Raw genomic sequence first — 56,617 nt, 5'->3', positions numbered from 1 at the left:
GATTCAGATTTGGCCGAAATGATTCCTTCCGCGCTAACAGGTGTAACTGTCGGGATCGGTTCGCAGATCCTGCTTTTTGGCGATATGGCTAGCGTGTTAATTCAGTGCCCATTCGCTTGTGATATCAATAGGGTATGCAAGTGGGGGCATGGTGAAGATGCTGCCACAAGCCCTTTACTTTTCGACTTTCTAAACCACGATGTAGAAGCTTTTTCAATTGATAGTTTTGGGGTTTTCACCATCACCTTCAGTACGCAAATGATCTTGCAAATCCATCCTGAGAAAAATGGATTGGAGTCTTATGTCGTGAGTACGCGGCACGATATATTTCCCATCTTGGTGTGGTAGCCAGGAACGCGATGGCTATACGACGCGAGCCCCGGCCTCCGCTCTGACTCTGGTTGCTGACGCCTGTGGGTCGTCAGCTGCCGGTAGAGATAGGCTGCAACCGACCCTGTGCTGTCGCTTGTACCCCATGCACCACTTGAGCAGTGAAGGAGTCCCTATATGAAAAAGCCCCCCTTGTACCTCTTTGCCAAGGTGCGGTGCATTTGTGAGTATCGCCCCAGTGTTACGGCTATCGTGCTGTTTGGTCTCGAGGTTGAGGGTGAGGACGAACCACCGGTTTATATGGAGATTCGCTTCATTGATTACACCAGCCAGCAGATTGAAGGGGACCATCTGATGCTTTCGCTGGAGGAGGCACTTGAGTACGCTCAAGCTGATTACGGTATCCACCAGACTGATTGGCGTGCGATGAACCAAGAGGAAATTGATCGGATTACATGGTAGCTAGAGCAGCTACCGGGCCTGTTCCTGACTCGGCGTTAAAAGACGAGTGAGAACCGCAACTGATCAAGAGGAGCCCCTTCCGATGATCGCTCGCAAGACGTTGCAGCCCTCAAGGCCTCAGAAGGAATCCGTTTCGGACATTGTAGAGTTCGGTAATTTGACTGCTCGCCTGCCGCTATGAGTCGAATGCCAGATCGCAGCTCGACGTTGCACTTAAAGCTGTCAAGGTTGCCTAATGCCCTAGGCAGCGTCCGATCCGAAACTGCCATTGCGTCTTTTACACGCCGAGACCAGAACGGCTTGGGCTTGGATTCGTTCGAACCTTTCGTGGATGGTTCAGTGCAGAATTTGCGCGATGGTTTGCGCGACAAAAGCCGACCATGCAAAGAGATTCTCCGACGCTTGTTCGCTCTCGCTGAGCCAGTACGTCCTGGCACCCATAAAATATCCCCTGACATTGATCCGTAAGTGGCAGCCATCGGCTAGGCGTGAATCACACGCCCTTCAGTTAACATCGATGCCAGGATAAAGATCCGCAGGTGGGTGGTAATCGGGATCTTCAAAACGACTATTGTTGTAATGCATTTTGGCAGTAGGCCCCTCGCCTTCGTACGTCACCTCAGAATTGGGAGTCAGATGCCATCCGGTCCCATCTTTGTCGCGTTCGATCAGCGACGGATACAACGTACATGTCCCGCCCGAACCGGATGTCAGCATGAATTGGTAATAGCGTCCGGCTTGGAGCGTGAACTTCGCCGAGACATAGTAGTAACGAGTGCGTGTCCCGTGGATACGCCAGCGGCTAAATCTGTGTCTCGTGCCCAAGAAGCCTCGCAATAACCGTACATATTTCTGGAAACTGTATAAATCCCTCGCGGTCGAGAAAATGTCCCCCACCACTAACGACTTCTTGCTCGGCTTTGAGGTTGCGGGACAGTTCGATAGATGCTGCCGGCTCAACAATTGAATCGTTGTCGGAAAACAGCGAGATGATTTTCTGTGTACGACGGCAAACTTCCGCGTGGTCCAGCGGTGCATCTGTGAAGGCGTGTAGCTCTGGCAACGTAGACACCGTTCTATCGAAGCCGGAGACCAGCAAGACTCCGCCAGTTAGGGTGTGTGCGGGTAAGGACAACAAGTGCCGTAGAGCAGCGATGCATCCAAGACTATGCCCTATGAGGATCGTGTTTGTGTCAGCTGCTGGCAGTGATTGCTGCAACGCCAATGCCCATTTTATTGGATCAGGATTGAACGAATCAGGCATAGCTGGAATGCTAACTTGCGCGCCTTGCTCCCGTAGCACCTCCGCCAACCAAGGAAACCAGTTCACATTGGGCGAGGCAGTATAACCATGCACAATTACAACGTGTTTACCGTCATAGCGGTTCGATGTTCTGTTGGCTGCATGCATATTGGGTATCAGAGATCAGCGGATTGATCGGTCGCAGATACTACACTTTCTGCTTTCGGCCGGCGAGGATGTCACAGCTGATAAATTGAGCGATCTGGATGATTCCCTGCAACGCGTGTCGTGGTATGCGTCCAATCGCGGCCATCGGCAATGCGGTTGTAATCTAGGGCTGATGGCAATTCGTGGCCGTCAATGACCACGACTCGTGCTGGTCACTCCGTTGAAAATGGCTGGTCAAATGCGATGCAAACGAGTGGTCAAGTGAGGGCCAATTTCGCATGAGTGACACAAGGCCTGATTTCGGCAAACTCGCCCTGCCGCAAGAAGCGATGCAGTCGTGTTTTTTGCGGCACAGGCGGCAATGGCAATGGATCACTGATTTGGATGTGGCGGATGGCTCCTAGGTGACGTCTGCGCATAAGCAGCTTCCTTGGTATACCGTTGTCGTACGCTTTTCCGATCATGCGAAAATGTCAGCGTAACCGTCCACTTAAGTCAGTCGACCTACCTGTAAAGATCCTAACAAACCAAACCGTCGAGGGCGTGGGTGGCTCACAATCACACTGCGATTTATCGGGCTGGCGAGTTGGAGGGCTGATGGGGTTTTCGCGAGCAAGCTCGCGCCTACAGGCGTGAGATGTCGGGGGGACGTATGCATAGCGCCAGGTGAGCGCCTTTCCAGCCAGGCAAGCCTGAGCATTTCATGTGCCCCGGTCGGTTACGAGGCACATGGTAGCTCCCTTCAGCCACCGATATCCTGAGGCAACGCCAAGTAGAACGATAAGGCACCAAAATATACTGGCGAGCGTCTGCTTCTGGCCGAAGCACCGCCTCCGATCAGGCTTGTTTGACGCCGTTGGGTAACATCAGCAGGCAAGCATCAGCAACGGCATGGGCAAACGGGGCGAAGTCCTCGGTATTAGCGGCGATGATGTTATCAGTCGCGCCATGGACGCCCGCATAAATGAGCAATGCCACAACGTTCGGATGTTCTGGCGCCCAATTGCCGGCCAGCTTGCCCCCTTCAATAATCGCAAGCAATTGCTCGAGAATAGCGTTCTTCGAGCCGTTGGCACGATCATGATGGTGGTGGTTCACGTAGACGATATCGTGGATACGATATGTCTTGACGTAGGTTTCGATGTTGGCGTGAATCCAGGCGCGAAGACGCTCTTCCCAGTCATCGGCAGCGCAGCGCGCCATTGCATTGTCCAGGCTGAGCATGAAGCGCTCGGTATAGCGCACGGCCAGAGCGTCAAGCATTTCGTTCTTGGAAGAAAAGTAGTGATAAAACGTGCCCTTGGCCACTTGAGCTGACTCAACGATCTCGTTGATCGTGGTGGCCTCGACCCCCTGAGCTAGAAAAAGCTTCTCGGCTGCCGCCATCAGTTCATCCAGACGTACTTCGGCGGGTTTGGTCCGGGGCTTGGGAGCACGTTCTGTCGCCGGAGCTTTTACGGGGGCTTTGGTTTTCATCGTCTCGTTTCAAACAATTCGTCAAAGGAAATCAGTGTAAAGGAGGGAACCAATCGAGGTGGGAAAAAGTTGGAATGATCCATTGACCGACGGTCAGTCGGCAAATATCATGAGGCATGAACATTGATCGCTCCGCCTCAGATAACCCGGTCACCCGCCGCTTTCCCCGCGTAGCGGCGCTATGTGCAGCCTACCTCGGCACGTTTCTCGCTACGCTGGATATCAGCGTCGTGAACGTGGCACTACCGACACTGCAAGACGCGTTGCAAACGGATATTTCCGGTCTTCAATGGGTCGTCAATGCATACACGATCTGTTTGTCAGCCTTCATGCTGTCTTCGGGGCCAATCGCCGATCGTTATGGGCATAAGCGGGCCTGGCTGGCAGGTGTAGGGGTGTTTACTGTCGGCTCAGCAGTTTGCGCTATGGCATCCAACCTGGATTTACTGCTGTTCGGGAGGGCGGTGCAGGGAGTCGCCGGTGCGCTTCTGATCCCGGGTGCCCTGCCAATTCTCAGCCATGCATTTCCAGACGCTGAAGAGCGTGCTCACGTCATTGGTGGCTGGTCGGCGTTCAGCGCATTGGCGCTTATCCTGGGGCCATTGCTGGGTGGCTTGTTGCTCCATGGCATAGGTTGGCAGAGTATTTTTGTTATCAACCTGCCTCTTGGGATGATTGCCATAGGCCTGGGCATCTGGGGGATCAGGGAGCACAAACAGCAAGCGCGCACAGCGCTGGATCCGGCAGGGCAAGTGCTCAGCGTCGTGTGTCTTGCCAGCCTGACTTATGGGCTCATCAGTATCGGCCAGCCGGGCTTGAACTCTTTGATACCCATAGCGGCGCTGGCAGTTGCCCTGGTGGTGTTTATTTTGTTTATGTTTGTAGAGCGGTGTGTAGATCGACCGTTATTGCCACTTTCGCTGTTTCGCAGGCGTTCGTTTGCCGTGGTCAACCTGGCCTCTTTTACCCTGGGTTTTTCGTACTACAGCTGCCTGTTCTTCTTCTCGATCTATTTACAGACGATTCAAGGCTTGTCAGTGGTTGAAACGGGTTGGCGAATGATGCCGCAGTTTCTGGTCACCGGCTGCGTGTCGATTTTGTACGGGCGCTTGAGCGCAGTGATGACATCGCGAAGACTTCTGGTGGCCGGTTATGGCGTGACGGCGCTGGCGATGTCTACCATGGTGACCTTCACAGCACATACCCCTTATTGGATTGTGGGCACCCTGTTCGGGCTTCTGGGGCTCGGAGCCGGTCTCGCAGTACCTGCCACCAGCATGGCGGTTATGACCGCCGCACCGATTGATCGTATGGGGGTGGCCTCTACCACGATGAACGCGTTGCGTCAGATGGGCATGACAATCGGCGTCGCCTTTTTGGGCACGCTCATGAGCAGCGAGGCGTCACGAGTGCTAGCTGCCGCGCTGCGTGATCAAGGGGTAGCCAAAGCGCCTGAGATTGCGCGGTATGTGATTGCTCATGGTGTGGCATCAAGTGACTCGCTGATTGTTTCTACACTTTTTGTTCCCGCGATGGAGCACGGGTTTCATGTGGCAATGATGGTTTCCGGGCTCGCCTGTGCACTGGTGGCCCTGATGCTGTTAATCACCTCTTTTGAGGCCGACACCTTGCCATCGCCCCCACCGAAACACACAGATGGCGGCTGACTTTGCTTCAGAGTGGAGCCAGCCTTGAAATTCACCTGCAGTTCTGTGGTCTGTACAACAATCCCGTAAAGGACTGTTTTATGTCTATTCGCCGTACCCTCTGTTTCCTGACGCTGCCGTTGTTCGCAGGTTGTCAGTATTTGCCCCACACCAACTACTTCACCGCGCCCGAAAACGAGCCCAATCCTGCCTGGGTACGTATCGTCGACTACACGCAACATGCCGAAGTTTACCAATACGAAAACGGTAAACGTTCGGGCGGCGCTGTTCGCACCGGCCTCCTGCCGTTCACCCATACACAAGACGTGGGCATGCCCAAGGCAGGGCAAGACCTCACATGGGACTATTACGAAACGCGGATCCGACCCGGTATCGAAACGCAGGTGGATCTTTTCTGGGAGGGGTCACGCACTCGCTCCTGCCACATCTCGACGAAGTTTACTCCCCAAGCCGGACTCTATTACCAGTTCAGGCTAACATCCGGCTCATCAGGCAGCTGTAGGGTGTACGCATCGCTGATTGAGCGCGACACAGAAGGAAACGGTTGGCATCTCACGCCGAATCCGCAGGTGACCTACAACGGTGATGGACCGACGGCCCAAACCTATTACCAGAACAGTAGGTTTGAGGACCCCGATTATCATCCACCTGAAGCTCTGTATCCGGGGATGGACATTTACTAGACAGGTGCACGACTACAAGGAATCGTTAATTGGCTAGCGCGAAATACTTCCGAACGCTCGGCGAGCGAGCCTCAGAAGATGTGTTCGCATGGGCGGCATTTGTCGCGCAAACAGAATTCCAGTGGAAAGACACAGCGTCAGTCCAGGACGCCGTCGCCTGGCAGCGTATTTGGTTCGAGCTGGAAATACTCAACTGGCTTGCATTGGCGCAGTGGGAGGATGAGGGAAAGCCTATTAACTGGTCGAGCCGCTGGAATACCGACTATCGACAAGAAGCGGCGGCCCTGGCGAATGAATTGCTGGAGCTTTTGTGCGATGCAGAATCATCTGGAGGCTGAACCATCACGCTGGTCTCACGCAAAGTGCCCAGAAGTCGGATTGCGGCGAACAACGACCCGACGGTCAGCTCAATAGGCATCTAAACCGCTCTTCAGGGAGTTTCTCTGCAAAAATCGCGTCGGCTTTCAGCAGCACACCCTCAAATATGCCAGCTTATCCATCCCCATCCGCGCGCTTGTGCAATAGAGCATTTTATAAACCGTTCACACCGTATTGTTCCTCACTGCGTTGATGCTCTTTTGGCTGATACTGCGCGTAGAGGTTGTAGAGTGATCACGGGATGACTGCTTCTGGCCGATTGCTGCCCTTCGTTGAGGGCGGGTTAGCGTCGGATGCTCTCCTTTGCCTCGTAGCATTCGATCACCGCCCAACTCAGTTTGTGACGGTGATCGTCGCAATCGTTATTCCTTCTCCAGCTCTGCAATACCTCTCACCGGATAGATCACTTCATGGGTGTCCAGATTTCGAATCTCGGATTCGATAGTAATGGTCGAGACCTGACGCCCCGGGGGCCCATTGATGTCGTCGCGGGTGGTGAAGTCCACGACATATCGCTGGCCTGCGCGGAATTCCACATCGCGAGCACCGAAGCCGCACTTGGCGCCACCGGTACCCAAGGCATTCATCGATACCCAACACCAGCTCAAGGAGTGTTTGCCTGGGGTCAAGCGCAGTGCCTGCTTGCCGGAAACGTCAAGGATTGAGCGCCGCCCGGAACCCTCTAGTAGTTGGTCGTCCACATGCGTGGCCAGCAGCAATCGATGGAATTTTACTCCCAATCCGCGAAAACGGGTGGTGGCGAAATACACCACTGGCGCATTGGCCGCGTTATTGGACAGGTCATATGGCGTCATCAACTCCGGTGCCCAATCGCCTTGGTAATCCTTGTAGTGGTAGTTGGAACAAGCGGTTGTGAGACCGGCAATCAGCAGAACAGCTGGGAGTTTGAGATACGACAGAAATGACGACGAGCGCATTATTCTTCCTTGTTTAACGAGTTGGTTAGGATACCGCATCGCGAAGCCAGCTAGTACTTGAGCGGATTAGGAAACTCATCGCCCATCAGTTTCGAGCCAGCGAAAGTACAAGCGCACTTTTAAAGCAGTCGTCGCTCTCGTCATCGCAGAGGGCTTTGTGCTGAGGCTGAATCCACCAAAGCCATCAAGCGCCAAATCGTCGAGTCGTTGTATGTGGCTTACAACGACGCGACGAGATCATCGATCTAATGAATTGAAGAGCTGATCATCAGCCAGGGCAGGGCGCTTCGCGGTCAAGGAGTCTGGCGGTGAGGAGTACGCCCAGTTCGCTCAGTTGGTGGATCGCCAGGGCGATGTCGCGGTGTTTGCCGTTGAGGTCTTCGGACAGGTCGAGCAGCAGGGTGCTGACGCTGGTGAAGGTTTCGTAGCTGTTGGTGATGAGGGTTTCGTTGCTGGTGTTGGGGGCGACGGTGAAGAGCGTTGTTGAATCTGCTTTTGGCATGAGTAGACATCCTGAGTGATGCCACCACCTTTCCGCTACTAAACAGTGGGTGGCAGCTGTACGCAGGTTAGTAGACCGGTGGATATCTAAAGCCGGCGCGCCCGAAGACGCCCTACGCACAGCCACCATCAAGCACAGACGCACTGTCTGATTGATGAAACTCATGCACTAATAGATACCCAAGCTCAGGCTACTAAACCCGAATCACTGAACAATTCAGCGACCGAGCCACCTTAGAGACGGCCACCCCAGCGCACAAGCCGGCGGATTCTGACGCAGGCGTAGGCAATGGAGCAAGGTGCGGCAGGGGAATCGGATTTTGCCTTCAGGCGCTGCGTGATCGTTTGGGTTTTTCGCGAGCAAGCTCGCTCCTACAGTAGTGGGTTGTTATCAAGGTGCGGGTAGCTGGACAATAGATGCCGACGAGCCAGCAACGAAGCACCAGATGTGCGAACGTTTGGTTCGTTCGGGTGGGCTCTACGAACTGCAAGATTACTGATCGGAAAAAAACCAATGCTAGGGAAAGTCAGCAGTAAACATCTCGTCTGGGGCGCAGTCGCACTTTGCGCGACCCTTCTCTCCGGCTGCGCGACGTCACGCTACGACGGCAAGCACGCACCGGACCCAAGTAAGGCGATCATCGTGGGTTCGGTTGGTGAGAGCTTTCCGATGATGCAGCCCCATGGGCTGGTGGTTGAGATCAAGCAACAGGGAGCCCCGGGCACCGTATTACTGCTGACGACGCTGGGCAATGAAGATGATCAGCCATCCCCCTCTGTGCTGGGCCATTACTTCATGTATGAAGTGCCACCGGGTGAGTATGAGTACACGCAGTGGCATTACGTGTATTACGCGGGTAAGTCGATGCCGCGCCCGGTGCCTGCGGTTTTCTCGGTGAAGGCCGGGGAAACTCTCTATATCGGTGATCTGCGCGTCGATGCCCTGCGCTTTTGCCTGTCAAACGTGAACAATGCCGATGACACGGTGCAGGCGCTCAAGCGCAAGTACCCGATGCTCAAGGACCGGAACATCGTGAATCTGACGCCGAAGAGCGGTTTTGTGCCTTGGCCGAGTTCTGATGCCACTGACTTCGGTAAAGGGTTGTGCACGATTTGAAGTCGGTACCGGTGACAGTCATCGACCCCGACGCCCACTGATCCCCGTTCAAGGAATTCATGCATGAAGCGCTCTACGCTACTCTGGGTCGGCCTGTTCGCAGCCCTGGCCTCACTGACCGGTTGCATCAGCGGTCCGGACCTCAAAGGCCAACCGTTCTTCACGTCACCGGCTGAACCTCGTGCGGATGAGGCCACGGTTTACTTTTATCGCACGGCGGCGAGCATCGGTGGCGGGGTCGCCCCGACTATTCAGGTCGATGGCCGCACCGTCGGCAGCTTGCCTTCCGGTAGTTTTTTCAAGGCCGGCATTCCCGCCGGCAAGCACAGCGTTGCCTCCACCTCGCCACCGATCATCAGCGGTATGGTTAACCAGCGTTTCGATATCACCGTCGAGAATGGCAAGGTGTATTACATCGCCGATCAACTCAGCACCTCTGACTACAAGGATGGGCAGACCTTGGGCGAAGTCGACGGCCGTCGTTTCAGCGGAACAATGTTTTACTCGCGCTACGCGCTTGTGCCTGCCGAGGAAGCGCTGCGTTCTATCAAGTGGTGCCAGGAGCTGCCGGCAACCGCACGGTAACCCCCCGCCCCACTTCATCAACATCCAACTCGCCGAGTCGTTTTACGTGGATTAGGAAGACGCGGCGAGTGGCCGAGCTATTGTGTGAAGGGATAATCATCAGCCAGGGCAGGGCGCTTGGCGGGCAAGCTTGCTCCTACAGGAGTGCCATATTCAGGTGTTATGGTTGGCGCTGACGATGGAGGACTGAACATGACATTGACTGTCGACACCTTGCTCGAATTGGCCATGGCCAATCCTATCAACGCGCAAATCACTGCGCGCCTGCCGGAGCTTGGTGTCCAGCAGTGCATGCTCACGGCGGGCTGTTTGTTCCAGGCGGTGTGGAACCATCAGGCGAATCTGCCGGCGGCTCAGGGCGTGAAGGACTACGACGTTTTTTACTTTGACGAGGACCTGTCCTACGAGGCGGAAGACGCGGTAATTCGTGCGGCGCAGGTGCTATTCCAAGACCTGGGGGTGAATGTGGAGGTCAGGAATCAGGCGCGGGTGCACCTTTGGTATGGTCAGCGGTTTGGCCGGCCTTACCCGCAGTTGCATTCGGCTCGGCAGGGGGTTGACCGTTACCTGGTGGCGGGTACGTGCATTGCGCTGGATATTGCCTCGGGCGAGGTGTATGCGCCATATGGTTTGGAGGACGTGGAGCAGGGGGTGTTGCGTATCAACCCTTTGCATCCGGAGCCGGCGCTGTTTTTGCACAAGGCCAGGAGTTATCAGGCGCGTTGGCCGTGGCTCAAGATTGTCGAGCCGGGCTGAGCCCCAATGCCGGCCAGTTAAGACGCAGCGCGGAAAAGGGGACGGGGAGTAATACAGGTATCATATAGTGGCTCTGTGCTACCTTTATTGAGGGCTGCACCTTGCCTTTGATGAAGCTGACTTACTCCCTCCTTCTACCCGCGATCTTGGAACGGTGACACGCAATGGATGCAAGCATTCAGCCGATTGAACTTTACGGCCACACCCTTGAGACACCGCAAAGCAAGCTTGATACAAACCAGGTCAGGCAAGCATTCTCGACGATTGCCGCGACGTGGTCGCAGAAAATCAATGCGGGCTTTTACGATCTGTTTTCCAACCTGGATAGCCTCTACGAAGGCGGCGATGATCTAGCAGATAAGATCCGCCTCCAGGCAATAGGCCAAAGTATCAAGCTCACCGTGGCCCACGGGATCTACGATATCGACGAAGAGCGCTTCTACGACGCGTTCATGCAGCGCTACGACTCATGGGATGAAGATTTCGGCGTATTGGCCGAGCAATACGAAGCCATTGTCGAGCGTTCAGCCGAGGTGGATGCGCATCGCACCAATCGTCGCCGTGGTCGTCGCCAATGGGTAGGCTATGGTTCAGAGAAGGCGGTATACGATGCCGACGCCAAAAACCTGATGTCCAATATTGGTCATGGGGTATTCAACCTGATGGCCAAAGGGGTCAGCGCACTCGGCGATTCGTTTAAGAAAGACGAGATTTTCAAGCGCCCGGCAACGGTCAAGGCGTTCGCAGACGGTGCCAGCAATATCGTTAATGCGGCCTACCTTGCGACCCTCGATGCCATCAATGCCGATTCGCCCGGTAAGTTGCACAGCTATTCAAAGGACGAGATCAGAAAGTCCCAGGCGATTACCGAGAATATTGAAAAAGGCCTGATCCCCGACGAGGCCGTGTTGCCGTCGGCGGTCAAGGCGATCAGCGCTTATCCCTACAACGAGCGTATCTATCCGATCCTGCTACGAAAGTTTGGGGGTGATCAAGGGCGACTCGATGGTGTTGTGGAGTACTTCGGTATGGGCGGCCTGCTCAAGGAAAAGCAAGCTCTGATCCAGGAGCAATTGCGCAAGTGCGACCTCAGCACTGTGGAAAGTTTCAGCGCCAGTCGCCCGGACATCGAGCGCTATGCGCAATTTATCAATTATGAACGTTTCGATGAACACTGTGAGCGAGTGATCGAGAAAATCGTGGCGCGCGAGACGCAGGCAAGCGCGCTATCGGTTGTTACACCTGTACTACCAGGCTCAGCGAAACGCGGCGGCTGCGGGTTGACCGTGGCGACTGCCGCCCAAGGTTTCAGGTCCAACGCCGATCACAAGTTCTATGTGGCGCCGGACTTGCCGACGAAGAAGGTCCTGACCTTCGAATCCAAGAACGCGTTGAACATTGCCAAGGGCGAGGTGGTGTTCTTCTTCGACGAAACAGTGTTCGGCTCTGGCGACAAGGGCGTACTGGTTGATCTTGAGTACGTATACGTGCGCCTGCAATTCAAGGAGTCGCACCGCGTGGCACTTGCCGATATTGCCGACGTGACCATCAGCGGTCTAATGAATAAAAAGCTGACGATGGCCAAGCGTGACGGAACCAATGTGGATGTGGTGCTGACCCAAAGCAACAAAGGCGCGACCAGCCTAAGCGAAGCCATCCTCGGACTGGTGCGGTTGAGCAAGGCGGCGGTGAACTGATCTACCACGCCAATAATCTTTTGGGGCCTGGTTCTTTCCGACCTATGAGGTAGCGGCTGTGTGCCGCGCCTTACAAAATAGTTAATGGGTTCCACAAGGCGGCACCTTTAGGCGCACGCTGGGTGTTACCCCATTGGCAATACAAGGACGATGCACATGACCCTAGGCGATCTCGCTCAGATTCTGGAAGACCACTTCAGGCCCAAGGCCCGTGACATCACGCGCTTTGCAGGCACCGGCTACTCGTTTGAAGAGTGGTTCAACTGGGAACAATTCAGCGCGTTTACCGCTCTAGCGTTCGAGTGCAATCCCAAACCTGGCTACAGGACACACTTTACTGGCCACGCATCTGGCCAATTGGGTGACATCGCGATTTCGGCGAAGGATGGCACAACCTGGTTGGTGGAAACGTCGTTGGTGCATGCCTATACGCAAAACAAATGGAAAGCCAAAATCACAGAAGATCGGGCAAAACTCCAAGGCGCCGTTGCACAAGGGGTTCGCAAGGTTCAGCTAATGTTGTTGTGCAGTGATGTAGAAACAGACCTTCAGACCCAGTGGGCCTACTGGTTTGAGGATATGCCCTTTTGGGCCGCGCCAGACTCGAAAAAAGACTTTAGTGATGGTGAGCAGGGAGAAGTGTGCTTGCTACTTTGGGAGGTGGAGTAACGACAGCAGATGCCGTGCTCTTGGCATGACGGAACAGGTCGAACGCAATTGCCGCTCTCGTCATTCGGGCTTTCATTGAATCTCTGATGGGGGCGGGTGTTAACGATCATCCTCCACACAGGCCTGCGCTAGCCCAGTAAGCCGCCCAGTGCGCCGCAACCTATCACCACCAGCCATGGCGGCAGCTTCCACACCATCAGCGCGATCAGTGCGAGCAACGCCAACGCCACGTCATAGCCGTTGAAAACCGCACTGCTCCACACCGGCTGGTACAGCGCCGCCAACAACAGGCCAACCACCGCCGCGTTCACCCCGGCGAGCGCCGCCTGGGTACGCGGGCTTTTGCGCAGGTTGGCCCAGAAGGGCAAGGCGCCGAAGATCAGCAGAAACGACGGGACGAAGATCGCCAGCAGCGCGATCACCCCGCCAAGCCAACCGCTCGGGGCGTGGGTCATCGAGGCGCCGAGGAAGGCGGCGAAGGTGAACAGCGGGCCGGGCACGGCCTGGGTGGCGCCGTAACCGGCGAGGAAGACGTCATTGCTGACCCATTGGCTGGGCACCACTTCGGCTTGCAGCAATGGCAACACCACGTGGCCGCCGCCGAATACCAGCGCGCCGGTGCGGTAGAAGGCGTCCACCAGCGCCAGCGTGGGGTTGAGCGCCCATGCGGCGAGGAGTGGCAAGGCCACCAGCAACAGCAAAAACAGCATCAACCACAGGGCTCCGGTGCGGCGGCTGATGGCGATGGGCAGGGCGTCGGGCTCGGCACTGCTCTCGGGCTTGAACAACAGCAGGCCGGCCACGCCTGCGACCACCATGACCCCGACTTGAGCCCAGGCGGAGGGTTGCAGCAGCACCACGCAGGCGGCGATCAACATCAACGTCACCCGTAAAACGCCTCGGCACAGGTTGCGTGCCATGCCCCATACGGCCTGGGCCACCACCGCCACGGCGACAACCTTGAGGCCGTGCAGCGCGCCATGGGGGAGGGCGCCGCCGTAGTGGGCCAGCCCCAGGGCAAACAGAATCAGGGCGATGGCCGACGGCAAGGTGAACCCGGCCCAGGCTGCCGCCGCGCCCCGGTAACCTGCTTGGGACAGGCCCAACGCGATACCGACCTGGCTGCTGGCCGGGCCGGGGAGGAACTGGCACAGGGCGACCAGTTCGGCATAGCTGCGCTCGCTGAGCCAGCGGCGGCGGGTGACGAACTCTTGGCGAAAATAGCCCAGGTGCGCAATCGGCCCGCCGAAAGAGGTGAGGCCCAGGCGCAGGAAGATCAGGAACACTGACCAGGGGCGGCTGCGGTGATCGGCAAGCTGGGGCAAGGGGATGTCTCGGGCAACGGTGCTGGATGTTGCCGACCATAACCAATTTTCATGACGCGTAGAAGCGCGGGTATTTTGCCGCCCCCATTGAATTTATCCGCGGTTGCTTGAGTCACTTAAAAGCAGTGTACTGTTTTCCATCCACTGGACCTCAAGGACCGACCATGACCTTTTTCATCTTCCTGCTTGCCTGCGCCGCCGCCGCCAGCACTGGCGTGATCTTCAAACCCGGCGCCTGGTACGAGTCCCTGGTCAAGCCCAGCTTCACCCCGCCTAATTGGCTGTTCCCGGTGGCATGGACGATCATCTACCTGCTGCTGGCCTGGGCCGGTTACCGCTTGACCCTGATCCCCGGCAGCGAAATGGTGTTGGCCCTGTGGGCGGCGCAGATTGCGTTGAACACGCTGTGGACGCCGGTGTTCTTTGGTGCCCATCGGTTGTTCGCCGGGATGGTAATTATCGTGCTCTTGTGGCTCACCGTCGCGGCGATGGTGGTGCTGGCCGTGCGCCTGGATTTGATCACCGGCCTGATCCTGTTCCCGTACCTGGCGTGGCTGTGCGTGGCCGCGGCGTTGAACTTCTCGATCCTGCGTAATAATCGCTGATGGCTTACCAGCATTGGCCCGCCAGCGAGCCCGAACTGGCCCAGATGCGCCGCTTCAATCGCAAACTGGCGTGGATGCCGCGCTTCAAGGTCCGCAACCGCGTGATGCCGCGTCTGATCCAGGCGCTGTTGCGTGCCAGCCAGACCTTCAAGAAGGCGCCCCTGGCGGAACGCAAAATGCTCGGGGCGATCCCCTTGCGCATCCTGCGGCCCGCTGGCCCGCCCAGAGGCGTGGTGCTGGATATCCACGGCGGTGGCTGGGTGATCGGTAATGCGCAAATGGATGACGACCTTAACCTCGGCATGGTGAATGCGTGCGACGTGGCGGTAGTGTCGGTGGATTACCGACTGGCGGTGGATACGCCAATTGAAGGGCTGTTGGATGACTGCCTGACGGCTGCGCGCTGGCTTTTGGCGGACTGCCCGGAGTTTGCCGGCCTGCCGGTGTTTTTTGTCGGTGAATCGGCCGGCGGGCACCTGGCGGCGGCCACTTTGTTGGCGCTCAAGCAATGGCCCGAGTTGCTCCAGCGGGTGAGCGGCGCGGTGTTGTATTACGGCGTCTACGATTTGACCGGCACGCCCAGTGTGCGCAAGGCCGGGCCGGACACCTTGTTGCTGGACGGGCCGGGCATGGTTCAGGCGCTGCGCCTGCTGACGCCGGGGATCAGCGACGAGACGCGCCGGCAGCCGCCGTTGTCGCCTTTGTATGGAGACTTTGAGGGGCTGCCGCCCGCGCTGATGTTCGTGGGCGAATTGGACCCGCTCAAGGACGACACCCTGCTGATTGCCGAGCGATGGCCAACGGTGGAGGCTCATTTGCTGCCGGAAGCGGCCCACGGGTTTATTCACTTTCCGGTGGCGATGGCCGATCGCGTGTTGGCTTACGCTCGCCAGTGGATAACGAGCCGCATCCTTGGCGATGAGCGTTAGTATCGAGGCGGTGCAGGCCGCTGACATTCCCGATGTGCTGAGCTTCGCTTTGCAGGCGCGGGATGAACTGTTTCCCACGCTCAGTGCCACCGGCGTCCCCCACGATCTGGCGCAGTTTGAAGCGATCTACCTTGAGGGGGGCGGGCGGTTTTTGATTGCTCGTGCCGAAGGCCGGATCGTTGCCTCGGTGGCTTATCGGCCCTACGACGGCCGCTTCCCGCAGTTGAACTACCAGGGGCGCAAGACGGTGGAAGTGGTGCGCCTGTATGTGCTCCCGGCAGCGCGACGCTTGGGCCTGGCGGGCCAGTTATACCGCTCGCTGCAAGCGCTGGCGCGGGCCGATGGCGTAGAGATGATGTACTTGCATACCCATCCGTTTCTGCCCGGTGCGATTGATTTCTGGCGCAGGCAGGGGTTTGAGGTGGTGGGTGTCGAGGCCGACCCGATCTGGCAAACCACCCACATGCATCGGCCTCTGTAGGTGAAGTGTGGGAGGGGGCTTGCCCCCGCTAGCGGTGGGCCAATCACCGATGTATTTGCTGACACTCCCTCATCGGGGGCAAGCCCCTCCCACATTTGGACCACAGTTGGCCGTCAGACCGTCACCAGAGCAAGCTGCCCCAACCTACGGATTCAGTTGGAGCGCAGGCGCAGGATTTGCGCGCCGTCGAACGGGTCCGTCAGGTAATGCCCCTGCACGCCGAAGGTCTCTTGCAAGCGCTGTGGCGTCAGCACTTGCAGCGGCGCGCCCAGCGCCACCAGTTGCCCGCGATCCAGCACGGCCAGGCGATCACAGGTCAATGCCTGATTCAGATCATGCAGCGCAATCAAGGTGGTCACCGGCAAGCCTTGCACACCTTTGAGGATCGCCAGTTGATGCTGGATATCCAGGTGATTGGTCGGCTCATCCAGCAATAAAATCTGCGGCCGTTGCGCCAGGGCGCGGGCGATGTGCACGCGTTGGCGTTCGCCGCCAGAGAGGCTGCGCCAGGCGCGTTGGCTCAGGTGGGTGGCGTCTACGTCGTGCAGCGCCTGGTGCACGATGGCGTCGTCTTCACGCGACCACGGGCTCAGCGCCGACAGCCAGGGCGTGCGGCCTAGCGCCACGGCGTCGAACACGCGGATGGCGTCGTCGGTGTCGGCCTGTTGCTCCACCACCGCCAGCTGTTGCGCGATGGTGCGGCGTGACAACTCACCGACCCGCTTGCCGCCCAGGCGCACTTCACCGCTGGCCGGCGGGCGCAAACCGGCGAGTAATTTGAGCAGGGTGGACTTGCCCGAACCGTTCGGCCCGACGATGCCCAGGGTTTCGCCCGCCTGCACGTCCAGGTCGATACCGTCCAGTAACTGGGCCTCACGCACCTTGAAACCCAGGCCGCTGCAACTGAGCACGCTCATCGGGCGTTCCTCCGGCCAATCAAAATCAACGCAAACACCGGCGCGCCCACCAGTGCCGTGACCACCCCAACGGGAATCACTTGGCCCTTGATCAGGGTGCGTGACAGCACATCGGCGGCGATCAGAAACAGCGCGCCGCCCAAGGCGCTGGCCGGCAGCAAGCGCGAATGCCCGGTGCCAAGCAACAGGCGCACCGCATGGGGAATTACCAAGCCGACAAACCCGATGGAGCCGACGATGGACACCATCACCGCCGTCACCAGCGCGGCGCAGGCCACCAGCACAAATTGCACGCGGCGCACCGGGATGCCGAGGGAGGCCGCCGAGTCGCTGCCGAAGGTGAACGCATCCAGTGCACGCCGGTGCCACAGGCACACCGCGAGCCCCACGACCGCCACCGGCACCGCCAACCACACCGACGGCCAGCGTACGCCGCTGAGGTTGCCCAGCAACCAGAACATAATGCCGCGGGCTTGTTCGGAGCTGGCCGACTTGGTGATCAGGAACGCGGTCAGGGCATTGAACAACTGTGAACCGGCGATGCCCGCGAGGATGATCTGCCCGGTACCGCTGGACGATCCGCTGGCCCGCGCCAGCAGCGTCACCAGCGCAAAGGCCGCCATCGCCCCCACAAACGCGCCCGCCGACAACGACACCAGGCCACCGCCCACGCCGATCAAGGCCACGAGCACCGCGCCGGTTGACGCGCCGGCGCTGATGCCCAGCAGGTACGGGTCGGCCAGCGGGTTACGCAGCAGCGATTGCAGGATCACCCCGCACGTTGCCAACCCTGCGCCGCAAGCTGCGGCCACCAATGCACGGGTGAGGCGGTAGTTCCACACCACGCCTTCGTCGATGGGGTCCAGTACGTAGCCGGCGCCCCAGAGTTTATTGGCGAGCACCTGCAGCACCACCTGCGGTTCGATAGCGGTTTCACCGATGGCGACGCCAGCGAGCAGGGCGAGCAGCAGCAACGCCAGGGCGAGTAGGGTGCGCATCATTGGCCCAGGTGGTAGCCGTCAATGGCGGCCGCCAGTTGTTCAAGGCCCTCGAAGGTGCGCAGGCTCGCCTGCAAGGCCAGAGCGTCGAGGATGATGATGCGGTTGTTCTTCACCGCGTCCATGTTGCGGGTCACGGGGTCGCTGCGCAGGAAGGCGAGTTTCTTTTCATGGTCGTCGGCCGGGTAGCGACGGCGGTCCATGCGTGCGATCACCAGGAAGGTGGGATTGGCCTTGGCGATGGTTTCCCAGCCGACGGCGGGCCACTCCTCATCGGACTGCACCACGTTACGCAGGCCAAGGGTTTGCAGCATGAATTGCGGCACGCCTTTGTGGCCGGCTACGTAAGGGTCGCTGGCCATTTCGGCGCTGGAGAACCACACCAGTGCACTGGCTTGCTGCAAGCCCTTGCCTTGGGCCGTGGCGACGGATTTGGCCAGGCGCGCCTTGAGTTCGTCGGTCAGTTGTTGGCCGCGATCCTGCACGTCGAAAATCTGCGCCAGTTGCTGGAGGCTCTGGTAGATCGTCTCGATGCGAAAGGGCTCCAATCGCGTGCCATCGGCGCCCACCAGGTTGTCCTTGCCTTCGCAGTCGGACGGCAACAGGTAGGTGGGGATCTTCAGTTCATGAAACTGCTCACGGGTGCCGACCACGCCTTGGGGGCCCACCACCCATTCCAGCTCGGCGGCCACCAGTTGCGGGCGCTTGGCGAGTACGGCTTCAAAGCTGGGCTCGTTGTTGGCCAGGCGCTCGATGTGATCGTCCTGGGCCTTGTACTGCGCCGCCACGTTGTTGAACCACAGCGAAGTGCCGACCACCTTGTCGCCCACACCCAGGGCGTAGAGCATCTCGGTGGCGGCCTGGCCGATGGTCACGCTGCGGGCGGGGGCGTGCTGGAAGGTCAGGGTGCTGCCGCAGTTTTGCAGGGTCAGCGGGTACTGAGTGGGCGCGGCTTGCGCCAGGGCACACACACTCAAACCTGCGATCAGGGCGGTAACGCGTGGCAGCATGAGGCGATCTCCTTGTGAACCGTAGGTGCAGCAGGGGAGGTACGGCTCGGAAATACGCCCATGGGCGCTGCTGATACGCAGGGCCAGGATGTCCTTCCCGGACACCCCGCCGGTTAGTGAATTAGCTGGGCCGGCAGGTCTCCTGACTGATGCGTCGTCGCCATGCCCCGCCTTCCCGGACGTGGTCCAGTGGCATTCAAGGGCAGGCTCGGCATCTACAGTTGCGGGGGCAGTTTCGGTTCACGCCGCGTGCGGCGTTTCGAATTCCCTGTTAGTCCCATACGGGAACCGGCGGCCGTATGGTAAGCGATCATCCCTGTAGGAGCGAGCTTGCTCGCGAAGGTCGTCAACGATAACGCTGGGCACCTGATGCCCCGCGGCGCTTTCCTGGTCTTCGCGAGCAAGCTCGCTGCTCCAAAAGAAGCGTCAGAGCCGAATATCCTGGCGGCCGCGGATCAACGCTTCGATCCGGGTGCCTGTGGCGCGCTCTTCGTTGCTGAAGCCGTCGTAGTCGGCCAGGTTGGCGAAGCGGATGCCGGTCAATTGTTCGATCGCAATCACACTGCGCTGGTAGGTTCGCAGCGGGCCGAATACCAGGTCGAGTTGGCCCAGCTCGCGGCTTTGGTCGATCATGTAGGCGCTGGCGGACGGCTTGCCCTCGTCGCTGAGGTAGGCCACCACTTTCCAGAACGCCTTGGGGATTTTCACGCCACGGTAAAGTCGGTCGTCATCGGCGAACACTGGTCCGGTAAATACCGTGGCCCGGGCTTTCCAGCGCTGGGTGTTGTCGAGGATGTAGTCTTCGAGTTCCAGCCAGGTCTTCTGGTTGAAGCCGCTCATCTGTGGCGAGCAGTTGGTGAAGTGAAAGGTGTCGAAGTTGGCGGTGGTCGCCTCGTCGCCCCAATTGGGATCCTGGCGCCGTACCAGGTGGCCGCGGTCCAGGCCATTGCCGGCATAGAGCTCTTCACCTACCTGCGCCTCCAGGGGTAGGCGACCATCGTAGGCCCAGGTGTCGTTGCTGCGGGTGATGTCTACATGCTTGGCGCCGTCGATATTCACCCCCACGTACAGCGCCAGTCGTCGAGCGCGCGACATTGTGATGGAGAAATGCGTGTAGTCCAGGCGCTTGGGTTGCACGTCGCCTGCCAGTGGCTGGTCAACTGTGGGCCATGGCACCACGAAGTCGCTGAGGAAGTCGTCGGCATAGCCTGCGCGGTTTTTGAGGTCCTTGGCCGCGGTGACGCGCGGCGTCGCGGCTCTGGCTTCCAGCAGGGTGGGGCTGGCCGCGACCAATGGGCGCAGGTCGGCAAGCCTTGGGCGGTGGGAAAGGTCGATGTTGGCTGCGCGGGCGGGCATGGGCATGTTCCTTATGGGCCTGGGATAAACACCACTGAAACACAAAACCATGACAATTTGGCCCAGGTGGCGAACTCAGGACTATCCTGAAAACCGTTACCCGGACGTTCATCACACGCCAAAAAGGAGCCAGCTCATGTGTGTTCGCCAACTGCGCAACCCGATTTTTTGCCTGATCCCGCCGTACATGCTCGACCAGATCGCCCGCCACGGGGACAAAGCCCAACGGGAGGTCGCATTACGCACGCGCGCCAAAGACAGCACGTTCCGCTCGTTGCGTATGGTCGCGGTACCCGCCAAGGGCCCGGCCCGCATGGCACTGGCCGTGGGCGCCGAGAAGCAACGCTCGATCTACAGTGCCGAAAACACCGACAGCCTGCCCGGCAAGCTGATTCGCGGCGAAGGGCAGCCCGCCAGTGGCGATGCCGCGGTGGACGAAGCCTATGACGGCCTGGGCGCAACCTTCGATTTTTTCGACCAGGTCTTCGACCGCAACTCCATCGACGATGCGGGCATGGCGCTGGACGCCACGGTGCACTTCGGCCAGGACTACAACAATGCGTTCTGGAATTCGACCCAGATGGTGTTCGGCGACGGCGACCAGCAGCTGTTCAACCGCTTCACCGTGGCACTCGACGTCATTGGCCATGAGTTGGCCCATGGCGTGACCGAGGATGAAGCCAAGCTGATGTATTTTAATCAATCCGGTGCGCTGAACGAGTCGCTGTCGGATGTGTTTGGTTCGCTGATCAAGCAGTACGCGCTGAAGCAAAAGGCCGAGGACGCCGACTGGTTGATCGGCAAGGGGCTGTTTACCAAAAAGATCAAAGGCACCGCTCTGCGTTCGATGAAAGCGCCGGGCACCGCGTTTGATGACAAGCTGCTGGGCAAAGACCCGCAGCCTGGGCACATGGATGATTTTGTGCACACTTACGAGGACAATGGTGGGGTGCATATCAATTCCGGCATTCCCAACCACGCGTTCTATCAGGTGGCCACCCGGATTGGCGGGTTCGCCTGGGAGCGTGCCGGGCGTATCTGGTATGACGCACTGCGCGATTCGCGGTTGCGGCCCAATTCCGGGTTCTTGCGTTTTGCGCGCATTACCCACGATATTGCCGGCCAGCTTTATGGCGTGAACAAGGATGAGCAGAAGGCGGTCAAGGAAGGCTGGAAAGCGGTGGGCATAAACGTTTGACGAAGCCGCCTGAGCGGCGAGGAAAAACCATGCGAATTTCAATCAAGGAAAGCGGCGGACCGGCGTTTTTTCCGGGGTTGGCCAAGCCGCGCACGGTAGAGTTGGACGCGCTGCCCGAGCCTGATCAGCAGGAGTTGCGGCAACTGATTGAAGCGTCGGGTTTCTTTCGGCTGCCGCAAAGCACTCGCCCTGAACCAGGCAACCCCGGCCAGGTGCATTACACCCTGACAGTGACGGAAGGAGCGCGCGAGCACACGGTCTGCGTACTCGCGCCGGTAAAACCCCAGGCCCTGGATGGTTTGGTGCAGTGCGTGCGGCGACATATCAATTGTTGAGGCGCCAACTACTTACGATCCAGCCACACCGTCTGCGCATTGCAGAACTCGCGTACGCCGAAGTGCGACAGCTCGCGGCCGAACCCGCTTTTCTTCACGCCGCCAAACGCCACCCGCGGGTCTGAGACGCTGAACGCGTTGACGAATATCCCGCCGGTTTCCAACTGGTCGGCAATCGCCCGCGCCTTTGCGGAATCGGCTGTGAAGATACTCGCGGTCAGGCCAAACTCGCTGTCATTGGCCAGCGCCACGGCGTGCTCGGCGTCGCGGGCGGTGATGATCGAGGCCACGGGGCCGAACAGTTCCTGTTTGAACGACGTCATTTGGTCGGTAACGTCGGCCAGTACGGTCGGTTCGTAGTAATTGCCCGCGCCCGCGACTTTATGGCCACCCAACAGCAGCGTGGCGCCTTCTTCCAGGGTCGCCTGGACCTGGCCGTGCAGTTCGTCACGCAGATCAAAGCGCGCCATGGGGCCGATATAGGTGGCGGTTGAGGTGGGCTCGCCCATCACCAGGGCGCGGCTGGCTTCAAGGAACTTGGCGGTGAAGGCTTCAACCACGCCCGCTTCGATGATCAAGCGCTTGGCGGCGGCGCAGACCTGGCCGCTGTTCTGGAAACGGCCGATCACGGCGGCTTGCACAGCGGCGTCGAGGTCGGCGTCGTTGAGCACGATAAAGGGGTCGGAGCCGCCCAGTTCCAGCACGCATTTCTTCAACGCGGCCCCGGCCTGTGAGCCGATGGCGATGCCGGCGCGCACGCTGCCGGTGAGCGTCACGGCGGCGATGCGTGGGTCGGCGATGGCGGTGGACACGCCGTCCTGGGTTACGTTGATGACTTCAAACACGCCTTCAGTAAAACCGGCTTTGCGCAACGCTTGCTGGATCAGGTAGGCGCTGCCCATCACATTTGGCGCGTGTTTGAGTACGTAGGTGTTGCCGGCAAGCAGGGTCGGCACCGCGCCGCGCAGTACTTGCCATACCGGGAAGTTCCACGGCATTACCGCGAGGATCGGGCCCAGTGGGCGGTATTCGATCCGGGCGCTGCCGTTGTCCACCAGGGTGGGCTCCGGGGCGAGCATGGCCGGGCCGTGGGCGGCGTACCATTCGCTCAGTTGCGCACACTTTTCGATTTCGGCGCGGGCCTGGGCGATGGATTTGCCCATTTCAAGGGTGATCATTTGCGCCATGTCTTCAGCTTGCTCACGCAGGGCGGCAGCCAGGGCCAGCAGGTATTCGGCGCGCTGGCTCACAGGCGTGCGGCGCCAGGTGCGGAAGGCATCGGTCGAGCGGGCGAGGGCGGCGTTCAGCTGTTCTGCGCTTTCGTAGGGGTAGCTGCCGACTGTTTCGCCGCTGGCGGGGTTGATCGACAGGGCGTGGGTCTGGTGGGAGATAGCATTGTTCATGGCACCGTCCGGCTGAATGAGTGGAATGGGGCCAGCGTACGGGGCTGTATGTTTTCTGGAAACTGAATAATATTAAGCAATACGTTCATGAATGGAGAATGAATTGGATATTAGATCGTTCCCACGCTCTGCGTGGGAATGCATCCCATGACGCTCCGCGTCAAAGACCTATGCGCCAACGATCGGACGCGGAGCGTCCGAGGCAGCGTTCCCACGCAGAGCGTGGGAACGATCATGTACATGATTGGAGAATGATTTGGATCTGGTGCAGCTGGAAATCTTCAAGGCCGTTGCCGAGCAAGGCAGCATCAGCGCCGCCGCGCAGTTGATTCATCGCGTGCCATCGAACCTCACCACGCGCATCAAACAACTGGAGCAGGACCTGGGCGTGGAGTTGTTTATCCGCGAGAAAAGCCGCCTGCGCCTGTCGCCGGCCGGGTGGAATTTCCTTGGCTATACGCGGCGCATTCTCGACCTTGTGCAAGAAGCCCGTGCGACGGTGGCGGGGGAGGAGCCCCAAGGCGCCTTTGCCCTGGGCTCGCTGGAGAGCACGGCGGCCGTGCGTATACCTGCGTTACTGGCGGCGTATAACCAGCAATACACCAAGGTCGAGCTAGACCTGAGCACCGGCCCCTCGGGCACCATGATCGAAGGTGTGCTGTCGGGCCGGCTGACGGCGGCCTTTGTCGATGGGCCGGTGCTGCATTCCACGCTAGAGGGTGTGGCGGTGTTCGAGGAAGAAATGGTGGTGATTGCGCCACTGCATCACGCGCCGATCACCCGCGGCCAGGATGTGAATGGCGAGAACATCTATACGTTTCGCTCCAACTGCTCTTACCGGCATCACTTCGAACGCTGGTTCTCACAGGATGGCGCGGTGCCGGGCAGGATCTTCGAGATCGAGTCGTACCACGGCATGTTGGCCTGTGTCAGCGCCGGGGCCGGGCTGGCGCTGATGCCACGCAGCATGCTGGAGAGTATGCCGGGGTGTGCGGCGGTGAGTGTGTGGCCGCTGCCCGACACATTTCGTATCTTGAATACCTGGCTGATCTGGCGGCGGGGCACGGTGTCACAAAGCTTGAACAGCTTCGTAAAACTGCTGGAAGAACGCAATCTGCCAGCATCCTAGATCAAATGTGGGAGCTGGCCTGCGATAGCGGAGTGTCAGTCAATGAATCTTTAACTGAACCGCCTCTATCGCAGGCAAGCCAGCTCCCACAGGTGTCGTACATCAGCCGCCGAACTGCAGGGTGCCCATGGCCAGTTTGGCCATGATTGCCGTCGCGCCCAGTTGTACCAGCCATAACGCCAACCCACCGAGGAATACTCCCAGCGCAACCTGCAACACCAGGCTCTTCTGGCGCTTGGCTTGCGGTGCGCGTGGGGCGTAGTCGTGCAGTTCGTCGCGGTCGGCGCGCAGGTCCAGGTCATCGTTTCTCATTAGGGTTCTCGCAGCAAAGAGGCAGTCGGCGTTCAGTCTAGTGTGTTCGCCAATAAAAAGGGGGAAGCCAGTGGCTTCCCCCTTCGTCTTACGTTTGCCGGCTTGCTTACAGCACCTCGACAATCGCCTTGGTCACGGCACCAATGTTCGATTGGTTCAGCGCCGCTACGCAGATACGGCCGGTATCCAGTGCGTAGATACCAAACTCGCTGCGCAGACGGGTGACTTGCTCAACGCTCAAACCGGAGTAGGAGAACATCCCGCGCTGGCGGCCAACGAAGCTGAAGTCGTGACCTGGCGCGGCCTTGGCCAGTTCGGCGACCATCTGCTCGCGCATACCGCGGATGCGCAGGCGCATCTCGGCCAGTTCGGCTTCCCACTGGGCACGCAGTTCCGGATTGTTGAGTACCGCGGCGACGATGGCTGCGCCGTGGGTCGGCGGGTTGGAGTAGTTGGTGCGGATCACACGCTTGACCTGGGACAGGATGCGCGCGCTTTCTTCCTTGGACTCGCTGACGATCGACAGCGCGCCTACGCGTTCGCCATACAAGGAGAACGACTTGGAGAACGAGCTGGACACAAAGAAGGTCAAGCCTGATTCCGCGAACAAGCGCACCGCAGCGGCGTCTTCGTCGATGCCGTCGCCAAAGCCCTGGTAGGCCATGTCGAGGAACGGCACCAGGTTTTTCGCCTTGACCACGTCCAGCACGTTTTGCCAGTCGGCCGGGCTGAGGTCGACGCCGGTCGGGTTATGGCAGCAGGCGTGCAGCACCACGATGGACTGTGGCGGCAGGGCGTTGAGGTCTTCAAGCAGGCCGGCACGGTTCACGTCGTGGGTGGCGGCGTCGTAGTAGCGGTAGGTCTGCACCGGGAAACCGGCTTTTTCAAACAGCGCCTGGTGGTTTTCCCAGCTTGGGTCGCTGATGGCGACGACGGCGTTGGGCAGCAGTTGCTTGAGGAAGTCGGCGCCGATTTTCAGCGCGCCTGTGCCGCCCACGGCCTGGGCGGTAATCACACGGCCGGCGCTCAACAGCGGCGACTCAGCGCCAAACAGCAGCTTTTGCACGGCTTGGTCGTACGCCACGATGCCGTCGATTGGCAAGTAGCCACGGGCGGCATGTTGCGCCACACGAATGGCTTCCGCTTCGGCAACGGCACGCAAGAGTGGAATCTTCCCCTCCTCGTTGCAGTAAACGCCCACGCCAAGGTTCACCTTGGTGGTCCGTGTGTCGGCGTTGAATGCTTCGTTGAGGCCCAGGATTGGATCGCGTGGTGCCATTTCGACAGCGGAGAACAGGCTCATTTTTGCGGCAGCTCTATGGGGGGTAGGAGGGACGTGTCGCGCTCCAGCCGAATGCACTAGAGCGGTGCACAAACGGGGAGCTAGTATAGAGGCCATCACGGCTGAGAGCGACAACGGAAACGGCTTTTCGGCCATGTTTTTCGGTTTATTTGCTGACCGTTAGTCTTATTGCAACATTGGCGAGCAAGGTCGCGTAGGACGACGGCCTTGAAACCCGTCACATTTGACACCACTTCTACAGCTATCATGGTTTTTTCCTGCAACCTGCGATGATTATTCGCGGGTTGCTGAGCTATTTCGTCCCTGGCGGTGTCGAGTCTGGGGTGACTTTACGAGGTACGTTATGTCGGATTTCCAGCTCGTTACCCGTTTTGAACCCGCCGGCGATCAACCGGAAGCCATTCGTCAGATGGTCGAAGGCATTGAAGCCGGCCTGGCGCACCAGACGCTGCTTGGGGTGACCGGGTCCGGCAAGACCTTCAGCATCGCCAACGTGATCGCCCAGACCAACCGCCCGACCCTGGTGCTGGCGCCGAACAAAACCCTGGCGGCGCAGCTCTATGGCGAGTTCAAGGCGTTCTTCCCGAACAACGCGGTGGAGTATTTCGTTTCCTACTACGACTACTACCAGCCCGAAGCCTATGTGCCGTCGTCCGATACCTTTATCGAGAAGGATGCGTCGATCAACGACCACATCGAGCAGATGCGCCTGTCGGCCACCAAGGCACTGCTGGAGCGCAAAGACGCGATCATCGTCACCACGGTGTCGTGCATCTACGGCTTGGGCAGCCCGGAAACCTATCTGAAGATGGTGCTGCACGTCGACCGTGGTGACAAACTCGACCAGCGCGAATTGCTGCGGCGCCTGGCGAGCCTGCAGTACACCCGTAACGACATGGATTTTGCCCGCGCCACCTTCCGGGTGCGCGGCGATGTGATCGACATCTACCCGGCGGAATCCGACCTGGAAGCGATTCGCATCGAGCTGTTCGATGATGAGGTCGAAAGCCTGTCAGCCTTCGACCCGTTGACCGGTGAAGTGATCCGCAAGCTGCCACGCTTCACCTTCTACCCCAAAAGCCATTACGTGACTCCACGCGAAACCTTGATGGGCGCCATCGAGGGCATCAAGGTCGAGCTGGCCGAGCGCCTGGAATACTTGCGCTCCAACAATAAGCTGGTGGAAGCCCAGCGCCTGGAGCAGCGCACTCGCTTCGACCTGGAGATGATCCTGGAACTGGGTTACTGCAACGGCATCGAAAACTACTCGCGTTACCTGTCGGGCCGTGACTCCGGGGCGCCGCCACCGACGCTCTATGACTACCTGCCGCCGGACGCCTTGCTGGTGATCGACGAATCCCACGTCAGCGTGCCGCAGGTGGGCGCCATGTATAAGGGCGACCGTTCGCGCAAGGAAACCCTGGTGGAATATGGTTTCCGCCTGCCGTCGGCGCTGGACAACCGGCCGATGCGCTTTGACGAGTGGGAAGCCATCAGCCCGCAGACCATCTTCGTCTCCGCTACGCCCGGCAACTATGAAGCCGAGCACGCGGGCCGCGTCATCGAGCAACTGGTACGTCCCACTGGCCTGGTGGACCCGGAAATCGAAATCCGCCCCGCGCTGACCCAGGTCGACGACTTGCTCTCGGAAATCAACAAGCGTGTGGCCCTGGAAGAGCGGGTGCTGGTCACCACTCTGACCAAGCGCATGTCCGAAGACTTGACTGATTACCTGGCCGACCACGGCGTGCGCGTGCGTTACCTGCACTCGGACATCGACACCGTGGAACGCGTGGAAATCATCCGCGACCTGCGCCTGGGCACCTTCGATGTGCTGGTGGGGATCAACCTGCTGCGTGAAGGCCTGGACATGCCGGAAGTGTCGCTGGTGGCGATCCTGGATGCGGACAAGGAGGGCTTCCTGCGCTCCGAACGCTCGCTGATCCAGACCATCGGCCGAGCGGCGCGTAACCTCAATGGACGCGCGATCCTGTATGCGGACCGCATTACCGGTTCCATGGAGCGGGCGATCGGCGAGACCCAGCGTCGTCGCGACAAGCAGATCGCGTTCAACCTGGAACACGGCATTACCCCCAAAGGTGTGTTCAAGGACGTTGCCGACATCATGGAAGGCGCCACCGTGCCGGGCTCGCGCAGCAAGAAGCGCAAGGGCATGGCCAAGGCTGCCGAGGAAAGTGCCAAGTACGAGAACGAACTGCGCTCGCCGAGTGAGATCACCAAGCGGATTCGGCAGTTGGAAGAAAAAATGTACCAGCTGGCGCGGGATCTGGAGTTTGAAGCGGCGGCGCAGACGCGTGATGAGATTGGCAAGTTGCGTGAGCGTCTGCTGGCTGTTTGATTTGCGTAGATTGGGCTGGCCTCATCGCGGGCAAGCCCGGCTCCCACATTGATCTGTGAATACGGTCAATGTGGGAGCTGGCTTGCCTGCGATGGCCGCGCCTTGGTTTTCCAGAAATCACCCAGGCTGTTACCATTCGCCCCTTGTTTCAATTTTCAGTTATATCGCCCATTCGAGACCTGCCATGACCACCGTCCGCACGCGCATTGCGCCATCGCCTACTGGGGATCCCCACGTCGGTACTGCTTACATCGCCCTGTTCAACTACTGCTTTGCCAAGCAGCATGGCGGTGAGTTCATCCTGCGGATCGAAGACACCGATCAACTGCGCTCCACCCGTGAGTCCGAACAGCAGATTTTCGATGCCCTGCGCTGGTTGGGCATTACCTGGGCTGAAGGTCCAGATGTCGGCGGCCCGCATGGCCCGTATCGCCAGAGCGAGCGCAGCGACATCTACAAGCAGTACACCCAGCAACTGGTCGATATGGGCCATGCCTTCCCGTGCTTCTGCACCGCCGAAGAACTGGACCAGATGCGCGCCGAGCAACAGGCCCGTGGCGAAACCCCGCGCTACGATGGCCGTGCGCTGCTGTTGTCCAAGGAAGAAGTGGCTGCGCGCCTGGCCGCCGGTGAGCCTCACGTCATTCGTATGAAAGTGCCAAGCGAAGGCGTATGCGTGGTGCCGGACATGCTGCGCGGTGACGTCGAAATCCCGTGGGACCGCATGGACATGCAGGTGCTGATGAAGACCGACGGCTTGCCGACGTACTTCCTGGCCAACGTGGTCGATGACCATCTGATGGGCATCACCCATGTGCTGCGCGGCGAAGAGTGGCTGCCATCGGCGCCGAAACTGATCCTGCTGTACGAATACTTCGGCTGGGAGCAACCGCAGCTGTGCTACATGCCGCTGCTGCGTAACCCGGACAAGAGCAAGCTGTCCAAGCGTAAGAACCCGACGTCGGTGACGTTCTACGAGCGCATGGGCTTTATGCCTGAGGCGATGCTCAACTACCTGGGTCGCATGGGCTGGTCTATGCCGGACGAGCGCGAGAAGTTCTCGCTGCAGGAAATGGTCGACAACTTCGACCTGTCCCGCGTCTCCCTCGGTGGGCCGATCTTCGATATCGAGAAGCTGTCGTGGCTCAATGGTCAGTGGCTGCGTGACTTGCCCGTGGAGGAGTTTGCCTCCCGTGTGCAGCAGTGGGCATTGAACCCCGAGTACATGATGAAAATTGCGCCGTTGGTGCAGGGCAGGGTAGAGACGTTCAGCCAGGTCGCACCCTTGGCCAGTTTCTTCTTTGCCGGTGGCGTGAATCCCGATCCCAAGCTGTTCGAGTCCAAGAAGCTTTCCGGTGACCAAATTCGCCAGCTGATGCAGTTGATCCTGTGGAAGCTTGAAAGCCTGCGTCAGTGGGAGAAGGATGCGATCACCGCGACCATCCAGGCGGTGGTGGAATCCCTGGAGCTGAAACTGCGCGATGCCATGCCGCTGATGTTTGCCGCCATCACCGGGCAGGCCAGTTCGGTGTCGGTGCTCGATGCGATGGAAATTCTCGGCCCGGACTTGACTCGTTTCCGTCTACGCCAAGCCCTTGATTTGCTTGGGGGTGTATCGAAGAAAGAAAACAAGGAATGGGAAAAGCTGCTGGGCGCTATCGTTTAAGCAGGCCGCTTAGGGCACGAAACCCCGGTTTTTCGGGGTTTCGTCGGTAAGTGATTGTTATCCCGGCAAAAAATTTTGGAAATTGTTGAAAATAAATTTGACACGTTTCCAAACCGCCATTAAGATTCGCCCCGTCCTCACCGATGAGGGGCTATAGCTCAGCTGGGAGAGCGCTTGCATGGCATGCAAGAGGTCAACGGTTCGATCCCGTTTAGCTCCACCAATTTACAGGTTCAAGGTTCCGGCCACACCGTCCTTGAATTGATCAGGTCTCAGCTCTGATCAGATGTACAGAAGGTTTGTGTCCCCTTCGTCTAGTGGCCTAGGACACCGCCCTTTCACGGCGGTAACAGGGGTTCGAGTCCCCTAGGGGACGCCACGATTACCCGCTCTGCGGGATTTTTAAGGGTCATTCAATTATTGAATGGCCCTTTTGTTTGTCTGGCGTTTGGCCAATTCCCTCCTTTATTACCCATTTTTCTGTTCTGACCGGCGGTCGTGCTTGTCGCTTGCCAAATATTATTATGGTAATAATATTAAACCCCATGAGAGACGGAGGCTTCGATGAGCGATAAAAAAGCGCAAACCCGCGAACGTATTTTGCAGGCTGCCAGCGCGGCGTTGATCCAGCGTGGCCCGGCTGAGCCCAGTGTGGGCGAAGTGATGGGGGCGGCTGGGCTGACGGTAGGAGGCTTCTACGCGCATTTTGAAAGCAAAGACGCACTGATGCTGGAAGCGTTCAACCAGTTGTTGGCGCAGCGCCGCGCCTCCATCGATGACTTGGATGACCAGCTGACCGGCGAAGAGCGTCGCACGTTGGTCGCCGCGTTTTATCTGTCACGCAAGCACCGCGACTCCACGACCCAGGCCTGCCCGTTGCCCGCGACGGTGGGGGAGATGGGGCGCTTGCCGGATGCTTTTCGCGAGGTCTTGAACGAGCACGTCGAGTTGATGGCTGCGCAACTGGCCGGCAGCCCTGAAGAGATCGACAAAGCCCTGGCGGACATGGCCTTGATGGTCGGGGGGCTGACCCTGGCGCGGGCGCTGGGGCCGGGCGAGTTATCGGATCGGGTGATACGTGCGGCCAAGTCGGCGGTACGCTGAAAAAGGGGACGCGAGATGGGCGCATTGACCTGGGTTCGTGGTTTCAATGGCACGGTGGGGCGCCTTGCGCCGCATGCGGTCGCCAGCAAGATGCGTCGCACCTTCATGACCCCGCGCGATCTGCCGCCGCGTGACTGGGAGTTGCCGCTGTTGGCCCAGTCGGAGCGCATCACCCTGCGTTTCGGCCTGTCGGCGTTGCGATGGGGGCATGGCCCGGCGGTGCTGCTGATGCATGGCTGGGAAGGCCGGCCCACCCAGTTCGCTAGCTTGATCACGGCGTTGGTCGACAACGGCTATTCGGTGATAGCCCTGGACGGTCCCGCTCACGGCCGGTCGCCAGGGCGTGAAGCCCATGTACTGCTGTTTGCCCGCGCCATGCTTGAGGCGGCGGCCGAGCTGCCGCCGCTGTATGCGGTGGTCGGCCATTCCATGGGCGGCGCCAGTGCGATGTTGGCGGTGCAGTTGGGGTTGCGTACGCAGGCATTGGTCAGCATTGCCGCACCGTCGCGCTTTCTGGATGTGCTACGCGGGTTCACCCGCATGGTCGGCTTGCCGCCACGGGCGCGCTCAGCCTTTATCCAAGAGGTGGAGTTGAGCATGGGCATGGCGCTCAAGCATTTGGACGTGGCCCACTACCAACTGAACATTCCCGGCCTGATCGTCCACGCCGAAGACGACACCTTTGTTCCGGTCAGGGCGGCTCAAGCCATTCACGAAGCCTGGTTCGACAGCCGCCTGCTGCGCTTGGAGCAGGGCGGCCACCAGAAAGTGCTCGCCGACCCGCAGGTCATCGATGCTGTGCTCGCCCTATTGGCCGGCTGCCGTCTACAGGAGCGCCAGATCGCCTGATACACTGCCCCGCCGACATCAATCGACTGGAGCAAGGCATGGGCTGGGATTTGGCAACGCCGTTCATCATCGATCTGCAGGTTGCGGCTGAGGACATCGACGGCCTGGGGCACGCCAATAATGCGGTGTACGTCTCATGGCTGGAGCGTTGTGCCTGGCGCCATTCCCAGCGCCTGGGGCTGGACCTCACCGAATACCGCCGCCTCGACCGCGCCATGGCCGTGGTACGCCATGAGATCGACTACCTGGCGGCAGGCTATGAGGGCGATGAGTTACAACTGGCCACCTGGATCGTCGACTGGGACCAGCGCCTGAAGATGACCCGCCGTTTCCAACTGGTACGCCCCCGTGACGGCGCGACCCTGCTGCGCGCGCAAACAACCTTCGTATGTATTGAGTTGTCCAGCGGCAAGCCCAAGCGCATGCCCGCCGAGTTTATTGAAGGTTACGGCCCCGCCCTGACAGGGGGTTAACGGTTGCCGCGGGAAACCCAGTAAACTGCGCCACGATTTTTGTTGAGTGTTTTCCATGCAAATTGCTTTGGCGCCCATGGAGGGGTTGGTCGACAACATCCTGCGGGACGTGTTGACCCACGTGGGCGGTATCGACTGGTGCGTGACCGAGTTCATCCGGGTCAACGACCGCCTGCTCACGCCTGCCTATTTCCACAAGCTCGCGCCTGAACTGCTGCACGGTGCCCACACGGCGGCGGGTGTGCCGTTGCGGGTGCAGTTGCTCGGTTCCGACCCAGTGTGCCTGGCGGAAAATGCCGCCCTGGCCTGTGAATTGGGCTCTGAAGTGATCGACCTGAACTTCGGGTGTCCGGCCAAGACCGTGAATAAATCCCGAGGTGGCGCGGTGCTGCTCAAGGAGCCGGAGCTGCTCAACCAGATCGTCGAGCACGTGCGCCGCGCCGTACCCGCCCATATTCCCGTGACCGCCAAGATGCGCCTGGGCTTCGACAGCCCGGATGGCGCGCTGGTGTGCGCCACGGCCCTGGCCGAGGGCGGCGCTGCGCATATCGTGGTGCATGCACGCACCAAGGCCGATGGCTACAAGCCGCCGGCTCATTGGGAGTGGATCCCGCGGGTGCAGGACGTGGTCAAGGTGCCGGTGTTTGCCAATGGCGATATCTGGAGCGTCGAAGACTGGAAACGCTGCCGCGAAATCAGCGGCGCCGAAGACATCATGCTGGGCCGTGGCCTGGTGGCGCGGCCCGATCTGGCGCGGCAGATTGTGGCGGCCAAGGCCGGCGAAGAGGTGGTCGAGATGACCTGGGCGCAGATGCAGCCGATGCTTCAGGAGTTCTGGCGTCAGTCGGTGGCGCAACTGACGGAGAAGCAGGCGCCCGGCCGCTTGAAACAGTGGCTGGCGATGCTCACGCGCAACTACCCGCAAGCGGTGGAGTTGTTCACGGCCCTACGCCGGGAGACGGACTTGAACCAAGTCAGCCGCCTGCTGGGTATGCCGCATCCAACAGCCGTTTAACCGGCAGCCTTACTCCAGCAGCTGCCTGAACCCCTCGATCGGCAACGGTCGGCTGTGCAAATAGCCCTGGAATAAATGGCAGCCGAGCTTTTGCAGGAACGCCAGTTGCTCCAGGGTTTCCACCCCCTCGGCGATGACTTCCAGGTTCAGGCTGCGCGCCATGGCCACAATGGCGCGGATGATTTCTGCATCATTGGGGTCGTGGGTCGCATCGCGCACGAACGACTGATCGATCTTCAGCGCATCCACCGGCAAGCGCTTGAGGTAGGTCAAGGATGAGTAGCCGGTGCCGAAATCATCCATTGCAAAGCTCACGCCGAGTTTTTTCAGGCGACGCATCTTCACCACGGTATCGTCCAGGTTCTGGATCACGATGCCTTCGGTGATTTCCAGTTTCAGCAGGCTGAACGGCAGGCCGTGTTGCTTGAGGCTATGCTCCACCCGTTCCACAAAGTCGTTCTGGCGAAACTGCCGGGGGCTGATATTCACGCACAGGCTGAAATTGAGCGGGTCTACCAGGCCATCGGCAATCAACTGGGCAAAGGCGCCGCAGGCTTCATCGAGAATCCAGGTGCCGACCTCCAGGATCAGGCCGCTGTCTTCCAATACCTTGATAAATTCCGCCGGTGACTGCGCGCCCAATTGTGGGTGCTGCCAGCGCACCAGGGCCTCGGCGCCGACTATCCGGTTGCCGCGCGCATCCACCTGGGGCTGGTAATGCACGCTGAATTCGCCGCGTGACAAGGCCAGGCGCAAGTCAGTCTCCATGCGCAGGCGTTCGCTAGCGGTTCTTTGCATGCTGTTGTGGAACATCTGCGTGGTGTTGCGCCCGGAGTCCTTGGCGCGGTACAGGGCGATGTCGGCGCGCTTGAGCAAATCGGCGGGTGTGGTGCCGTGGTCGGGGATCAGTGCCACGCCGATGCTGGGTGTGACCTGCAGCCGATGACCGTCGAGAAACATCGGCTCCGAGAGCAATTCGCGCAGGGTATCGGCCAGCGCTTGCACTTGGCTGCTGACCGTCTGGCGGGTGCCCTCCAGGCCGCTGAGCAATACCACAAACTCATCGCCGCCCAAGCGCGCCACGGTGTCCTCCATGCGCACGCTGGCTTCCAGGCGCGCGGTGACGATTTTCAACACGGTATCGCCAACGGGGTGGCCGAGGGAGTCGTTGATGTGCTTGAAGTGGTCCAAGTCCAGAAACAGCAGGGCGCCGCGCAGGTTGTGGCGCTTGAGCAGGGCGATCTGCTGGCTCAGGCGGTCCATCAGCAGTGCGCGGTTCGGCAGGTTGGTCAGCGGGTCGTGATAGGCCAGGTGCCGGATTTGTGCCTGGGCGTTCTTCAATAGGCTCACATCCCGTGCGGTCAGCAGCAGGCAGGGGGTTTCATTCAAGGTGATCGGCTCCACCGAGACCTCCACCGCCAGTACCTCGCCACGCTTGTTGCGCCAGAGCATTTCCAGGTGGTGAATGCGCCCCTTGATCTGCAACTCGGCCAACAGTGCGGCGCGTTGGTTTTCGTCGGCCCAGATGCCGATCTGGTACAGGGTCAGGCCGATGGCCTCTTCGGTGCGGTAACCGGTCAGGCGGCAAAAGCCATCGTTGACCTCCACATAGCGGCCGGTGTCGCGCTCGGTGATGGAAATCGCATCGGGGCTGGAGTGGAACGCCTTGGCGAACTTCTCTTCACTGGCCTTGAGTGCGGCTTCCGAGCGTTGCTGTTGGGTAATATCGCGCAGCGTGGTGACGATGCACGGCTGGTCGCTGACCTTGATTAAACGGCTGGAAATCATGCAAGTCAGGCTTTGGCCGTCCTTGTGATGCACCACGATGGCCACGTTGCTCAGGGCCTGCTCGCGAATCACCTGCTCGATGCGTTGCAGGCGCTTGCTGGAGTCGTCCCACAGGCCGATTTGTTCGGCGCTTTTGTCGAGTACTTCGGCGGCTGTAAAGCCAAACGTCTGGGTAAACGCCGGGTTGATCTCGATGAACGCGCCGCTGTCCAGGCAGGTGACGCAGATCGGGTCGGGGCTGGCCTGGAACAGGCTGGCGAACTTTTCCTCCGAGGCGGTCAGCCGTTGCTCGCGCTCGACCTGGTCGGTGATATCCAGCAAGGTGCCGGCCATGCGCAGGGGCTTGCCTGACTCATCGCGATACAGGCGTGCGCGGCTCTCCAGGTAACGCGGGCTGCCGTCTTCCATTTGCACGCGGTAGGTCAACTGATAGTTGCCGTCCGGGCCTTCGCGCAAACTGCGGTACGCATGGCGCATACCCTCGCGGTCTTCATCGGACATGCCCTCAAAAAACGCATCGAAGGATTCATGGAACGGCGCGGGTTCCAGCCCGTGCAACTGGGCGGCACGCGCCGAGCCGTAGAGCATGCCGCTGGGGATGTGCCAATCCCAGGTGCCCAGTTGCGCGGAATCCAGAGCCAGGTCCAGGCGCTCCTGGCTGTCCTTGAGTGCTTGCTCGGCGTTTTTACGTTCGGTGGTGTCCAGGAACGTGCTGATCAGGTATGCCTCGCCGTCCAGTTCGACCTTTTGTGCGCTGAGGGTGCCGTCATGGATCTGGCCGTTGCTGGCGCAGAACTGCACTTCCATGGTGATGGGTTCGCCTTTGCGCTGGGTGGCCTTGACCAGCAGCGCCCGCTGTTCCGGATGGCGCCACAGGCCCAGTTCCAGGGTGGTGCGGCCGATGGCATCGGCCACTGGCCAGCCGAACAGCATCTCGAAATACTGGTTGGCTTCGCTGATCAAGCCGTCGGCCTGGCGCGTCAGCAGCACCATGTTCGGGCACAGGTGGAAGAGTGTGGCGAAGCGCTTTTCCGAATGGCTGAGGGCGTGTTCACGGTCGCGTTGGTGGGTGATCTCGCGGATCACCCCGATCATGCGTCGCCGTCCGGCTTTGTCGGGGGCCAGGTTGCCGCTGATTTCCAGCCAGTGCAGGCTGCCATCGGGCCATTGGATGCGGTGGTGCATGGCGCGGTCGAAGGGCTCTCCGGCGAGCACCGCATGAAAGCCGCGCACCACCCGCGCGCTGTCTTGCGGGGCCAGCAGGTCGAGGTAGTCCAGGTCCTTGGGCAGAGGCTGGCGCGGGTCAAAGCCGAATAGCGCCTGGGTGCCCCGTGACCAACTGATTCTTCCTGTGTCGATTTCCCAGCACCAGGCACCCAGCCGCGCGGCATTGAGGGCCGCCAGCAGCTGCGGGGCACTGTCCCAGCTTTGTTCCGCCGCTTGAGGGTCCAGGGCGTAGATGCGGGGCAGGGGTGGAATCGGGTCAAGGGGGTTGCGCATTATCAAAGGGCCTTGGCTCATTGAGAAAACCGCGCGGTTTGACCCAAACCCTTGGCCCGCACGGTGTCATGCCGATAACCCTGGCAGATCGACCTGTGCATCCAACAGGCTCATGAAAGCCCGCGCAGCGTTCGACAGCGTCCTTTCGGTGTGCACGATATAGCCTAGCTGGCGACTGAGCTGTATGCCCGGCAAAGCGATACTTGCCACCTGATCGTCGAGCATGGTGCGTGGTAACACACTCCAGGCCAGACCGATGGAGACCATCATCTTGATGGTTTCCAGGTAGTTAGTACTCATCGCGATATTGGGCATCAGGCCCTGCGCCTCGAACAGGCGGCTGACAATATGGTGGGTAAAGGTATTGCCTCCGGGAAACACCGCCGGATGCCCGGCTATATCCGCCAGGCTGACGGAACCGTTGCTGATCAGGCTGTGTTCCGGCGCCACCACAAAATCCAGCGGGTCGTCCCACACCCGGGTGGCGCGTACCAGGTTGTGGGGCTCTGGCGCCAGGGTGATCACTGCGACTTCCGCACGGCCGTGGAGGATTTCTTCGTAGGCCACTTCTGAATCCAGAAACTGAATATCCAGCGCCACATTCGGGTATTGCCGGGTGAAGGTGCGCAGAATCGGTGGCAGGCGGTGCAGGCCGATATGGTGGCTGGTGGCCAGGGTGAGGCGGCCGCTGACTTCGCCGGTGAGGTTAGTCAGGGCCCGGCGGGTGTCGTCCAGCACGTTGAGGATTTGATAGGCGCGGGGCAGCAAGGCCCGCCCGGCTTCGGTCAGGCCGACTTCGCGGCCCAGGCGGTCGAACAGCCGTACCTTCAATTGTTGTTCCAGACCGGCGATGCGCTTGCTGATGGCCGGCTGGGTCAGGTGCAGGCGTTCGCCGGCGCCCGAGAAGCTGCCGGTCTCGGCGATGGCGATAAAGGCGTTGAGGTTTGCCAGGTCCATGGTGCTATTCCAGTTGGTAATCCAAAGCATAAAAAATATGAATTTGAGTTATTTAATGTAGCGCCATACCATCAGCCTCACAAGCCAAAGGGTTATTGAAAAGCCCGGCGTATAGAAGCACCGCTGATGAGGACCGACTGATGGCCGGCAAAACGCTTTACGACAAGCTTTGGGATTCCCATGAAGTGAAACGTCGCGATGATGGATCGTCGCTGATCTATATCGACCGTCACATCATCCATGAAGTGACCTCGCCCCAAGCGTTCGAAGGCCTGCGACTGGCCGGGCGCAAGCCTTGGCGCGTCGACTCCATCATCGCCACGCCGGACCACAACGTGCCGACCACTCCTGAGCGCAAAGGCGGCATCGAAGCCATTGCCGACCAGGTCTCGCGGTTGCAGGTGCAGACCCTTGACGACTATTGCGACGAATACGGCATCACCGAATTCAAGATGAACGACGTGCGCCAAGGCATCGTCCACGTCATCGGCCCGGAGCAGGGCGCAACCTTGCCGGGCATGACCGTGGTCTGCGGTGACTCCCATACCTCCACCCACGGCGCGTTCGGCGCTCTGGCCCACGGCATCGGTACTTCCGAGGTGGAGCACGTGTTTGCCACCCAGTGCCTGGTGGCCAAGAAAATGAAAAACATGCTGGTGCGCGTCGAAGGCCAATTGCCGTTTGGCGTGACCGCCAAGGACATCGTACTGGCCGTGATCGGCAAGATCGGCACCGCAGGCGGCAACGGCCATGCCATCGAGTTCGCCGGCAGTGCTATCCGCGAGCTGTCCATTGAAGGCCGCATGACCATCTGCAACATGTCCATCGAAGCCGGTGCCCGCGTGGGTATGGTGGCGGCGGACGAAAAAACCGTCGAATACGTCAAAGGTCGCCCCTTCGCGCCGCAAGGCGCCGATTGGGACGCCGCCGTCGAAGCCTGGAAAGACCTGGTCTCCGACGCCGATGCGGTGTTCGACACCGTGGTCGAACTCGACGCTGCGCAGATCAAGCCGCAAGTCAGCTGGGGCACTTCGCCGGAAATGGTCTTGGCCGTTGACCAGAACGTGCCGGACCCGGCCAAAGAGGCCGACCTGGTCAAGCGCGGCTCCATCGAGCGTGCCTTGAAATACATGGGGTTGACCGCCAATCAGGCGATCACTGATATCCAGTTGGACCGTGTATTTATCGGCTCCTGCACCAACTCGCGGATCGAAGACCTGCGCGCCGCGGCGGTGATCGCCAAGGGCCGCAAGGTGGCCTCGACTATCAAGCAAGCCATTGTGGTGCCAGGTTCCGGGCTGGTTAAAGCCCAGGCGGAAGCCGAAGGGCTGGACAAGATCTTCCTCGAAGCCGGTTTTGAATGGCGGGAGCCGGGCTGCTCGATGTGCCTGGCGATGAACCCGGACCGCCTGGAGTCGGGCGAGCATTGCGCATCGACCTCCAACCGTAACTTCGAAGGGCGTCAGGGCGCGGGTGGGCGTACCCACCTGGTGAGCCCGGCCATGGCCGCCGCTGCTGCCGTCAACGGTCGTTTCATCGACGTTCGCGAATTGATCTGAGGAAAACCCGATGAGAGCTTTTACCCAACATACAGGCCTTGTAGCGCCGTTGGACCGTGCCAATGTGGACACCGACCAGATCATCCCCAAGCAATTTTTGAAGTCGATCAAGCGCACCGGTTTCGGCCCCAACTTGTTCGATGAGTGGCGCTACCTGGACGTGGGCTACGCCTACCAGGACAACTCCAAGCGCCCCCTGAACAAGGACTTTGTGCTCAACGCCGAGCGTTACCAAGGTGCCAGCGTGTTGCTGGCCCGGGAAAACTTCGGTTGCGGCTCCAGCCGTGAACACGCGCCGTGGGCCCTGGAAGAGTACGGCTTTCGCAGCATCATCGCGCCGAGCTACGCCGATATCTTCTTCAACAACAGCTTCAAGAACGGCCTGTTGCCGATCATCTTGAGCGACGCAGAAGTGGACGAGTTGTTCCAGCAAGTGGAGGCCAATGTCGGCTACCAATTGACGGTGGACCTGGCCGCGCAAACCGTGACCCGCCCTGACGGCAAGGTGTACCACTTTGAAGTGGATGCCTTCCGTAAGCACTGCCTGATCAACGGCCTGGATGACATTGGCCTGACCTTGCAGGACGGCGATGCGATTGCTGCGTTTGAAACCAGGCACCGGGCGAGCCAGCCCTGGTTGTTTCGCGATGCCTGATTTGCGGTAACCGTGCGGGCCCCATCGCGGGCAAGCCCGACTCCCACATTGGAGTGCATTCCAACGGTGGGAGCTGGCTTGCCTGCGATAGCGCCAGTGCAACCACCACAAACCCCAAGGAAAGCCACCATGACCACCACCGCCCACACCCAAGTCGTGCAAAAACAATTCGGCGAGCAAGCCTCGGCCTACCTGAGCAGCGCCGTACACGCCCAGGGCACCGAATTCGCTGTGCTACAGGCCGAGCTGGCCGGGCAGGGCGCTGCACGCTTGCTGGACCTGGGCTGCGGTGCCGGTCATGTCAGCTTCCATGTGGCGCCTCTGGTCAAAGAAGTGGTGGCCTACGACTTGTCCCAGCCCATGCTCGACGTGGTGGCCGCTGCCGCCAAAGACCGCAACCTGGACAACATCCGCACCGTGCACGGCGCCGCTGAGTGCTTGCCCTTTGCCGAGGGTGAGTTCGACTTCGTATTCAGCCGTTATTCGGCCCATCACTGGAGCGACCTCGGCCTGGCCCTGCGTGAAGTGCGCCGGGTGCTCAAGCCGGGCGGCGTGGCGGCATTTGTGGATGTCTTGTCACCGGGCAGCCCCCTGTTGGACACTTACCTGCAAACCGTCGAAGTGCTGCGCGACACCAGCCACGTGCGTGATTACTCCGGCGCCGAGTGGATGCGCCAGTTGAGTGAGGCTGGCCTGCACGTGCGCAACAGCAGTCGCCAGCGCTTGCGCCTGGAATACACCTCGTGGGTCGAGCGCATGCGCACGCCAGAGGTATTGCGTGCGGCAATCCTTAAGCTGCAACAGGCGATGGGCCAGGAAGTGCGCGATTATTACGACATTCAAGCCGACGGCACCTTCAGCACCGATGTGCTGGTGGTCTTCGCCGAACGCTGATTGATTTTTCCCGACCTGCCCACGGGCGGGTCGCTTGATGAAATGAGGAACGCATGAGCAAGCAGATTCTGATTCTCCCTGGCGACGGTATTGGTCCGGAAATCATGGCCGAAGCGGTCAAGGTCCTTGAGCTTGCCAACAGCAAGTACAACCTGGGCTTCGAGCTGAGCCACGATGTGATCGGCGGCGCCGCCATCGACAAGCACGGCGTGCCCCTGGCCGACGAGACCCTCGACCGCGCCCGGGCTGCCGATGCCGTGCTGCTCGGCGCCGTGGGTGGGCCGAAATGGGACAAGATCGAGCGTGACATCCGCCCTGAGCGCGGCCTGCTGAAAATCCGTGCGCAACTGGGCCTGTTCGGCAACCTGCGCCCGGCCATCCTCTACCCGCAACTGGCCGACGCGTCGAGCCTCAAGCCGGAAGTGGTGGCGGGCCTGGATATCCTCATCGTGCGCGAGCTGACCGGCGGTATCTACTTCGGCTCGCCACGGGGCGTGCGCGAGTTGGAAAATGGCGAACGCCAGGCCTACGACACGCTGCCGTACAGCGAGAGCGAAATCCGCCGTATCGCCCGTGTCGGTTTCGATATGGCGCGGGTGCGCGGTAAAAAGGTCTGCTCGGTGGATAAAGCCAACGTGTTGGCTTCCAGCCAGCTGTGGCGTGAAATCGTCGAAGAAGTCGCCAAGGATTACCCGGACGTCGAACTGAGCCACATGTACGTCGACAACGCCGCCATGCAGTTGGTGCGCGCACCCAAGCAGTTCGACGTGATCGTCACCGACAACCTGTTCGGCGACATCCTGTCCGACCAGGCGTCGATGCTCACCGGTTCCATCGGCATGCTGCCGTCGGCGTCCCTGGACACCAACAATAAAGGTATGTACGAGCCGTGCCACGGTTCGGCGCCAGACATCGCGGGGCAGGGCATTGCCAACCCGCTGGCGACGATTTTGTCGGTGTCGATGATGCTGCGCTACAGCTTCAACCTGGGCGATGCGGCGGACGCCATCGAGAAGGCTGTCAGCCTGGTGCTGGATCAGGGCTTGCGCACGGGCGATATCTGGTCCCAGGGTTGCACCAAGGTCGGGACGCAAGAAATGGGCGACGCAGTAGTCGCCGCGCTGCGGAATCTGTAATCTCTCGGGCCCGCTTGCAGTTGTTGCTGCAAGGCGGCCCACTTTTTAACAAGGTGTAGTTGCGATGAAACGTGTAGGTCTGATCGGTTGGCGCGGTATGGTCGGTTCCGTGCTCATGCAGCGGATGCTGGAAGAGCAGGATTTCGATCTTATTGAGCCGGTGTTTTTCACCACTTCGAACGTAGGTGGCCAAGGGCCGTCCGTGGGCAAGGATATTGCCCCGCTCAAGGATGCCTACAGCATTGAAGAGTTGAAGAGCCTCGACGTGATCCTGACCTGCCAGGGTGGCGACTACACCAGCGAAGTCTTCCCCAAGCTGCGCGAAGCCGGCTGGCAGGGTTACTGGATCGACGCCGCTTCGAGCCTGCGCATGCAGGATGACGCGGTGATCATCCTCGATCCGGTCAACCGCAAGGTCATCGATCAGCAACTGGACGCCGGCACCAAGAACTACGTGGGCGGCAACTGCACCGTGAGCCTGATGCTGATGGGCCTGGGTGGCCTGTTCGAAGCGGGCCTGGTGGAGTGGATGAGCGCCATGACCTATCAGGCGGCCTCCGGCGCCGGCGCGCAGAACATGCGCGAACTGATCAAGCAGATGGGCGCGACCCACGCCGCTGTCGCCGATCAACTGGCTGACCCGGCGAGTGCGATTCTCGATATCGACCGCCGTGTGGCCGAGGCCATGCGCAGCGACGCTTACCCGACCGAGAACTTTGGCGTGCCATTGGCCGGTAGCTTGATCCCGTGGATCGACAAGGAACTGCCTAACGGCCAGAGCCGTGAAGAGTGGAAGGCCCAGGCCGAAACCAACAAGATCCTGGGTCGCTTCAAGAACCCGATCCCGGTGGATGGCATCTGCGTGCGCATTGGCGCCATGCGTTGCCACAGCCAGGCGCTGACCATCAAGCTGAACAAAGACGTGCCGATCGCCGATATCGAAGGCCTGATCAGCCAGCACAACCCCTGGGTCAAGCTGGTGCCGAACAACCGCGATATCAGCATGCAGGAGCTGAGCCCGACCAAGGTCACCGGCACCCTGAATGTACCGGTGGGCCGTCTGCGCAAGCTGAACATGGGCAGCCAGTTCCTCGGCGCGTTCACCGTCGGCGACCAACTGCTGTGGGGCGCGGCTGAGCCGTTGCGTCGCATGTTGCGGATTTTGCTGGAGCGTTGATCGCTTGAAGCAATAACAGAAACCCGCGTTCTGGTGATAGGCGCGGGTTTTTTGTTGCCTTTGTGATCATTCCCACGCTCTGCGTGGGAATGCAGCTCTGGACGCTCTGCGTCTGCTTTAGAGGCGTGACGCGGAGCGTCACAGGAGGCATTCCCACGCAGAGCGTGGGAACGATCAGGGGGGCTGTAATTGCCTCACCCTCTACCACCCGGTAAAGTGCCGCTCCCCCGTAATGCCCGAGGCAACCCCATGACCCAGACCTTTGAAATCGCCGTGATCGGCGCCACCGGTACCGTGGGTGAAACCCTGGTGCAGATTCTTGAAGAGCTGGAGTTCCCTGTGGGCACCTTGTACTTGCTGGCGGGCAGCAACTCGGCGGGGGCTTCGGTGCCGTTTCGGGGCAAGAACGTGCGGGTCAAAGAAGTCGACACGTTTGACTTCAGCAAGGTGCAGTTGGCGTTCTTCGCTGCAGGCCCGGCGGTGACCTTGAGCTTCGCTCCGCGTGCCACCGCCGCTGGTTGCGCGGTGATTGACTTGTCCGGCGCATTGCCCGCCGAGCAGGCGCCGCAAGTGGTACCGCAGGCCAACGCCCATGTGCTGAACGCGTTGAAAAAGCCTTTTCAACTCGGCAGCCCGAGCCCCTGTGCCACGTACCTCGCGGTGGTGCTGGCGCCCTTGCGCGGTGTGGTGGACATCCAGCGCGTGAGCGTCACCGCTAACCTGGCCATCTCTGCCCAGGGCCGCGAGGCCGTCAGCGAGTTGGCGCGCCAGACCGCTGAACTGTTGAACGTGCGTCCCTTGGAACCGGCGTTCTTTGATCGGCAAGTGGCGTTCAACCTGCTGGCGCAAGTCGGCACGCCGGATGCCCAAGGTCATACCGCCCTAGAGAAACGTCTCGTACACGAACTGCGTGCGGTGCTGGAAACACCTTTACTAAAGATTTCCGCCACCTGCGTTCAAGCCCCGGTGTTTTTCGGCGATAGCCTGGCTGTGTCGCTGCAACTGGCCGCGCCGGTCGACCTGGCCGCGGTGAACCGCGCCCTCGACGCTGCACCGGGAATCGAGCGGGTCGAGGAGGGCGATTACCCCACGGCCGTAGGCGACGCCGTCGGCCAGGACGTGGTGTACGTAGGGCGAGTTCGCGCAGGTATCGACGACCCGGCGGAACTAAATCTTTGGCTGACGTCAGATAACGTACGCAAAGGCTCGGCCCTGAACGCCGTGGAGCTGGCGCAGTTGTTGATAAAAGGCCTTGTGTAAAAGATACTTGGCGGCAATTTGTAGATTGATTCTAACCAGGCGCTATGCTTGGTCCCAAGTGAAACACAAGCGCGTCGGTGACCTATCGGCTCGCCATGCCTAATGGCAGCGGTTACCAACCTTCTCGCAGGGCGGGAAGCGTTCAAACAAAGGATGAGGCTATGGTTCAAGTTCGCAAACTGGTGTTAGCAATAGCGGCCGCCTCGGCGCTGTCCTCCGGTATGGCGCAGGCGCTGCAACTTGGGGAGATGACCCTCAAGTCGAAGTTGAACCAGCCGCTGTCGGTGGAAATCGAATTGCGCGATGTGGGCGGCCTTACGGCGTCCGAGATCACCCCTAGCCTGGCGTCGGCCCAGGCCTTCGTGGATGCGGGTGTCGACCGCCAGGCGTTTCTCGATGACCTGACGTTCACGCCGGTGATCAACCCCGAAGGTCGCAGCGTGGTGCGCGTGACCTCCAGCAAGCCTCTGCCCGATTCCTATGTGCGCTTCCTCATGCAGGTGCAATGGCCCAATGGCCGTTTGATGCGTGACTACAGCGTACTGCTCGACCCGGCCAAGTTCGATCAGCCAGCGCCGACGGCGAGCGCGCCGGCCAGTACCGCGCCAGCCGCCAGCGCGCCTGCCCAGCACACCACCACGTCCCGCGACACCTTGTGGGAAATTGCCGCAAAGAACCGCAATGGCGCCTCGGTCCAGCAAACGATGCTGGCCATCCAGGCGCTTAACCCGGATGCCTTTGTCGACGGCAATATCAACCGCCTGAAAACCGGCCAGGTCCTGCGCCTGCCAGATACCACGCAAAGTACAGCGCTGGCGCAGCCGCAAGCGATTGCCGAAGTGAGCGCGCAGAACGCCGCCTGGCGCCAGGGCCGCCGTGGCCCTCAGAGCCAAGTGGCCGGCAAGCCGCAGTTGGACGCGACCAAACGCACCCAGGCCGGCAATGCGCCGTCGAGTACCCAGGCCAAGGATAACCTGAGCCTGGTATCGGCCGAAGCTGCCAAGAAAGGCGCGAAGGGCACCGTCGGTGACAGCCGCGCCCTGAGCGACAAGCTGGCAATGACCCAGGAAGAGCTCGACACCACGCGGCGCGACAACGAAGAACTGAAAAGCCGTGCCGCCGACTTGCAAAGCCAGTTGGACAAGCTGCAGAAGCTGATCCAGCTGAAGAATGACCAATTGGCTCGTTTGCAAGCGCAAACGGGCGAGCCACAGACAGCCGCGATGCCTGCGCAGTTGCCGGGTGAACCGGCAGCTGAGCCGGCGGCCCCCGTTGCAACACCAGCGCCAGTGCCTGAACCGGCCAAGCCGGCTGCTGCGCCGGCCAGCACCGAAGGCAAGTTCAACGACCTGCTGACCAACCCGATTGTGCTCGGCATCCTTGGCGGTGCGGCCCTGCTGGTGGTGTTGCTGCTTCTGCTGCTGTGGGCACGCCATCGCAATGCTCGCCGCGAAGAAGAGAAACATCTGCGTATGGCACGGGCGTTGGCCGAAGAGCCTGAGTTCGTTTCCAATATCGATCAAGACCTGCCGCCTGACAGCTTCGAGGGCCTTGAAGTGCCGCCGCCGAGCGTCAAGCTCGCCACCGCAACGCCGCCAGCATCTGCGCCCGCGCCGGCGCCGGTGGTTGAGACGGTAGTGGCACCGACGGTCGCCTCCGTGCTGGCGCCGTTGGCGGTTGCCGTGGCTCAGGAAAACGCCAGTGACGCCCTGGCCCAGGCCCAATCCCATATCGACCGTGGCCATCTGAACCAGGCGGCGGATGTGCTTGAACAAGCCATCAAGCGCGAGCCCAAGCGCAGCGACCTGCGTTTGAAGCTGATGGAAGTCTATGGGCTGCAGAACAACAAGGACGGGTTCGTCACCCAGGAGCGCCAGTTGGTGGCCAACGGTGAGAACCATGCCCAGGTCGAGCAGCTCAAGGCGCGTTTCCCGGCCATGGCCGTGTTGGCGGCGGGTGTCAGTGCCGCAGTGGCTGCCGCGGCCCTGGATGCGCAGTACGTCAAGGACCTGCTCGATGACAAGCCGACCCCGGCCCCGCAGGCAGACACCTTCGACACCGATTTCGACCTGAGTCTGGATGACCTGGAAGCCGCCTCGCCGGCCGAGATCGCGCAAGACCAGCAAACCTTTGAAGCGCTGCTCAAACAACAGACTGAGCCCAAGGCCGATGCGCCGGACCTGTCGGACTTCGATCTGGACCTGCAACTGGACCCGCCGACGTCGCAATCCGATGACGACTTCCTGTCGGGCCTTGAAGGGCAGATCAAGGATGTCCCGCCGGTTGAGCCGCCGACCCTGACGCCGGCCGCGCTGGACGAATTCGACCTGCCAGAAGACTTTGACCTCTCGCTGGCGGACGAGCCGAGCGCCCCGGCAGCCAAGCCCGATGCTTTTGCTTCGGAGCTGGACGACGTCAACGCTGAACTGGATCGTTTGTCACAGAGTCTGGAGCATCCGCCGATCGAGCCTTCCTTCACGGCTGAAGATGCCGCGCTGGGTGCTGAGGATGAGCCAGAGTTCGATTTCCTCTCTGGCACTGATGAAGTGGCCACCAAGCTCGACTTGGCCCAGGCCTACATCGACATGGGCGATGCGGACGGCGCGCGAGACATCCTGTCCGAAGTGTTGACCGAAGGCGACGAGGGTCAGCGTAGCGAAGCCAAGGAAATGCTCGGCAGAATCTAACGGCCGACGCAGAAAAATGTGGGAGCAAGCCCGCTCCCATATTTAAAGTCCACTCATGCACCCTGACGCCCTATAATGCCCGCCTTTGCGCAACTCATCAGGCTCTCAGTTCTTGGCAAATATAGATAACGCGGCTGCCGAAATGGCGGCCGCAGGCTTTTATCGCATCGCCCTGGGCGTGGAATACAAAGGCTCGCGCTATCGCGGCTGGCAGCGTCAGGCCTCCGGGGTGCTGACGGTGCAGGAAACCCTGGAAAACGCCCTGTCCAAAGTCGCCAACTCGCCGGTGTCGCTGATGTGTGCCGGGCGCACTGATGCCGGCGTGCACGCGTGTGGCCAAGTGGTGCACTTCGACACCCAGGCCGAGCGGTCGATGAAGGCGTGGGTGATGGGGGCTAATATCAATTTGCCCCATGATGTCAGTGTCAGCTGGGCCAAGGTCATGCCGGCGCATTTTCACGCCCGTTTCAAGGCCATCGCCCGGCGTTACCGCTACGTGATCTACAACGATCAGATCCGCCCGGCGCACCTCAATGAAGAAATCACCTGGAACCACCGCCCGCTGGATGCCGAGCGTATGGCCGAAGCCGCGCAGCATCTGGTGGGGGTGCATGACTTCAGCGCCTTCCGTGCCGGGCAGTGCCAGGCCAAGTCTCCGATCAAGGAAGTCCACCACCTGCGGGTGACGCGCCACGGCAAGATGATCGTGCTGGATATCCGTGCCGGGGCCTTTCTGCATCATATGGTGCGCAATATCGCTGGGGTGCTGATGACCATCGGCACCGGTGAACGCCCGGTGGAGTGGGCCAAGGAAGTGCTGGAAAGCCGCATCCGCCGCACGGGCGGGGTCACGGCGCATCCGTTCGGCCTGTATCTGGTGGATGTGGAGTACCGCGACGAGTTCGAACTGCCGGAACGCTTTATCGGGCCGCACTTCCTCACCGGTTTCAGCGAACTTGGCGGCTGACGCCCGGAAAAGCTTTTGTTACCATCCGGGACTTTCTCGGACCAACCCTGAGGTTCCTACGACATGTCAGCCGTTCGCAGCAAGATTTGCGGGATTACCCGCATAGAAGACGCGCTGACGGCAGTCGAAGCGGGGGCGGATGCCATTGGCCTGGTGTTTTATGCCAAGAGCCCACGGGCGGTAAATGTGCTGCAGGCGCGGGCGATTATCGCTGCGTTGCCGCCCTTCGTGACCACCGTGGGGTTGTTTGTCAACGCCAGCCGCTGCGAGCTCAACGAGACCCTGGATGCGGTGGCGCTGGATATGTTGCAGTTCCACGGCGACGAATCGCCAGAGGAATGCGAAAGCTATCAGCGCCCGTACATCAAGGCGTTGCGGGTCAAGGCCGGGGACGATATTGCCGCAGCCTGCGCCGCGTATGCCGGCGCTCGCGGGATTCTGCTGGACACCTACGTCGAAGGCGTACCCGGTGGTACGGGCGAGGCGTTCGACTGGTCGCTGATTCCCGAGGGGTTGAGCAAGCCGGTTATTCTCGCGGGTGGGCTCACCTCAGAGAACGTCCAGGCGGCCATCGAACAGGTTCGGCCGTATGCCGTCGACGTCAGCGGTGGGGTGGAGCAGGGCAAGGGGATCAAGGACCCGAGCAAGATTCGCGCGTTCATGCAGGCCGTGCGCAACAGCAGGGGTGGGATGTGACGGCTGGCAGTCTGCCGCCGTCCATAACTACCACTGTGTAAAACAGCCCGGCGCCGCCTGTGGGTGGCCCGGAAACGAAGTGGCAACCCTGCGCTGGCAGGTTGTCTGGAAGGCTGAGGATACGGGCGGGAAATGGCAGGTCCAACGTCTGACCCCGTCCCGCCTGTGTCATCGCCACATATGAATTTAGCTCAAGGGCATACGCGGGGCTGTGTTCAAGCCACCGGTACTGGAGAAAAGAAAGCATGAGCAACTGGTTAGTAGACAAACTGATCCCTTCGATCATGCGTTCCGAGGTGAAGAAAAGCTCGGTTCCTGAAGGTCTGTGGCACAAATGCCCATCCTGCGACGCGGTACTGTATCGCCCAGAGCTGGAAAAGACCCTGGACGTTTGCCCCAAGTGCAACCACCACATGCGTATTGGCGCCCGCGCCCGTATCGACATCTTCCTGGATGCCGACGGCCGTAATGAGCTAGGTGCCGACCTGGAGCCGGTTGACCGTCTCAAGTTCCGCGACAGCAAGAAGTACAAGGACCGTCTGGTCGGCGCGCAGAAGCAGACCGGCGAGAAAGACGCGCTGATTTCGGTCAGCGGCAAGCTGCTGGGCATGCCGGTGGTGGTTTCGGCCTTCGAATTCTCCTTCATGGGCGGTTCCATGGGTGCCATCGTCGGTGAGCGCTTTGTTCGCGCTGCCAACTATGCCCTGGAAAACCGTTGCCCGATGATCTGCTTCGCCGCCTCCGGTGGTGCGCGTATGCAGGAAGCCCTGATTTCCCTGATGCAAATGGCCAAGACCTCGGCGGTACTGGCGCGTCTGCGTGAAGAAGGCATTCCGTTCATCTCCGTACTGACCGACCCGGTCTACGGCGGCGTGTCCGCCAGCCTGGCGATGTTGGGCGATGTGATCGTTGGCGAGCCTAAAGCCCTGATCGGTTTTGCCGGCCCACGCGTGATCGAGCAGACCGTGCGGGAAAAACTGCCGGAAGGCTTCCAGCGCAGCGAGTTCCTGTTGGAGCACGGTGCGATCGACCTGATCATTCCGCGTGGCGAACTGCGCCCGCGCCTGGGCAGCCTGCTCGCGCAAATGATGGGCTTGCCGACGCCTGTGTACGTCGCACCTAAAGTCGAGCCGATCGTTGTGCCGCCGGTGCCAGCAAACCTATGACCCAACGTACCCTGGGCGAATGGCTCGCCTACCTTGAGCAGTTGCATCCGTCCGCCATCGACATGGGCCTGGAGCGCTCGCAACAGGTAGCGGCCCGCCTCGGGTTGGGTCAGCCGGCACCGCGTGTGATCACGGTGACCGGCACCAACGGCAAGGGCTCTACCTGTGCCTTTGTCGCCGCGCTGTTGCAGGCCCAGGGCCTCAAAGTCGGCGTGTACAGCTCGCCGCACCTGCTGCGCTACAACGAGCGGGTGCAGCTCAATGGCGTAGAAGCCACTGATGCCCAACTGTGCGAAGCCTTCGCGGCCCTGGAGGCCGGGCGTGGCGAGACTTCCCTGACCTATTTCGAAATGGGCACCCTGGCGGCGTTCTGGCTGTTCGAGCGTGCGCAGCTGGATGTGGTCGTGCTGGAAGTCGGCCTCGGCGGGCGCCTGGATACGGTCAACGTGGTGGATGCCGACCTGGCGCTGGTCACCAGCATCGGTGTTGATCACGCCGACTATCTAGGCAATACCCGCGAGTCTGTGGCCTATGAAAAGGCCGGGATCTTCCGCCAGAGCAGGCCCGCGCTCTGTGGCGACCTGGATCCGCCGCAACCTTTGCTGGACAAGGTGCGCGAGCTGGATTGCCCGTTCTACCTGCGCGGTCGTGAATTCAATCTCGACATCGGTGCGACCCACTGGCAATGGCGTGGGCGTGATGCCCGTGGCAAGGTGGTAGAGCTGCTCGATTTGCCGTTGCTGAACCTGCCGATGGAAAACGCCGCACTCGCGCTGCAAGCCTATTTGCTGCTGGATCTGCCGTGGGATGCCAAGCAGATCGGCGCAACCCTGCGAGCGACGAAGGTGGTGGGGCGCCTGGATCGCCGGGTGCTGGACTGGCAAGGCAAGCGCCTGAACCTGTTGCTGGATGTCGGGCATAACCCCCATGCGGCTCACTATCTGGCTCAGCGCCTGGCGCGCACACCACCGGCCGGCCGCCGCCTGGCGGTGTTCGGGTTGCTGGCCGACAAGGATCTTGATGGCGTAATAGCGCCGTTGTTTGGCAGCGTACAGTCTTGGGCCGTTGCGCCGCTGGATACGCCGCGCAGCCGTCCTGCGGTTGAGCTGGAAACTGCCTTGCAGAACCTTGGCGCGCCCGTGACGTCGTATGCAAGCATCACTGCCGCCCTTGAGGCGCAGTGTGCGCTGGCTGCGGCCGAAGACGAAATCCTGTTGTTCGGATCATTTTATTGTGTTGCCGAGGCGCTTGAATGGCTGGCCCGGCGCTCCACGGAGGAAGCTGCACATGGCATTACTGGATAGCGCATACAAGCAGCGAATGGTCGGGGCCCTGGTGCTGGTGGCGTTGGCGGTAATCTTTCTGCCGATGCTGTTTTCCCGCCAGGACGAACAGCGCCAGGTGGTGGTTGAAGCTCCCGCTGCGCCCCAGGCGCCGGTGGTGCCCCAGGTTCAAGTCGAACCGGTAGTTGTGCCTGAGCCTCAGGTGTTGCCGGAAGAACCTGTGCCCGTCGAGGAGGAGGTCGTCACCCAACAGGCACCTTCGCAGGCCCCTTCGATGCCGGTGCAGCCAAGTGTGCCGGTGGTCAAGCCGACGCCAGCCCCGGCTGTCGCCGCCAAACCGGCTGCACCGGCGCCAGCGCCCAAGCCTGTGGCGCCGCAGCCTGCTGCACCGGGTAAGCCGGATGTGGGTCAGAGCCGCATCGACCCTAATGGCTTGCCGATCAGTTGGTCGATCCAGCTCGCCAGCCTGGCCAATCGCGAAAGCGCCGATGCCTTGCAGAAAAAGCTGCGTGCCCAGGGATATAACGCCTATATCCGCAGTGCCGATGGCAAGAACCGTGTGTTTGTCGGGCCGCTGATCGAGCGTGCCGAGGCAGATCGCCTGCGCGATTTGCTGGGTCGTCAGCAGAACCTCAACGGGTTTGTGGTGCGTTTCCAGCCCGAGCGCGGCTGAACGGGCAATAGGCTCTAAATGTGGGAGCTGGCTTGCCTGCGATGGCGGTGGTTCAATCGACAACGATGTCGAATATGCCGCCCTCATCGCAGGCAAGCCAGCTCCCACATTGATTTATGGTGGGCTTGAAATGGCGTTCACACCGCCCAATCTATTGATTTGCAAAGCAGCCGCAATCACCGCTTACCGATAGCCCGGCGCTCTGCTAAAATGCGCCGCCTTATCCGTACGTAGGCTGCACTGTGCCATTTACCTGGGTTGATTGGGCGATCGTTGCAATCGTCGCCATCTCCGCTTTGATCAGTCTGAGCCGCGGCTTCGTAAAAGAAGCACTGTCGTTGCTGACCTGGATCATTGCAGGAGTCGTAGCCTGGATGTTCGGTGGTTCACTGTCGGTCTACCTGGCCGGGTACATAGAGACACCTTCGGCTCGCGTCATCGCGGGCTGCGCCATCATGTTCATCGCCACGCTGTTGGTGGGGGCAATGGTCAATTATCTTATTGGCGAGTTGATACGTGTCACCGGCATCGAAGGGACCGATCGATTTCTCGGCATGGCCTTCGGGGCTGCGCGTGGCGCGCTGCTGGTGGTCGTGGCGGTCGGGCTGTTGAGCCTGGGGCCGGTACAGCAGGATTCGTGGTGGCAGGAGTCGGTACTCGTGCCAAAATTTCTATTGGTTGCAGACTGGTCCAAGAACCTCATCCTGGGGTGGAGCAGTCAGTGGCTGGCCAGCGGAATCAGCGTACCCGCTGATCTTCCGTTCAAGGAGCACCTCTTACCGGCCAAAACGCCTCAGTAAGCTGTGTTCAGTCAAGATTCATTAAGTAGGGGTTGCGTCGCATGTGTGGCATCGTCGGTATCGTCGGTAAGTCGAACGTCAATCAGGCGCTGTATGACGCGCTAACCGTCCTCCAGCACCGCGGCCAGGACGCTGCCGGTATTGTGACCAGCCACGACGGCCGGTTATTCCTGCGCAAGGACAATGGCCTGGTGCGTGACGTGTTCCATCAGCGTCACATGCAGCGCCTCGTCGGGCACATGGGCATTGGCCATGTGCGTTACCCGACTGCCGGTAGCTCGACCTCGGCCGAAGCTCAGCCGTTCTACGTCAACTCGCCTTACGGCATCACCTTGGCGCACAACGGTAACCTGACCAACGTTGAACAACTGGCCAAGGAGATCTACGAATCTGACCTGCGCCACGTCAACACCAGCTCCGATTCGGAAGTGCTGCTCAACGTGTTCGCCCACGAGCTGGCCCAGCGCGGCAAGCTGCAGCCGACCGAAGAAGACGTGTTCGCCGCCGTGATCGACGTGCACAACCGTTGCGTCGGTGGTTATGCGGTGGTGGCGATGATCACCGGTTACGGCATCGTTGGTTTCCGCGACCCCCACGGCATTCGCCCGATCGTGTTCGGCCAGCGTCACACCGACGAAGGCGTCGAGTACATGATCGCTTCCGAAAGCGTGTCCCTGGACGTGCTGGGCTTCACCCTGATCCGCGACCTGGCGCCGGGCGAGGCTGTCTACATCACTGAAGACGGCAAGCTGCACACCCGTCAGTGCGCCGTAGCACCGAAACTCACCCCGTGCATCTTCGAGCACGTCTACCTGGCGCGTCCGGATTCGATCATCGACGGCGTCTCGGTCTACAAGGCGCGCCTGCGCATGGGCGAGAAGCTGGCCGAGAAGATCCTGCGCGAGCGCCCCGAGCACGATATCGATGTGGTCATCCCGATCCCGGACACCAGCCGTACCGCCGCGCTGGAGCTGGCCAACCATCTGGGCGTCAAGTTCCGCGAAGGCTTCGTGAAGAACCGCTACATCGGCCGTACCTTCATCATGCCCGGCCAGGCTGCGCGCAAGAAATCGGTACGCCAGAAGCTCAACGCCATCGAACTGGAGTTCCGCGGCAAGAACGTAATGCTGGTAGATGACTCCATCGTGCGGGGCACCACCTGCAAGCAGATTATCCAGATGGCCCGCGAAGCCGGGGCGAAGAACGTGTACTTCTGTTCCGCTGCGCCTGCGGTGCGTTACCCGAACGTGTACGGTATCGACATGCCGAGCGCCCATGAGCTGATCGCGCATAATCGTTCGACCCAGGACGTGGCCGACCTGATCGGCGCCGACTGGCTGATCTACCAGGACCTGCCGGACCTGATCGAAGCGGTTGGCGGTGGCAAGATCAAGATCGAGCAGTTCGACTGCGCCGTGTTCGACGGCAAGTACGTCACCGGCGATGTCGACGAGGCCTACCTGAACAAGATCGAGCAAGCGCGCAACGACTCGTCGAAGATCAAGACCCAGGCGGTCAGCGCGATCATCGACCTGTATAACAACTGAGTAAACACCGGCCCTGAGGGGCCGGTTTTGTATCTTAAATAAAGCATTGAGTAAGGAGTCGCAGCATGAGTCAGGAATGGGATGCCGGTCGGTTGGACAGCGACCTCGATGGCGTAGCTTTCGATACCCTGGCTGTGCGCGCCGGCCAGCACCGTACCCCGGAAGGTGAGCACGGCGACCCGATGTTCTTCACCTCCAGCTACGTGTTCCGTACCGCCGCCGACGCCGCTGCGCGGTTTGCTGGCGAAGTGCCGGGCAACGTGTATTCGCGCTACACCAACCCGACCGTGCGTGCGTTTGAAGAGCGCATTGCGGCCCTGGAAGGTGCCGAGCAGGCCGTGGCGACTGCCACCGGCATGGCGGCCATCCTGGCGGTGGTGATGAGCCTGTGCAGCGCCGGCGACCATGTGCTGGTATCGCGCAGCGTGTTCGGCTCGACCATCAGCCTGTTCGAGAAGTACTTCAAGCGTTTCGGTATTGAAGTCGATTACGTGCCCCTGGCGGACCTGTCCGGCTGGGAAGCGGCCATCAAGGCCAATACCAAGCTGTTGTTCGTCGAATCGCCGTCCAACCCGCTCGCTGAGCTGGTGGACATCGCCGCGCTGTCCGAAGTCGCCCATGCCAAGGGCGCGATGCTGGTGGTGGACAACTGCTTCTGCACCCCGGCCTTGCAGCAACCGCTGAAGCTGGGTGCGGACATCGTGGTGCACTCGGCAACCAAGTTTATCGACGGCCAGGGCCGTTGCATGGGCGGCGTGGTGGCCGGTCGCAGCGAGCAGATGAAGGAAGTGGTGGGCTTCCTGCGCACCGCCGGCCCGACCCTCAGCCCGTTCAACGCCTGGATCTTCCTCAAAGGTCTGGAAACCCTCAGCCTGCGCATGAAAGCCCATTGCGCCAACGCCCAGGCCCTGGCCGAGTGGCTGGAGCAGCAGGACGGTATCGAGAAAGTGCATTACGCCGGCCTCAAGAGCCACCCGCAACACGCCTTGGCCCAGCGCCAGCAGCGTGGTTTCGGGGCGGTGGTGAGTTTTGAAGTGAAGGGCGGCAAAGACGGCGCCTGGCGCTTCATCGACGCGACACGCTTGATCTCCATTACCGCCAACCTGGGTGACAGCAAGACCACCATCACCCACCCGAGCACCACCTCCCACGGGCGCCTGGCGCCGCAGGAGCGTGAAGCGGCCGGCATTCGTGACAGCCTGATCCGCATCGCGGTGGGCCTGGAAGATGTTGCTGACTTGCAGGCAGACCTGGCCCGCGGGCTGGCGGCCTTGTGATCGAGTGGTCCATGGAGGCTGCGGCGGCCAGTAACGGGCGCGTGGCGCTGGTGACGGGCGCGGCGCGGGGCATTGGCCTCGGGATTGCCGCGTGGCTGATCAGTGAAGGTTGGCAGGTGGTGCTGACCGACCTGGACCGCGAGCGCGGTGCCAAGGTGTCCAAGGTGCTGGGCGACAATGCCTGGTTTATCACCATGGACGTGGCCGACGAGAAGCAAGTGGCCCAGGGTGTCGCCGAGGTGCTGGGGCAGTTCGGGCGCCTGGATGCGTTGGTGTGCAACGCGGCGGTGGCCGACCCGCGCAATATCACCCTGGAAAGCCTCGATCTGACGTATTGGAATCGGGTGCTGGCGGTCAACCTCAGCGGGCCGATGCTGTTGGCCAAGCACTGCGCGCCTTACCTGCGTGCCCACGGCGGCGCTATCGTCAACCTGGCCTCGACCCGGGCGCGTCAATCCGAGCCCGACACCGAAGCCTATGCGGCCAGCAAAGGTGGGCTGTTGGCCCTGACCCACGCGTTGGCCATGAGCCTGGGTCCCGAAGTGCGGGTCAATGCGGTCAGCCCTGGCTGGATCGACGCACGTGACCCGGCTGCGCGGCGTGCAGAGCCGCTCACCGACGCCGATCATGCCCAGCATCCGGCGGGCAGGGTGGGGACGGTGGAGGACGTGGCGGCGATGGTGGCCTGGTTGTTGTCACACCAGGCCGGGTTCGTCACCGGGCAAGAGTTCGTGGTGGACGGCGGCATGAGCAAGAAGATGATTTACAGCGAGTAGGGCGGGTAGCCGCCTTGAAGTTATTTTGTCTTTTTCAGAAAAACTTCAAGCAGGCTATTGACTTAGGTCCGCTACCTGCGTAAATTTCGCGGCCTCAACGAAGCACGCAGCGGTAGTTCAGTCGGTTAGAATACCGGCCTGTCACGCCGGGGGTCGCGGGTTCGAGTCCCGTCCGCTGCGCCATATTTTCCAGGTTCGATCTGTCGGGCTTGAGATTGAACAGCCAAGGCTGATCGATCAGATGTTTAAAGGTGGTTGAGGGTTCATGCTCAATCAGCCAAGCGATACGCAGCGGTAGTTCAGTCGGTTAGAATACCGGCCTGTCACGCCGGGGGTCGCGGGTTCGAGTCCCGTCCGCTGCGCCATATCTGCCTCAAGGCCC

Annotated in this window: 52 protein-coding genes, 4 tRNA genes and 1 riboswitch (1 of these 57 cut by a window edge); of the genes, 42 read left to right on the top strand and 14 right to left on the bottom strand. The window is 60.5% G+C overall.

Annotated features, from left to right (window positions below; genetic code table 11):
• Both BOP96_RS22990 and BOP96_RS30180 read left to right on the top strand, forming a co-directional pair.
• Positions 1-348, top strand: partial view of a hypothetical protein gene (locus tag BOP96_RS22990; protein WP_003192646.1) — the 3' portion only. It extends 9 nt beyond the left edge of the window; the window shows 348 of its 357 coding nt (coding positions 10-357); its start codon lies beyond the left edge, outside the window; the stop codon is at positions 346-348.
• Positions 349-507: 159 nt separating this feature from the next.
• Positions 508-792, top strand: a complete 285-nt coding sequence (locus BOP96_RS30180; protein ID WP_032900782.1) for a hypothetical protein — start codon at positions 508-510, stop codon at positions 790-792.
• 802 nt (positions 793-1,594) lie between these two features.
• On the opposite strand, the gene BOP96_RS22975 is transcribed toward BOP96_RS30180, so the two are convergent.
• On the bottom strand, positions 1,595-2,203 hold the full coding sequence (locus BOP96_RS22975) for an RBBP9/YdeN family alpha/beta hydrolase (RefSeq protein WP_073454122.1): 609 nt from the start codon (positions 2,201-2,203) through the stop codon (positions 1,595-1,597).
• Positions 2,204-3,040: 837 nt separating this feature from the next.
• A complete protein-coding gene (locus tag BOP96_RS22970) occupies positions 3,041-3,679 on the bottom strand; it encodes a TetR/AcrR family transcriptional regulator (protein WP_003192639.1) in 639 nt (212 codons plus the stop codon).
• Between the two features lie 116 nt (positions 3,680-3,795).
• Between BOP96_RS22970 and BOP96_RS22965 the strand changes: the two genes are divergently transcribed.
• The 3 genes from BOP96_RS22965 (at position 3,796) to BOP96_RS22955 (ending at position 6,367) form a co-directional block, all read left to right on the top strand.
• Positions 3,796-5,346: an MFS transporter gene (locus tag BOP96_RS22965; RefSeq protein WP_060767752.1), complete on the top strand. Its 1,551-nt coding sequence runs from the start codon at positions 3,796-3,798 to the stop codon at positions 5,344-5,346.
• A gap of 80 nt (positions 5,347-5,426) precedes the next feature.
• The gene (locus tag BOP96_RS22960; RefSeq protein WP_003192635.1) at positions 5,427-6,029 is read left to right on the top strand and encodes a hypothetical protein; all 603 of its coding nucleotides are present in this window, start codon (positions 5,427-5,429) and stop codon (positions 6,027-6,029) included.
• A gap of 29 nt (positions 6,030-6,058) precedes the next feature.
• Positions 6,059-6,367 carry a hypothetical protein gene (locus BOP96_RS22955; protein ID WP_073454119.1) on the top strand — a complete coding sequence of 103 codons (309 nt, stop codon included), beginning with the start codon at positions 6,059-6,061 and terminating at the stop codon, positions 6,365-6,367.
• Positions 6,368-6,769: 402 nt separating this feature from the next.
• Here the strand turns inward: BOP96_RS22955 and BOP96_RS22950 are convergent, their stop codons facing one another.
• Complete coding sequence (locus tag BOP96_RS22950; protein ID WP_003192617.1) at positions 6,770-7,345, bottom strand: hypothetical protein; 576 nt, start codon at positions 7,343-7,345, stop codon at positions 6,770-6,772.
• Between the two features lie 268 nt (positions 7,346-7,613).
• Positions 7,614-7,847: a DUF6124 family protein gene (locus tag BOP96_RS22945; RefSeq protein WP_072433770.1), complete on the bottom strand. Its 234-nt coding sequence runs from the start codon at positions 7,845-7,847 to the stop codon at positions 7,614-7,616.
• A gap of 513 nt (positions 7,848-8,360) precedes the next feature.
• Here BOP96_RS22945 and BOP96_RS22940 point away from each other — a divergent pair.
• The 5 genes from BOP96_RS22940 to BOP96_RS22920 all read left to right on the top strand — a co-directional run bounded on the left by BOP96_RS22940 (position 8,361) and on the right by BOP96_RS22920 (position 12,670).
• A complete protein-coding gene (locus tag BOP96_RS22940) occupies positions 8,361-8,963 on the top strand; it encodes a hypothetical protein (RefSeq protein ID WP_073454117.1) in 603 nt (200 codons plus the stop codon).
• A gap of 63 nt (positions 8,964-9,026) precedes the next feature.
• Positions 9,027-9,548, top strand: coding sequence for a DUF2846 domain-containing protein (locus BOP96_RS22935; protein ID WP_058410026.1), 522 nt, complete (start codon positions 9,027-9,029; stop codon positions 9,546-9,548).
• Positions 9,549-9,740: 192 nt separating this feature from the next.
• Entirely contained in the window at positions 9,741-10,304 is a 564-nt protein-coding gene (locus tag BOP96_RS22930; RefSeq protein WP_073454115.1) for a nucleotidyltransferase family protein, read from the top strand.
• Positions 10,305-10,468: 164 nt separating this feature from the next.
• Positions 10,469-12,001, top strand: coding sequence for a hypothetical protein (locus BOP96_RS22925; protein ID WP_073454114.1), 1,533 nt, complete (start codon positions 10,469-10,471; stop codon positions 11,999-12,001).
• A gap of 156 nt (positions 12,002-12,157) precedes the next feature.
• Positions 12,158-12,670, top strand: a complete 513-nt coding sequence (locus tag BOP96_RS22920; RefSeq protein ID WP_060767750.1) for a hypothetical protein — start codon at positions 12,158-12,160, stop codon at positions 12,668-12,670.
• A 128-nt stretch (positions 12,671-12,798) separates the two neighbouring features.
• Here the strand turns inward: BOP96_RS22920 and chrA are convergent, their stop codons facing one another.
• Positions 12,799-13,995 carry a chromate efflux transporter gene (gene chrA / locus BOP96_RS22915; RefSeq protein ID WP_073454112.1) on the bottom strand — a complete coding sequence of 399 codons (1,197 nt, stop codon included), beginning with the start codon at positions 13,993-13,995 and terminating at the stop codon, positions 12,799-12,801.
• 164 nt (positions 13,996-14,159) lie between these two features.
• Between chrA and tspO the strand changes: the two genes are divergently transcribed.
• Genes tspO through BOP96_RS22900 form a run of 3 tightly spaced genes read left to right on the top strand, consistent with a single transcriptional unit; the run spans position 14,160 to position 16,010 of the window.
• On the top strand, positions 14,160-14,600 hold the full coding sequence (gene tspO, locus BOP96_RS22910) for a tryptophan-rich sensory protein TspO (protein ID WP_003192600.1): 441 nt from the start codon (positions 14,160-14,162) through the stop codon (positions 14,598-14,600).
• The gene (locus BOP96_RS22905) at positions 14,600-15,529 is read left to right on the top strand and encodes an alpha/beta hydrolase (RefSeq protein ID WP_073454110.1); all 930 of its coding nucleotides are present in this window, start codon (positions 14,600-14,602) and stop codon (positions 15,527-15,529) included. The genes tspO and BOP96_RS22905 overlap by 1 nt, the downstream gene beginning before the upstream one ends.
• On the top strand, positions 15,519-16,010 hold the full coding sequence (locus BOP96_RS22900; RefSeq protein ID WP_073454108.1) for a GNAT family N-acetyltransferase: 492 nt from the start codon (positions 15,519-15,521) through the stop codon (positions 16,008-16,010). The genes BOP96_RS22905 and BOP96_RS22900 overlap by 11 nt, the downstream gene beginning before the upstream one ends.
• Positions 16,011-16,162: 152 nt before the next feature.
• Here BOP96_RS22900 and BOP96_RS22895 read toward each other — a convergent pair whose 3' ends face one another.
• From BOP96_RS22895 to BOP96_RS22880, 4 genes are all read right to left on the bottom strand, one after another.
• Positions 16,163-16,927, bottom strand: a complete 765-nt coding sequence (locus tag BOP96_RS22895; protein WP_073454106.1) for an ABC transporter ATP-binding protein — start codon at positions 16,925-16,927, stop codon at positions 16,163-16,165.
• Positions 16,924-17,928 carry a FecCD family ABC transporter permease gene (locus BOP96_RS22890; protein WP_014719175.1) on the bottom strand — a complete coding sequence of 335 codons (1,005 nt, stop codon included), beginning with the start codon at positions 17,926-17,928 and terminating at the stop codon, positions 16,924-16,926. Before BOP96_RS22890 ends, BOP96_RS22895 begins: the two co-directional genes overlap by 4 nt.
• Positions 17,925-18,935 carry an ABC transporter substrate-binding protein gene (locus BOP96_RS22885; protein ID WP_014719174.1) on the bottom strand — a complete coding sequence of 337 codons (1,011 nt, stop codon included), beginning with the start codon at positions 18,933-18,935 and terminating at the stop codon, positions 17,925-17,927. Before BOP96_RS22885 ends, BOP96_RS22890 begins: the two co-directional genes overlap by 4 nt.
• Positions 18,936-19,050: 115 nt before the next feature.
• Positions 19,051-19,243: riboswitch (cobalamin riboswitch) on the bottom strand.
• Positions 19,244-19,361: 118 nt separating this feature from the next.
• Positions 19,362-20,291: a DNA/RNA non-specific endonuclease gene (locus BOP96_RS22880; RefSeq protein ID WP_073454104.1), complete on the bottom strand. Its 930-nt coding sequence runs from the start codon at positions 20,289-20,291 to the stop codon at positions 19,362-19,364.
• Positions 20,292-20,427: 136 nt separating this feature from the next.
• Here BOP96_RS22880 and BOP96_RS22875 point away from each other — a divergent pair, with 136 nt between their 5' ends.
• Positions 20,428-21,489, top strand: coding sequence for a M4 family metallopeptidase (locus BOP96_RS22875; RefSeq protein WP_073454102.1), 1,062 nt, complete (start codon positions 20,428-20,430; stop codon positions 21,487-21,489).
• Between the two features lie 29 nt (positions 21,490-21,518).
• Positions 21,519-21,824: a protealysin inhibitor emfourin gene (locus BOP96_RS22870; RefSeq protein WP_073454100.1), complete on the top strand. Its 306-nt coding sequence runs from the start codon at positions 21,519-21,521 to the stop codon at positions 21,822-21,824.
• An 8-nt stretch (positions 21,825-21,832) separates the two neighbouring features.
• Here BOP96_RS22870 and BOP96_RS22865 read toward each other — a convergent pair whose 3' ends face one another.
• Entirely contained in the window at positions 21,833-23,227 is a 1,395-nt protein-coding gene (locus BOP96_RS22865) for an aldehyde dehydrogenase family protein (RefSeq protein WP_073454098.1), read from the bottom strand.
• Positions 23,228-23,483: 256 nt separating this feature from the next.
• Here BOP96_RS22865 and ptrR point away from each other — a divergent pair, with 256 nt between their 5' ends.
• Positions 23,484-24,356, top strand: coding sequence for a putrescine utilization regulator PtrR (gene ptrR / locus BOP96_RS22860; protein WP_019820847.1), 873 nt, complete (start codon positions 23,484-23,486; stop codon positions 24,354-24,356).
• A 102-nt stretch (positions 24,357-24,458) separates the two neighbouring features.
• Here the strand turns inward: ptrR and BOP96_RS22855 are convergent, their stop codons facing one another.
• Together BOP96_RS22855 and BOP96_RS22850 are read right to left on the bottom strand one after the other, a co-directional pair.
• The gene (locus tag BOP96_RS22855; protein WP_005789784.1) at positions 24,459-24,668 is read right to left on the bottom strand and encodes a hypothetical protein; all 210 of its coding nucleotides are present in this window, start codon (positions 24,666-24,668) and stop codon (positions 24,459-24,461) included.
• Between the two features lie 106 nt (positions 24,669-24,774).
• Positions 24,775-25,971, bottom strand: coding sequence for an amino acid aminotransferase (locus BOP96_RS22850; protein ID WP_073454096.1), 1,197 nt, complete (start codon positions 25,969-25,971; stop codon positions 24,775-24,777).
• A gap of 343 nt (positions 25,972-26,314) precedes the next feature.
• Here BOP96_RS22850 and uvrB point away from each other — a divergent pair, with 343 nt between their 5' ends.
• From uvrB to BOP96_RS22810, 8 genes are all read left to right on the top strand, one after another.
• The gene (gene uvrB, locus BOP96_RS22845) at positions 26,315-28,330 is read left to right on the top strand and encodes an excinuclease ABC subunit UvrB (RefSeq protein ID WP_003192575.1); all 2,016 of its coding nucleotides are present in this window, start codon (positions 26,315-26,317) and stop codon (positions 28,328-28,330) included.
• 184 nt (positions 28,331-28,514) lie between these two features.
• Positions 28,515-29,996, top strand: coding sequence for a glutamate--tRNA ligase (gene gltX, locus BOP96_RS22840; RefSeq protein WP_038450886.1), 1,482 nt, complete (start codon positions 28,515-28,517; stop codon positions 29,994-29,996).
• A gap of 147 nt (positions 29,997-30,143) precedes the next feature.
• Positions 30,144-30,219, top strand: a tRNA-Ala gene (locus BOP96_RS22835).
• A gap of 80 nt (positions 30,220-30,299) precedes the next feature.
• Positions 30,300-30,375, top strand: a tRNA-Glu gene (locus BOP96_RS22830).
• A gap of 185 nt (positions 30,376-30,560) precedes the next feature.
• A complete protein-coding gene (locus BOP96_RS22825) occupies positions 30,561-31,100 on the top strand; it encodes a TetR/AcrR family transcriptional regulator (RefSeq protein ID WP_014719166.1) in 540 nt (179 codons plus the stop codon).
• A gap of 15 nt (positions 31,101-31,115) precedes the next feature.
• Positions 31,116-31,949 (top strand): alpha/beta hydrolase, encoded by an 834-nt coding sequence (locus tag BOP96_RS22820; protein WP_019820855.1) that lies wholly within the window; start codon positions 31,116-31,118, stop codon positions 31,947-31,949.
• Positions 31,950-31,987: 38 nt separating this feature from the next.
• Positions 31,988-32,422, top strand: a complete 435-nt coding sequence (locus tag BOP96_RS22815) for an acyl-CoA thioesterase (RefSeq protein ID WP_020300953.1) — start codon at positions 31,988-31,990, stop codon at positions 32,420-32,422.
• A gap of 55 nt (positions 32,423-32,477) precedes the next feature.
• Positions 32,478-33,437: a tRNA dihydrouridine synthase gene (locus BOP96_RS22810; RefSeq protein ID WP_014719164.1), complete on the top strand. Its 960-nt coding sequence runs from the start codon at positions 32,478-32,480 to the stop codon at positions 33,435-33,437.
• Positions 33,438-33,446: 9 nt separating this feature from the next.
• Here the strand turns inward: BOP96_RS22810 and BOP96_RS22805 are convergent, their stop codons facing one another.
• Together BOP96_RS22805 and BOP96_RS22800 are read right to left on the bottom strand one after the other, a co-directional pair.
• Positions 33,447-36,725 carry an EAL domain-containing protein gene (locus tag BOP96_RS22805; protein WP_014719163.1) on the bottom strand — a complete coding sequence of 1,093 codons (3,279 nt, stop codon included), beginning with the start codon at positions 36,723-36,725 and terminating at the stop codon, positions 33,447-33,449.
• Between the two features lie 66 nt (positions 36,726-36,791).
• Positions 36,792-37,682, bottom strand: coding sequence for a LysR family transcriptional regulator (locus BOP96_RS22800; RefSeq protein WP_014719162.1), 891 nt, complete (start codon positions 37,680-37,682; stop codon positions 36,792-36,794).
• 140 nt (positions 37,683-37,822) lie between these two features.
• On the opposite strand from BOP96_RS22800, the gene leuC reads away from it, so the two are divergent.
• The 18 genes from leuC to BOP96_RS22710 all read left to right on the top strand — a co-directional run bounded on the left by leuC (position 37,823) and on the right by BOP96_RS22710 (position 56,600).
• A complete protein-coding gene (gene leuC, locus BOP96_RS22795) occupies positions 37,823-39,241 on the top strand; it encodes a 3-isopropylmalate dehydratase large subunit (protein ID WP_054922598.1) in 1,419 nt (472 codons plus the stop codon).
• A 10-nt stretch (positions 39,242-39,251) separates the two neighbouring features.
• On the top strand, positions 39,252-39,896 hold the full coding sequence (gene leuD / locus BOP96_RS22790; RefSeq protein ID WP_014719160.1) for a 3-isopropylmalate dehydratase small subunit: 645 nt from the start codon (positions 39,252-39,254) through the stop codon (positions 39,894-39,896).
• Positions 39,897-40,025: 129 nt separating this feature from the next.
• Positions 40,026-40,790, top strand: a complete 765-nt coding sequence (locus tag BOP96_RS22785; protein ID WP_019820862.1) for a class I SAM-dependent methyltransferase — start codon at positions 40,026-40,028, stop codon at positions 40,788-40,790.
• 53 nt (positions 40,791-40,843) lie between these two features.
• A complete protein-coding gene (gene leuB / locus BOP96_RS22780) occupies positions 40,844-41,926 on the top strand; it encodes a 3-isopropylmalate dehydrogenase (RefSeq protein ID WP_014719158.1) in 1,083 nt (360 codons plus the stop codon).
• A 64-nt stretch (positions 41,927-41,990) separates the two neighbouring features.
• The gene (gene asd / locus BOP96_RS22775; RefSeq protein ID WP_003192554.1) at positions 41,991-43,103 is read left to right on the top strand and encodes an aspartate-semialdehyde dehydrogenase; all 1,113 of its coding nucleotides are present in this window, start codon (positions 41,991-41,993) and stop codon (positions 43,101-43,103) included.
• Between the two features lie 249 nt (positions 43,104-43,352).
• Positions 43,353-44,363: an aspartate-semialdehyde dehydrogenase gene (locus BOP96_RS22770; protein WP_019820864.1), complete on the top strand. Its 1,011-nt coding sequence runs from the start codon at positions 43,353-43,355 to the stop codon at positions 44,361-44,363.
• Between the two features lie 161 nt (positions 44,364-44,524).
• The gene (locus tag BOP96_RS22765; RefSeq protein ID WP_073454094.1) at positions 44,525-47,050 is read left to right on the top strand and encodes a FimV/HubP family polar landmark protein; all 2,526 of its coding nucleotides are present in this window, start codon (positions 44,525-44,527) and stop codon (positions 47,048-47,050) included.
• 142 nt (positions 47,051-47,192) lie between these two features.
• On the top strand, positions 47,193-48,017 hold the full coding sequence (truA, locus tag BOP96_RS22760) for a tRNA pseudouridine(38-40) synthase TruA (RefSeq protein WP_003192549.1): 825 nt from the start codon (positions 47,193-47,195) through the stop codon (positions 48,015-48,017).
• Positions 48,018-48,080: 63 nt separating this feature from the next.
• Positions 48,081-48,713: a phosphoribosylanthranilate isomerase gene (locus BOP96_RS22755; RefSeq protein WP_073454092.1), complete on the top strand. Its 633-nt coding sequence runs from the start codon at positions 48,081-48,083 to the stop codon at positions 48,711-48,713.
• A 245-nt stretch (positions 48,714-48,958) separates the two neighbouring features.
• Positions 48,959-49,879 carry an acetyl-CoA carboxylase, carboxyltransferase subunit beta gene (gene accD, locus BOP96_RS22750; RefSeq protein ID WP_014719154.1) on the top strand — a complete coding sequence of 307 codons (921 nt, stop codon included), beginning with the start codon at positions 48,959-48,961 and terminating at the stop codon, positions 49,877-49,879.
• The gene (gene folC / locus BOP96_RS22745; RefSeq protein WP_019820868.1) at positions 49,876-51,183 is read left to right on the top strand and encodes a bifunctional tetrahydrofolate synthase/dihydrofolate synthase; all 1,308 of its coding nucleotides are present in this window, start codon (positions 49,876-49,878) and stop codon (positions 51,181-51,183) included. The genes accD and folC overlap by 4 nt, the downstream gene beginning before the upstream one ends.
• Positions 51,167-51,835 carry an SPOR domain-containing protein gene (locus BOP96_RS22740; RefSeq protein WP_014719152.1) on the top strand — a complete coding sequence of 223 codons (669 nt, stop codon included), beginning with the start codon at positions 51,167-51,169 and terminating at the stop codon, positions 51,833-51,835. Before folC ends, BOP96_RS22740 begins: the two co-directional genes overlap by 17 nt.
• Positions 51,836-52,077: 242 nt before the next feature.
• Positions 52,078-52,635, top strand: coding sequence for a CvpA family protein (locus BOP96_RS22735; protein ID WP_014719151.1), 558 nt, complete (start codon positions 52,078-52,080; stop codon positions 52,633-52,635).
• Positions 52,636-52,676: 41 nt separating this feature from the next.
• Positions 52,677-54,182, top strand: coding sequence for an amidophosphoribosyltransferase (gene purF / locus BOP96_RS22730; protein ID WP_003192537.1), 1,506 nt, complete (start codon positions 52,677-52,679; stop codon positions 54,180-54,182).
• Between the two features lie 65 nt (positions 54,183-54,247).
• On the top strand, positions 54,248-55,459 hold the full coding sequence (locus tag BOP96_RS22725; protein WP_014719150.1) for an O-succinylhomoserine sulfhydrylase: 1,212 nt from the start codon (positions 54,248-54,250) through the stop codon (positions 55,457-55,459).
• Positions 55,460-55,470: 11 nt separating this feature from the next.
• Complete coding sequence (locus tag BOP96_RS22720) at positions 55,471-56,235, top strand: SDR family oxidoreductase (RefSeq protein WP_073454091.1); 765 nt, start codon at positions 55,471-55,473, stop codon at positions 56,233-56,235.
• Positions 56,236-56,341: 106 nt separating this feature from the next.
• A tRNA-Asp gene (locus tag BOP96_RS22715) sits at positions 56,342-56,418 on the top strand.
• 105 nt (positions 56,419-56,523) lie between these two features.
• Positions 56,524-56,600 (top strand) — tRNA-Asp (locus BOP96_RS22710).
• Positions 56,601-56,617: the final 17 nt, after the last annotated feature.

The sequence above is a fragment of the Pseudomonas sp. FSL W5-0203 genome, from assembly GCF_001896155.1.
Taxonomy (GTDB): domain Bacteria; phylum Pseudomonadota; class Gammaproteobacteria; order Pseudomonadales; family Pseudomonadaceae; genus Aquipseudomonas; species Aquipseudomonas paracarnis.
This window is presented reverse-complemented; position numbering and strand designations above follow the sequence as displayed.

Excerpts from the sequence above, each read along its gene's own strand:
- BOP96_RS30180 (WP_032900782.1), top strand. The coding sequence starts at position 508 with ATGAAAAAGCCCCCCTTGTACCTCTTTGCCAAGGTGCGGTGCATTTGT.
- BOP96_RS22975 (WP_073454122.1), bottom strand. The coding sequence starts at position 2,203 with ATGCATGCAGCCAACAGAACATCGAACCGCTATGACGGTAAACACGTT.
- BOP96_RS22970 (WP_003192639.1), bottom strand. The coding sequence starts at position 3,679 with ATGAAAACCAAAGCCCCCGTAAAAGCTCCGGCGACAGAACGTGCTCCC.
- BOP96_RS22965 (WP_060767752.1), top strand. The coding sequence starts at position 3,796 with ATGAACATTGATCGCTCCGCCTCAGATAACCCGGTCACCCGCCGCTTT.
- BOP96_RS22960 (WP_003192635.1), top strand. The coding sequence starts at position 5,427 with ATGTCTATTCGCCGTACCCTCTGTTTCCTGACGCTGCCGTTGTTCGCA.
- BOP96_RS22950 (WP_003192617.1), bottom strand. The coding sequence starts at position 7,345 with ATGCGCTCGTCGTCATTTCTGTCGTATCTCAAACTCCCAGCTGTTCTG.
- BOP96_RS22945 (WP_072433770.1), bottom strand. The coding sequence starts at position 7,847 with ATGCCAAAAGCAGATTCAACAACGCTCTTCACCGTCGCCCCCAACACC.
- BOP96_RS22940 (WP_073454117.1), top strand. The coding sequence starts at position 8,361 with ATGCTAGGGAAAGTCAGCAGTAAACATCTCGTCTGGGGCGCAGTCGCA.
- BOP96_RS22935 (WP_058410026.1), top strand. The coding sequence starts at position 9,027 with ATGAAGCGCTCTACGCTACTCTGGGTCGGCCTGTTCGCAGCCCTGGCC.
- BOP96_RS22930 (WP_073454115.1), top strand. The coding sequence starts at position 9,741 with ATGACATTGACTGTCGACACCTTGCTCGAATTGGCCATGGCCAATCCT.
- BOP96_RS22925 (WP_073454114.1), top strand. The coding sequence starts at position 10,469 with ATGGATGCAAGCATTCAGCCGATTGAACTTTACGGCCACACCCTTGAG.
- BOP96_RS22920 (WP_060767750.1), top strand. The coding sequence starts at position 12,158 with ATGACCCTAGGCGATCTCGCTCAGATTCTGGAAGACCACTTCAGGCCC.
- tspO (WP_003192600.1), top strand. The coding sequence starts at position 14,160 with ATGACCTTTTTCATCTTCCTGCTTGCCTGCGCCGCCGCCGCCAGCACT.
- BOP96_RS22905 (WP_073454110.1), top strand. The coding sequence starts at position 14,600 with ATGGCTTACCAGCATTGGCCCGCCAGCGAGCCCGAACTGGCCCAGATG.
- BOP96_RS22900 (WP_073454108.1), top strand. The coding sequence starts at position 15,519 with ATGAGCGTTAGTATCGAGGCGGTGCAGGCCGCTGACATTCCCGATGTG.
- BOP96_RS22895 (WP_073454106.1), bottom strand. The coding sequence starts at position 16,927 with ATGAGCGTGCTCAGTTGCAGCGGCCTGGGTTTCAAGGTGCGTGAGGCC.
- BOP96_RS22890 (WP_014719175.1), bottom strand. The coding sequence starts at position 17,928 with ATGATGCGCACCCTACTCGCCCTGGCGTTGCTGCTGCTCGCCCTGCTC.
- BOP96_RS22885 (WP_014719174.1), bottom strand. The coding sequence starts at position 18,935 with ATGCTGCCACGCGTTACCGCCCTGATCGCAGGTTTGAGTGTGTGTGCC.
- BOP96_RS22880 (WP_073454104.1), bottom strand. The coding sequence starts at position 20,291 with ATGCCCGCCCGCGCAGCCAACATCGACCTTTCCCACCGCCCAAGGCTT.
- BOP96_RS22875 (WP_073454102.1), top strand. The coding sequence starts at position 20,428 with ATGTGTGTTCGCCAACTGCGCAACCCGATTTTTTGCCTGATCCCGCCG.
- BOP96_RS22870 (WP_073454100.1), top strand. The coding sequence starts at position 21,519 with ATGCGAATTTCAATCAAGGAAAGCGGCGGACCGGCGTTTTTTCCGGGG.
- BOP96_RS22865 (WP_073454098.1), bottom strand. The coding sequence starts at position 23,227 with ATGAACAATGCTATCTCCCACCAGACCCACGCCCTGTCGATCAACCCC.
- BOP96_RS22855 (WP_005789784.1), bottom strand. The coding sequence starts at position 24,668 with ATGAGAAACGATGACCTGGACCTGCGCGCCGACCGCGACGAACTGCAC.
- BOP96_RS22850 (WP_073454096.1), bottom strand. The coding sequence starts at position 25,971 with ATGAGCCTGTTCTCCGCTGTCGAAATGGCACCACGCGATCCAATCCTG.
- uvrB (WP_003192575.1), top strand. The coding sequence starts at position 26,315 with ATGTCGGATTTCCAGCTCGTTACCCGTTTTGAACCCGCCGGCGATCAA.
- gltX (WP_038450886.1), top strand. The coding sequence starts at position 28,515 with ATGACCACCGTCCGCACGCGCATTGCGCCATCGCCTACTGGGGATCCC.
- BOP96_RS22825 (WP_014719166.1), top strand. The coding sequence starts at position 30,561 with ATGAGCGATAAAAAAGCGCAAACCCGCGAACGTATTTTGCAGGCTGCC.
- BOP96_RS22820 (WP_019820855.1), top strand. The coding sequence starts at position 31,116 with ATGGGCGCATTGACCTGGGTTCGTGGTTTCAATGGCACGGTGGGGCGC.
- BOP96_RS22815 (WP_020300953.1), top strand. The coding sequence starts at position 31,988 with ATGGGCTGGGATTTGGCAACGCCGTTCATCATCGATCTGCAGGTTGCG.
- BOP96_RS22810 (WP_014719164.1), top strand. The coding sequence starts at position 32,478 with ATGCAAATTGCTTTGGCGCCCATGGAGGGGTTGGTCGACAACATCCTG.
- BOP96_RS22805 (WP_014719163.1), bottom strand. The coding sequence starts at position 36,725 with ATGCGCAACCCCCTTGACCCGATTCCACCCCTGCCCCGCATCTACGCC.
- BOP96_RS22800 (WP_014719162.1), bottom strand. The coding sequence starts at position 37,682 with ATGGACCTGGCAAACCTCAACGCCTTTATCGCCATCGCCGAGACCGGC.
- leuC (WP_054922598.1), top strand. The coding sequence starts at position 37,823 with ATGGCCGGCAAAACGCTTTACGACAAGCTTTGGGATTCCCATGAAGTG.
- leuD (WP_014719160.1), top strand. The coding sequence starts at position 39,252 with ATGAGAGCTTTTACCCAACATACAGGCCTTGTAGCGCCGTTGGACCGT.
- BOP96_RS22785 (WP_019820862.1), top strand. The coding sequence starts at position 40,026 with ATGACCACCACCGCCCACACCCAAGTCGTGCAAAAACAATTCGGCGAG.
- leuB (WP_014719158.1), top strand. The coding sequence starts at position 40,844 with ATGAGCAAGCAGATTCTGATTCTCCCTGGCGACGGTATTGGTCCGGAA.
- asd (WP_003192554.1), top strand. The coding sequence starts at position 41,991 with ATGAAACGTGTAGGTCTGATCGGTTGGCGCGGTATGGTCGGTTCCGTG.
- BOP96_RS22770 (WP_019820864.1), top strand. The coding sequence starts at position 43,353 with ATGACCCAGACCTTTGAAATCGCCGTGATCGGCGCCACCGGTACCGTG.
- BOP96_RS22765 (WP_073454094.1), top strand. The coding sequence starts at position 44,525 with ATGGTTCAAGTTCGCAAACTGGTGTTAGCAATAGCGGCCGCCTCGGCG.
- truA (WP_003192549.1), top strand. The coding sequence starts at position 47,193 with ATGGCGGCCGCAGGCTTTTATCGCATCGCCCTGGGCGTGGAATACAAA.
- BOP96_RS22755 (WP_073454092.1), top strand. The coding sequence starts at position 48,081 with ATGTCAGCCGTTCGCAGCAAGATTTGCGGGATTACCCGCATAGAAGAC.
- accD (WP_014719154.1), top strand. The coding sequence starts at position 48,959 with ATGAGCAACTGGTTAGTAGACAAACTGATCCCTTCGATCATGCGTTCC.
- folC (WP_019820868.1), top strand. The coding sequence starts at position 49,876 with ATGACCCAACGTACCCTGGGCGAATGGCTCGCCTACCTTGAGCAGTTG.
- BOP96_RS22740 (WP_014719152.1), top strand. The coding sequence starts at position 51,167 with ATGGCATTACTGGATAGCGCATACAAGCAGCGAATGGTCGGGGCCCTG.
- purF (WP_003192537.1), top strand. The coding sequence starts at position 52,677 with ATGTGTGGCATCGTCGGTATCGTCGGTAAGTCGAACGTCAATCAGGCG.
- BOP96_RS22725 (WP_014719150.1), top strand. The coding sequence starts at position 54,248 with ATGAGTCAGGAATGGGATGCCGGTCGGTTGGACAGCGACCTCGATGGC.
- BOP96_RS22720 (WP_073454091.1), top strand. The coding sequence starts at position 55,471 with ATGGAGGCTGCGGCGGCCAGTAACGGGCGCGTGGCGCTGGTGACGGGC.